This is a genomic window from Hydrogenophaga sp., from assembly GCF_035481345.1.
In the GTDB taxonomy this organism is placed as follows: Bacteria; Pseudomonadota; Gammaproteobacteria; order Burkholderiales; family Burkholderiaceae_C; genus Hydrogenophaga.
In genome coordinates, this window is the sequence record NZ_DATIGV010000077.1 from 1 (window position 1) to 57671 (window position 57671).

Here is a 57671-nt window from a genome sequence, read left to right on the forward strand (position 1 = left end):
AGCGCCAAGGTGGGCAAAGACAGCATCACCATCAAAAGCTGGAGCGACGGCGACCTGGGCCTGGTGCTGGGCGATGACGTCGAGGAGCCCGAAGAGCCGCCGACCAGCACCCTCTTCGTGGGCGACCAGCGCGCGCGGCGACTGGGCATCGAGGTGAAGGTGGGTGAAGTCACGCCAGAAAGCTCCGCTTACGGGTACTACGACTGGGCGTCCACCACTTGGCAGGCCGACGGCACGTTGCAAGGCGGCGTGCAAGAGGCGGGCTTTGCCGACGTGATCAACGCCGCGAACGAAACCCAGGACGTCTGGATACGTGGCCTGGGCGGCAACGACGCGCTGGCGGGCGGCAGCGGGAATGACCGCATCGATGGTGGAGAAGGCAACGATCTGATCGCTGGCGGTCAGGGGGCGGATCAGATCACCGGCGGGGAGGGCGCCGACGTGATCCTGAGCGGTCATCGCTTGAATCTGAGTCAGCGCCAGAGCGCGCAGGATGTCTACACGCCACCGGCAGGCAGCCAACTGTTTTCGCACGGACCCACTTGGGCGCACTACTACAGCGCCGCTGAGCGCGGCACCTTCGTCGGGACCGGGGCGAACAGCAGCACAACCAACAGCGGCGCCGGGCAGATCGAGGGCGACTATGTGGACGCCGGCGGTGGTGCTGATGTGGTGATCGGCAGCGATGCGGCCGACACGGTGCTCGGTGGACAGGGACAGGACACAGTATGGGGCGCTGGCGGCGGAGACATCCTCATCGGAGGCGCCGACGGCGACTATATCTATGGCGATGGTGTTGTCGATGGCAGCACATTTGCCGTCACGGCGGCCGAGCTGCACGGCAATGATCTTCTGGAGGGTGGCAGCGGCGCGGACACGCTGGTCGGTGATGGGGGCGCCGACCAATTGCTCGGTGGCACCGAGAACGATGTGATCTTTGGCGACAACAACGCCGACTACGTGCTGGACGGCGCTTGGCATGGACAGGACGTACTGGCTGGTCAGGCCGGTAACGATCAACTGGTGGGCGGCGGCGGCGACGACACCCTAATCGGTGGGGATCACGACGACATCCTCTACGGCGACGACATCAGCGACCGCGCGGGCGTGTACTCGGTGGCCGCGGCCTGGCACGGCAACGACCAACTTCAGGGGGACGACGGCGACGACTTCCTGGTGGGCGGCGCCGGCAACGACTGGCTCGATGGCGGCGATGACAACGACGTGCTGTACGGCGACGGATCGGCGCTGGAGGCCCGCCACCACGGCAAGGACACGCTGCTGGGCGGTGCGGGCAACGACGTGCTGTACGGCGAGGGCGGTGACGACGTGCTCGATGGCGGCAGCGGCATCAACAACCTGTTTGGCGGCGCGGGCAATGACACCTACTGGGTGAGGACGGCCGATCTGGCGCAGGCCGCGCCTCCCGAGGGTCAGCAGCCGAGCGCGCGCACGGTGATCAAGGACACCGAAGGGCGCAACGTCATTCGGCTGGACGCGCTGCGCCAGAACGTGCAGTTGGTGCCTGGGGTGGGGACGCAGGGCGGCGCCGTGGGCCTGACCTGGAGCGCGGGCACGAACGCCCAGGGCCAGGCGCAGGTGGCCGCGCTGCTGATCGATTCGCTGGCCTCGGCGGGCACGTTCACGCTGGAGTTTGCCGATGGGCAGCGCGTGGAGTTGGGGCGCTGGATGGGCGATGCGCTCAATGTCGCGATCGCTCTGCAGAGCACACAAGCCGGTGCCGCGCTGGCCGGTGGCGCCAGCGCCGACGTGTTGCGAGCCTATGGCGAGCGATCCGAAGTGATGGGCGGCAAGGGGAACGACACGATCGAATTCGAAGGAAACGGCTCTGTCCTGCGGTTTGACCGCGGCGACGGGCACGACACCTTGCAAGGTGAGGGCAGCGGGCACGTGATCGCGTTCGGCGCGGGCATTGTCGCCAGTGACGTGCGCTTGCGGGTCCAGCCGTCGGGCCAACTGGCCATCGGTGTCGCCGGCAGCGATGGCGATGAAATCGCCCTCCCGGTCTGGCGCTGGGAGTTGGACTACAGCAGCTTCCTGTCGGGGGTGCGGTTCGCCGACGGCAGCACGCTCAACTGGGCGGCGTTGCTGCAGGCGGGGCTGGACATCGAGGCGCATCCCGAGGATGAGGACGTCGCGGGCACGGGCCGCAACGACCGATTCGCCGGCATGCCCGACGGCGCCACCCTGCGCGGTGGCCAGGGCAATGACGAGTACACCTTCGATGGCACGGACACCGGGGTGGTGGACGATGCGCAAGGCCGCAACCGCATCGTGCTGGCGGGGGCGGGCCTGGATTGGCCGTCGGTCAGCCTGCAACGCGTGAGCGGTGCGTCCAACGACGTCCTGCTCACCGCGGACGGACTGTCCATCCGCCTCGTCAATGCCCTGGTGCTGAGCGATCGCTTCGACGTGGTGCTGGGCAATGGCGATGTGCGCTCGCTGGCCGCGCTCATCCGGGGCATGGATGCGCTGGCGATCACCGGGACGTACGCAAACGATTTCATCGTCACGAGCGATCTGGCCTCCAGTGCCTTTGGCGGTGAGGGCCACGACACCATGACGGGTGGCGCGCAGACCGATCTGCTGGAAGGTGGAGCGGGGAATGACACGCTGGACGGCCGAGGCGGCGGCGACCTGCTGCTGGGCGGCGCTGGCAACGACACCTACCTCATCGACCTGTCGCTGGGAGAGGACGAGCTCATCGACATCGAAGGCAACAACACGGTGCGCTTCGCCGCCGGCCTGCTGCCCACCGCGCTCACGGTGGAGCGCCTGGCGGATTCGACCGACGTGCGGCTGAGCTTCGGGGCGGGCCGCAGCGTGACCGTCCGGCGAGCCTTGGAAGGCGCGGTGTCGCGCTACGAATTCGCCGACGGCACGGTGTGGACGCCGCAGACGCTGGTGAACCAGGTCACGTCCCTGGACGGCCAGGTGCTGAGCGGTGATGACCTGGACAACACCGTGCACGGCAGCTCGGCGGCTGACCTGATCTCGGGTCGCATGGGCAATGACCGGCTGTACGGCCACGCGGGCGATGACGAGCTGCTGGGTGGCGAGGGCAACGACCTGCTGGTGGGCGGTCTCGGCAGCGACACGCTCGACGGCGGGCAAGGCAACGACGTCTACGAATTTCAACTCGGCGATGGTGTGGATCGGTTGGACGACACGGTGGGCGCCAGCACGATCCGCTTGGGCGCGGGCGTGAGCCTGGCGTCGATTCAGGCCACCCGCGAGACGATCGGCGGTGTGGCGTACATCCGCCTCGCCTACAGCGCCAACGACGCCATCCTGTTGCGCGACGGAGCGCACCTGAGCGAGGTGAACGTGGCCTTCCCCAACGGCACCAGCCTGAGCATGCCTGCCTTGCTGGCGGAGACCCTGACTGGCACGAGTGCGCCGGTCATTGGTACGGGTGGCAACGACAGGCTCTATGGCTACGCCTCGGCCGACGTGCTGCAGGGGGGCGCAGGCATCGACACGCTGCATGGTGGCGCGGGCGACGATTCGCTGGACGGTGGCACGGGCGCGGACGAGCTGCATGGCGGCAGCGGCATGGACACCTACGTGATGGCAGCTGGCAGTGGGCGCGATCAGGTGCACGAAGCGGCGGGCCAGGCCTCGCGGCTGCAGTTGCAGGGCTTGCTGATCGCGGACCTGAGCTTCGCCCGCGTGGGCAACGACCTGGTGGTGCGGCACGGCGCGTCCGAGGCTTCGATGGTGCTGCGCGGGGCCTTTGCGGCCGGCTCGTCGTGGACGGTAGCGCAAGGGCAGGGGGCGGACCAGGACCTGCTGGCCTTGGCCCGCCTGCAGCTGGGCGATGACGGCACCGAGGCGCGCCGCCAGGCGTTCGCGATGGCGGTCGACGCGCAGGCGGGGGCTGTGTGGGTGTCGAATCAGCTCATGGGCGAATCGGGCACCCGCACGGTGGGTGTCGGCACGCCGGACGAGAGCGTGCATGTGCTGAGCTCGCTCGTCCGCACGAGCCAGGACTCTGGCAGTGAGGTGATCCTGGACAGCAACGCCGTCGAGAACGAGACGGACAGCGTGTTCCTCCGCAGCGAGTACGTGAGCGACGTGTACCAGGTGACCGACGTCACCTACAACGTCTCTTACACCACCATTGCCGGGCGTTCCTATGACGTGACGTCGCAGTTGCAGATCTACGGATCGGTGCCTGTTCCGTCGGGGGCGAGCATCGTGCAGGTGGGCAACAGCTTCTTCCTCAGGGAGCCCGACCGGCAAGAGGTGACCTACACGCCCGTGTACACCCAGCGCACGGTGGACGCGAGCCGTTACGTGAGCTACTACCGCACCACCTACACGGCTGTTCGCGTGATCGACGACTACCGCGGGGGAGAGGCCGGCGAGCACATCCGCCTGTCTGGCACGGCGAGCAAAATCGTCTCGGGTGGCGGTGGCGATGACGTGATCGAACGGGAAGCGGAGCGTTCGACGGACGACGCCGACTGGGGCGGAGCGCAAGGCGCCTCGGATTGGCTGGACGGCGGTGCGGGAGACGACCGCATACACGCGGGCGCGGGCAACGACGAGCTCAGCGGCGGCGACGGCAACGACTACCTCGATGGCGGCGCCGGGGCCGACGTCTACACCGTGGACGCCACCGACACCGGCTGGGACACGGTGTACGACCGCGCGGCCTCAACGGTGTTCGTGGAGATGCGCTCCGCATACTACGGGCAGCTCGTTCCGGAGCTTGAAGCCGAGTTGCGGGAACTGCTGCGAAACCCGATGGACGAGCGCGAACTCGAAGCGCTCAGCTACCAGAACGCCTACTTTGGATACGACGCCTTGGGTGGCTATTTGCCGGTCACGGTCGAGAACCTCAATGCCTTGATGGACATCGATCGCCGGGTGTCCTTGGCCGCCGGCAGCGATGGCAGCTGGACACGGATGCACATCCGATCCGACGGCCTGGATGCCTTGATTGCTCAGGCACTGGGCATGCCGTTTGTGTCTTACACCTTTGTCGACCCGTCCAATGGTGCGTTGCCCACTCCGCCTCGCCCAGCGGTTGAGTTCGACGAAACGGACTTGACTTCACCGGTGGTCGACACGGTTCGATTCGGTGCCGGGGTGGCGCCGCAAGCTCTGCAGGCGGCGTGGACTGTGGTCGATACCGACGACGGTCAGAAGCAGGCCTTGGCCATCAGCTGGGGCGGCACAGGCGGTGTGCACGTCGTCATGCCAGACGCCGATTCCCCGCCGGGGGTTGGCATCGAGCGCTTCGAATTCGCCGACGGCACGGTGTGGACGATGCAACAGATGCTCGACGTTGCGCCGCCGCGGCCACCCCATGCGCCGGCCGTGTCGGTGGGGCAACCCATCGAGGCCGTGGCGGTGCAGGAGGACGGCGTGTGGTCGTTCCAGATCCCTGGCGCGGCGTTCGACGTGCAGGGCGATCGCACACCCACGTACGAGTTGCGCATGGGCGATGGCAGCGGGTACCTGCCCTCATGGCTGCAGTTCGATCCGCTGACCGGCACCCTGTCGGGCACGCCGGGCAACGAGCACGTGGGCACGCTCGACTTGCAGATCACTGCGATCCTGACCGACACACAGCGCGCCACACGGACCTTCAGACTGGACGTACTCAACACCAACGACGCGCCCGAACTGGCCGCGCAGAGCGACGTGGAGGTGACGGCAGGCGAGCAACTGACGTGGTCGCTTTCCGCATGGGACGTGTACGACATCGACGCTGGCGACGGCTACAGCGTCACCGTCGAGAGCGCCACCTCCTCGCAACTGCCGGCCTGGCTCAGCTTCAACCCGATCACCGGCGAACTGAGCGGTCAGCCCGGCAGCGGCGACGTGGGCAGCGTCGAACTGCGGGTCATCGTGCGCGACATCGCCGGTGCCACGGCCGAGCGGACGTTCGTGCTGCAGGTCAACCCTGGGCAGGCCCAGTACCTCGTGGGCACGCCGGGCGACGATGCCCTGGGCGCCTCGACTGCGGCGCACATCCAGGGCCTAGGCGGCAACGACCTGCTGGCCGGCTCCAGCGCCGCCGACACCATCGAGGGTGGGGAAGGCAACGACTCCATCAACGGCGGTGGCGGCGCGGACATTCTGCAGGGCGGCGCGGGCGATGACCAGATCGTCGGCACGGGCACCCTGGAAGGCGGCGTGGGCAACGACCTCATCAACGTTGGCGCGCTCGGCAGCAACATGGTCATCTACCGCGCGGGCGACGGCATCGACACGGTCTTCGTCAACGACCAGGACGGCAACGACACCCTGCGACTCGAAGACATCGACCTCGCGGACGTGACCGTTCTGCGCTACGGCTCCAGCCTGCTGCTCTCGCACAACGCCGACCCCGAGGGCTCCATCGTCGTGCTCGCCGATTTCTTTGCCTCCACCCTGCCGCAGGACCGCTTCGCGAGCTACGTGTTCGGTGAGCAGCCGGTGACGCTGACGGCGCAGGATCTGATCGATCGCATGTTGACCATCTACGGCACCGACCAAGACGAGGAATTCCATGGCTCCCATCAGGACGATTCCATCTATGGCGGACTTGGCAACGACGTGCTCTATGGCTGGGATGGCAACGATTACATCAGCGGTGGAGAAGGCAACGACGTCATCTACGCCGGCAATGGAGACGACATTCCCGATGGGGGGCCCGGAGCCGACACCCTGGTAGGCGGTGCGGGCGACGACAGCTACTGGTATGCCGATCTGGACGACGTGATCGTCGAGCTGGAGGATGGTGGCTACGACATTGTGATCATCCGTGGAGAGGGTGGCGATCTGCACGTGGCGAGCTTTGGCGAGCACATCGAAGCGGTGCACGAGTTCGGCCATGACCGCGTCTTCGGTGACGCCCGAAACAACGACATCGTCGTGATGGGTGAGCACGGCGCCATCATCGATGGCGGTGCGGGCGATGACTTCATCACGGGTGGGGGTGGAGATGACGTCTTTGTGATTGGCCGAGGCAGCGGGGCCGATCGCGTGGTGGATTACGCGGTGAGCTGGCCCGATGGGGTGACGCCAACCGTGACCGATCACGACATCGTCCAGTTTGGCGCTGACATCAGCGCGGATCAGCTGTGGTTCGAGCAGGTGGGCGACGACTTGCGGGTGAGTGTCATCGGCACGGCAGACTCTGTGACGGTGACGGGCTGGTACGAGACCGGTTACCACGTCGCGGATGAGCTGCGTATCGACGAGTTCAAGACGCACAGCGGAGAGGCGCTGCTCAAGAGCCAGGTGGACAACCTGGTCTCGGCGATGGCGGCGTTCTCGCCTCCGCCCATGGGCCAGCTCACGCTGGATCAGCAGCGTGCCGATGCACTGGGCTCCCTCATCGCAGCCAGTTGGCAGTGATGCGAATTCTGCTCGTCCACCAGAACTTCCCCGGGCAGTTTCTTCATCTGGCCCCCGCCCTGGTCCGGCGGGGGCATGAGGTGCATGCGCTCAAGATCGCCAACGGGACAGTGACGCCTTCGCTCTGGCGGGGTGTTCACGTCCACCCGTACGCACCGACCAGGGGGAGCTCGAAGGGGATTCACCCCTGGATAGCCGACATGGAGACCAAGACCATTCGGGGGGAGGCCGCCTGGCGCAAGGCCCGCGAACTGCGGGCCACGGGGGTCAGTCCCGATGTGATCTATGCCCACCCGGGGTGGGGGGAGTCGTTGTTCCTGAAGCAGGTCTGGCCGCAGGCGCGATTGGTGCTGCTCGGGGAGTTCTTCTATTCGCCCGAGGGTGCCGACATGGGCTTCGATCCGGAGTTTGCGAGCGCCGACGCGGGGGCGGACCACTGCCGTACGCAGATGAAGAACCTCAACCACCTGTCACAACTCGTGCATGCCGACCTGGTCATCAGCCCGACGCGCTGGCAAGCGAGCCGATTCCCGATGCCTTGGCGAGACCGCATCGAGATCGCGCACGAGGGCGTGAATACGCGACGGTTACGACCCGATCCCCAGGTGCGCGCGCGCCTGAAGGATGGCACCGAACTGTCCAGGGAGGACGAGGTCATCACCTTCGTCGCCAGGCACCTGGAGCCGTACCGGGGTTTTCATGTGTTCATGCGCGCACTGCCGGCTTTGCTTCGGTCGCGGCCGAAGGCGCAGGTGCTGGTGGTGGGCGAGGAAGGCGTGAGCTATGGGGCCAAGCCATCGGCGCATGGCAGTTGGAAAGAATGCCTTCTCGAGGAGTTGGGACCGGCCCTTGATGAAGCCGGCGCCGCCCGCGTGCACTTACTGGGCCGGCTCGATCGGGAGGCCTTCACGAAGATCCTGCAGCTGTCGACGGTTCACGTTTACCTGACATACCCATTCGTGTTGAGTTGGAGCCTGATCGAAGCCATGAGCATCGGATGCGCCATCGTCGCCAGCGACACGGCGCCGGTGCGCGAGGTTCTGAGCGATGGGCGGGACGCACTGCTGGTCGATTTCTTCGATGGTGCCGGCCTGGTCGAACGCGTGAACGAGTTGCTTGAGGATGCGGTGCTTCGCGCCCGACTGGCTGCGCAGGCGCGATGCACAGCCGTTGAGCGCTTCGATCTGGAGAGCGTCTGCCTGCCACGGCAACTGGCCGTCCTTGAAGGCCTTGGACTCAAGCCGCGTGAAAACGCCGCCGGTACTCACCCGGCGTGAGGCCCACGATGCGGGCAAACACCTTGCGGAAGGCGCCGGCGTCGCTGTAGCCGACGTCCCAGGCAATGCGGTCCACCGGCAGGCGGCCGAACTGCAGCATCTCGCGCGCCTTGCCCACGCGCAGGCGCTGGCAGTACTCGGTGGTGGTCATGCCCGTGGCCTTCTGGAAGCGGCGCAGGAAGGTGCGTTCCTCCAGCCCGGCACGGGCCGCCAGCGCGGGCAGGGCGATGTCCTTCGCGTCGGTGGCCTGCAGCCAGTGCTGCACCTTGAGCACGGCCGCGTCGCCGTGCCGCAGGCGCGGTGAGAAGGCGCTGTAGTAACGCTGCTCGCGTCCGGGCGGATCGACCAGCAGCGAGCGCGCGGTCTCCACCATCACCGTGGGGCCCAGGGTGCGGTCGATCAGGCGCATGCCCAGGTCGGTCCAGGCCATGGCGCCACCGGCGGTGACGATATCGCCGTCGTCGACGATGAGCTGGTCGGTGTCGAGCCGCACACCGGGGAAGCGGTCCTGAAAGGGCTCGGCGTAGCGCCAGTGCGTGGTGATGGTGCGCCCGGTGAGCAGGCCGGTTTCGCCGAGCACGAAGGCGCCGGCGCACACGGACGCCAGGGCCACGCCGGCGGTGTGCTGCTCGCGCAGCCAGGCGCCGAGGGGCGCGGCTGCTTCGCGTGGCAGGGGCGGGTTCAGGCTGGGGGGCAGCACCAGCACGGCGGGTGTGCCATCGGAACCGGGCGCGCTGTCGAACACGCGCGTCGGAATGCCGTCGTCCCTAAGCTGCCAGTGGGTGACGCGCAGCGTGGGGCCGCCTTGGCCCACCCGGCGCGCGGCGGTGCGCGAGGCGAAGTCGAACAGGTCGCTCATGCCCAGCACGGCGGCGAGTTGGGCACCGGGGTAGAGCACCAGGCCGATTTCGACGGGTTCTTGGGCGGGCATGTGTCGATTCTGCCCTCTGGAATGTCGATGTCGCCACTTTTCACCGTGGCGGGCGGGGCGGATCATTCCTTGCGTCCCGAACCGGGACGCATGAACCCAGCCCCCATGGAGACCCGAATGCCCCAGCGCGCCCTGCTCGTGATCGACCTGCAGAACGAATACTTCCCCACCGGCAAGCTGCCCCTGGTCGGCATCGAAGCCGCCACCGCCAACGCGGCGCGCATCATCGCCGACGCGCGCGCCAAGGGCGTGCCGGTGATTCACGTGCGGCACGAAGCCGGCAAGCCGGACGCACCGGTGTTCACGCCCGGCACGCCGAACGTGCAGATCCACCCCTCGGTGGCGCCCGTCGAGGGCGAGGCGGTGATCGTGAAGCACTTTCCCAATTCGTTTCGCGAGACGCCGCTGCAGGCGCTGCTGGACGAGCAGGGCGTGCGCGAGCTGGTGATCGTGGGCGCGATGAGCCACATGTGCATCGACGCCGGCACCCGCGCCGCCGCCGACCTGGGCTACGCCGTGACGGTGGTGCACGACGCCTGCGCCACGCGCGACCTGGCGTTCGGCGGGCAGACCGTGCCGGCCGCGCAGGTGCACGCGGCGTTCATGGCGGCGCTGGGGTCGTACGCCGCGCTCACGGCCGCGGACGCGCTGCTGGCCCGCTGAGCGCGCCGGCCACCCGGTAACAGCATGCCGGGCGGGCTGGGAAATCGGCTCCGCTGCCTATGGCAAACTCCCGCGCTTCGTGAAAGTGCGGCCCTTGACCGGGGCCCGGGAGACCCATGCAGAAGATCGTTGCGCGCCTTGCGCAAGACCTGAAGATTCGTGAACAGCAGGTGCAGGCCGCCATGGACCTGCTGGACGGCGGGGCCACGGTGCCCTTCATCGCCCGCTACCGCAAGGAAGTCACGGGCAACCTCGACGACATCCAGCTCCGTGAGCTCGACGCCCGCCTGGCCTACCTGCGCGAGCTGGAGGACCGCCGGGCCACAGTGCTCAAGAGCATCGATGAGCAGGGCAAGCTGAGCGACGCGCTGCGCGCGGCCATCGACGCGGCCGATACCAAGCAGGACCTGGAAGACCTCTACCTGCCTTACAAGCAGAAGCGGCGCACCAAGGGCACCATCGCGCGCGAAGCCGGCATCGAGCCCCTGGCCGACGCGCTGTGGGCCGACCCGACGCTGGATCCGCAGGCCGCGGCCGCGCCCTATGTGAAAGCCGAGAAGGGCGAGGACGGCAGCGACTTCACCACCGCCGCCGCCGTGCTCGACGGCGTGCGCGACATCCTGTCCGAGCGCTGGGCCGAGGACGCGGCGCTGGTGCAGAGCTTGCGCGAATGGCTGTGGGCCGAGGGCGAGATTACCAGCAAGCTGGTGGCCGGCAAGGACGAAAACGCGCCCGAGGTGGCCAAGTTCCGCGACTACTTCGATCAGCGCGAGCCCATCGGCAAGGTGCCTTCGCACCGCGCGCTGGCCATGTTCCGTGGCCGTGGGCTGGAGATCCTGGACGTGAAGCTGGCGCTGCCCGAGGAGCCGCAGCCCGGCCAGCCCAGCCTGGCCGAGGGCCGCATCGCGCGCCACCTGGGCTGGAGCCACCAGGGCCGCAAGGCCGACGACCTGCTGCGCAAGTGCGTGGCCTGGACCTGGCGCGTGAAGCTGAGCCTGTCCAGCGAGCGCGACCTGTTCGCCCGCCTGCGCGAAGGCGCCGAGGGTGTGGCCATCCAGGTGTTCGGCGCCAACCTGCGCGATCTGCTGCTGGCCGCCCCGGCCGGCCCCCAGGTGGTGATGGGCCTGGACCCGGGCATCCGCACCGGCGTGAAGGTGGCGGTGGTGGATGCCACCGGCAAGCTGGTCGACACCGCCACCGTGTACCCGCACGAACCGCGCCGCGACTGGGACGGCGCCCTGCACACCCTGCACCGCCTGTGTGAGAAGCACGGCGTGTCGCTGATCGCCATCGGCAACGGCACCGCCAGCCGCGAAACCGACAAGCTCGCGGCCGACCTGCTCAAGCGCCACCCCGGCGCGCAGAAGGTGGTGGTGAGCGAGGCCGGCGCCTCGGTGTACTCCGCCAGCGAATACGCCAGCCAGGAAATGCCCGACGTGGACGTGAGCCTGCGCGGCGCCGCCAGCATCGCGCGCCGCCTGCAGGACCCATTGGCCGAGCTGGTGAAGATCGACCCCAAGAGCATCGGCGTGGGCCAGTACCAGCACGACGTGAACCAGAGCGAGCTCGCGCGCACCTTGGACGCCGTGGTCGAGGACTGCGTGAACGGCGTGGGCGTGGACCTCAACACCGCCAGCGCGCCGCTGTTGTCTCGCGTGTCGGGCCTGTCGGCCTCGCAGGCCAAGGCGGTGGTGCGCTGGCGCGAATCGAACGGCGCCTTCCGCAGCCGCAAGCAGTTGCTGGACGTAGCCGGCCTGGGCGCCAAGACCTTCGAGCAGGCGGCCGGCTTCCTGCGCATCCGCGGCGGCGACAACCCGCTGGACATGACCGGCGTGCACCCGGAGAGCTACGCGGTGGTGGAGAAGATCATCGCCGCGGTGGGCGAGCCGGTGGACAAGCTCATGGGCCGCGCCGACTGGCAGGGCCGCCTCAAGCCCGAGCAATTCGCGGTGGACGGCGTGGGCGCCATCACGGTGAAGGACATCCTGAAGGAGCTGGAAAAGCCCGGCCGCGACCCGCGCCCGGACTTCAAGGTGGCGCGCTTCAACGAGGGCGTGGAGGACATCAAGGACCTGCGCGAGGGCATGATCCTGGAGGGCACGGTGAGCAACGTGGCCCAGTTCGGCGCCTTCGTCGACCTGGGTGTGCACCAGGACGGCCTGGTGCACGTGAGCCAGCTCAGCCACAAGTTCGTGAACGACGCGCGCGAGGTGGTGAAGACGGGGGACATCGTCAAGGTGAAGGTGCTCGAGGTCGACACGGCGCGCAAGCGCATTTCCCTGACGATGAAGCTCGACGCCGCGCCCGCGCGGCGCGAGGGCGGCGGTGCCGGTGCGCCGCGCGGCGGGCGCGACGGCTTCGCCCGCCACATGGGGGGTGGGCGCGACGCGGCCCAGGCGCCCTCGGCCATGGCCTCGGCCTTCGAGAAGCTGCGCGCGGGTAAGCGCTGAACGGTGCATCAAGTTCCGCCGGCGCTTGCCGATAGGGCAGGAAAGGACAACTCCGCCCCGCCATGGAACTTGAAGCGCTCCTGAACTACCCCGGTGCCCTGCCGGCGATGTCCCGCACCGTCGCCGACCTGATGTCGGAGATGAACAAGGACGACCCGAGCCCGAAGCGGGTGGCCGAGCTGGTGGGCCAGGATCCTTCGCTCACCACGCGGGTGCTGCGCTTGTCCAATTCGTCCTTCTTCCGCGCCAGCCGCAAGATCGGCAGCGCCGAGGAGGCCGTGGCCATGCTGGGCATGACGCACGTGCGCTCGCTGGTGATGGCCGCCGCCCTGGGTTCGAGCTTCAAGAACGTGCCGGGCGTGAACATGCCGCAGTTCTGGCGCTACAGCCTGCGGGTGGCCGACATCTCCAAATCGCTGGCCGGCCTGCTGCGCCAGCAGGAGGCCAATGCCTACACGGCCGGCCTGATCCACGCCATCGGCGACCTGGTGATGCACATTGCCATGCCGGACGAGATCGCCCCGCTGGACATGGGCACGCCGCCGCTGGACCTGCAGCGCGCCCAGGCCGAGCGCAACCGCTTCGACTACACCTACGCCGAGGTCGGCGCGGGCATGGTGGAGCGCTGGAACTTCCCCACCGCCATCGTGAGCGCGCTCAAGCACCAGACGGCGCCCTTCGAGGGCGACGTGTACGACGCGCTGGCGGGCATCCTGCACCTCGCGTCCTGGCGCGCGCGCGCCGAGGAAATCCAGCTCGACGATGGCGGCCTGGCGGCCACTTTTCCCGACATGGTGGGCCTCACCCTGGGTCTGGACCTGGGCAGCGTGCTGGGCAAGGACCCGGCCGAGTGGGAGTTCACGGACGCCCTGTCCGCCTTCCTGGACTGAGGCCGCACCGTCCGGTTACATATGCCCTCGATAGTTCTAAAGAATCGCAGCCAGGGAACGATAAACAAGTCAAACAACCGACGCATCACCCGCAAGAGGATCGCCATGCACCTCGACAAACTGCTCAAACAACCCCAGGCCCTGCCGTCCGTTCCCAAGGTGGTGCGGCGCCTGATCGACACCTTCGAGCAGGCCGAAGTGGACCCGATGCTGGTGGCGTCCCTGATCGAGGAAGACCCGGTCCTCACGGCCAAGCTGCTCAAGACGGCCAACTCCGCCTTCTTCGGCCTGTCGCGCAACGTCACGAACGCGCGCGAGGCCATGAACATCCTGGGCCTGATCAAGGTGCGCGCCCTGGTGGTGGCCAGCGCCCTGGGCGAGGGCTTCCACACGGTGGGCGGCGTCAACCTCAACCAGTTCTGGCGCTACAGCCTGAACACGGCCAACCTGTCGCGCTACATCGCGCTGCCCATCCGCATCGACGAGAACACCGCTTTCACCGCCGGCCTGATCCACGCCGTCGGCGAACTGGTGATGCACGTGGGCATGCCCGAGGCCATGATCGAGCTCGACCGCAACGTGCCCATGCTCGATCTCAAGCGCGCCAAGGCCGAGCGCAGCCTGTTCGGCTACAGCTACGCCGAGGTGGGCGCGGCGCTGGCGCGCGAGTGGAAGTTCCCGCGCCGCATGATCAACGCCATCGAGCACCAGACGGCGCCCTTCGACAACGACGTGTACGAACCCATCGCGGGCGTCATCCACATCGGCTCCTGGCGCGCCCGCGCCGAAGAGGCGGACCTGCGCGGCGAGCTGCTGATCAACACCTACCCCGACCCGGTGGGCGTGGTGCTGGGCATCGACCCGGACACCGTGGTGGCCGAGCGGATCCCGTCGATCTCGCGGCACCCGGTGGAGACCGAATCCGATCCGCCAGTCGAGGCAGCGAAAGACTCCGTGCCCCATTGAGCCGCTTGCCGCGGGGGCTCGGTGACAATGCCGGCCCATGCGAGCCCTGCGTCTCTATGCCGGCCCTTCGGCCCTGAACCACCTGAGCGAGCGCGGCCTGCGGCCGGTCGACATCGGTGTCATCCCCGCCGCGGCCGGCGGCCCCAAGGGCCTGATCCTCGGCCCCATCGACCGCCTGCTGTTCGGCGACTGGCTGGCCGACGCGCCGCAAACGATCCACCTGGTGGGCTCCTCCATTGGCGCCTGGCGCATGGCCACGGCCTGCCTGCCCGACGCGCGGGGCAGCTTCGAGCGGCTGGAGCACGACTACATCCACCAGCACTACGAACTGCCGGCCGGCCAGCGGCGGCCCACACCGCAGCAGTTGAGCGATCAGTTCTCGCTCAATCTGCGCACGTTCTATGGCGGGCGCGTTGAACCGGTGCTGCAGCACCCGCGCTGGCGGCTGCACATCGTCACCTCGCGCGGGCGGCGCCTGCTGGCGAGCGAAGGGCGCTGGCGCACGCCGCTGGGCTACCTGGGCGCGTTCGCGGCGAACGCCGTGCACCGCCCGGCGCTGGGGGGCTGGCTGGAGCGCGTGGTGTTCTCGGGGCCCGATTCGCAGGCCGGCACCACCAGCGCCTTGCCCTTCGCCACGCACGACCTGCGCACGCGCCAGATTCCCATGGGGCCGCACAACTTCATGCAGGCCCTGCAGGCCAGTTGCTCCATTCCGTTCATGCTGCGTCCGGTGGTGGACATCCCGGGCGCGCCGCACGGCCCCTACTGGGACGGCGGCATCACCGACTACCACCTGCACCTGCACTACCGGCACGACAGCGCGGCGCCGATCGTGCTGTACCCGCACTTCCAGAAGGCGGTGGTGCCGGGTTGGCTGGACAAGGCCTGGAAGCGCCGCCACCGCAGCAGCACGGCGCTGGACCACATGCTGGTGCTGGCGCCCGACCCCGAGTGGGTGAAGAAGACCCTGCCCGACGGCAAGCTGCCCGACCGCAACGACTTCCTGCGCTACGGGCAGGACCTGGCGGCGCGGGTGAGGGCCTGGGGTGCGGCAGTGGCGGCGGCCCGGCAGTTGGCCGATGAGCTCGGGGAGTGGCTGGCCAAGCCGGATGTGGGGCGGGTGGAACCGCTCTGAGCCCGTGTGAGCCCGTGTGAGCCCGTGTGAGCCCCGGTAGGGCCGCGCGGGATAATCCCCCGGTGACCGCGCCTTACCTCACCGCCGCCCTCTACAAGTTCGTCGACCTGCCCGACCACGCCGATTGGCGCGAGCCGCTCATTGCGCTGTGCCGCGAGCAACAGGTCAAGGGCACCTTGCTGCTGGCGCCCGAGGGCATCAACGGCACCATCGCCGGCCCCGAGGCCGGCGTGCTGGCCGTGCTGGCCTGGCTGAGGCGCGATCCGCGGCTGGCCGATCTGGAGCACAAGGCCTCGTGGTCCGGCCACCCGCCGTTCCACCGCCTCAAGGTGCGCCTCAAGCGCGAAATCGTGACGCTGCGCGTGCCCGGCCTGCGGCCGCAGGAGAACGCGGGCCGGTACGTGAAACCTGAGGACTGGAACGCGCTGATCGCCCAGCCGGATGTACTGCTCATCGACACCCGCAACGATTACGAGGTGAAGATCGGCAGCTTCGACGGTGCGATCAACCCGGGCATCGGCGCCTTCACCGATCTGCCTGGCTGGCTGGCGCGCCAGCCAGCGCTGCAAGGCGCCGCCAAGCCCCGCGTGGCCATGTTCTGCACCGGTGGCATCCGCTGCGAGAAGTCCACGGCCCTGCTGCGCATGCAGGGCTTCGAGGAGGTCTACCACCTCGAAGGCGGCATCCTGAAGTACCTGGAGCGGGTGCCCGAGAGCGAGAGCCGCTGGCGGGGCGAGTGCTTCGTGTTCGACGAGCGGGTGAGCGTGGGCCACGGCCTGCGCCCGGGCGCGCACGCGCTGTGCCGCTCGTGCCGCTGGCCGCTCAGCGAGGCCGATCGCGCCTCACCGCTGTTCGAAGAAGGCGTGAGCTGCCCGCACTGCCACGGCCAACGCGACGACGGCGACCGTGAGCGCTTGGCCGAGCGCCAGCGGCAGGTGGCGCTGGCCCGCGAGCGGGGCGTGGCCCACATCGGCGTGGATGCCATGCCCCCGGCGATGGGCGAGCGGGCCGGCGCGGGTACGCCCGGCTCCCGGGAGGCTCAGGGCGCCCAGAGCCAGCCGGCGTCCGCCTCGGGTTCGGCCACGCGGTAAGGCTCCGACGTCGCCGTGAGCGCGCCGGGCGGGCGCCGGTGCAACTGGCTCAGGCGCTGACCGTTGGATGAACGCTGCAGCCAGGCGCCGGCCTGCGACAGCGCCTGATCGAGCGCCTGCGCGCTCGACGGGCGGCGCCACAGCATGGCGGTGGCCGCCGCCATGGCGAGCTGGCGTTTGGCGCTCGAGGACGGCGCGGTCTGCCAGGCGCGCAGGATGAGCTGGCTGGCCTGCGCCAGGTCGCGGTCAAGCAGCGCGAGGGTGGCGTCGGCGGCCAGCGCAATGGCCGCGGTGCTGCGGTTGTGCTGCCGCGTGTGGCCGCCGATGGTGTCGCGCAATGCCGACAGCGCGGTTCGTGAACGCGTCTGCCAGGCCGTGTCGATGGCGAACAGCCAGGCCTCGTCCCGAAACCACAGGCTGCAATGCGACAGCACGGGCAGGGCCTTTTCCACGAGGGCCCAGGCGGCCTGGGGCTGCCCGTGGTGCCGCAACCGGCGCGCCTGCAGCCAGTCGTTCACGGCGCGCCAGCGGGGCAGGCCGGCAATGGCGAGGTGGTCCAGGCCCTGCAGGCAGGCGTCGAGCCGCGCGCGGTCGCCCAGGCGAGCGGCCAGGTCGCCCAGCGCGAGCCGGCTGAGCAGGCGCGGGGTGAGCCAGGGCGAGCGCTCGGCCAGGTCGTGGGCGCGGGCCCATTCGCTCAGGGCGGTGTCCAGGTCGCCCTCGGCATGCCGCATCTGGCCCGACAGGGCGTGCAGCAGGGCCTGCAGGCCCTCGCAGCCCGGCGCGACATTGCTGCCCGCGTCGCTGGTTCGGTGAAAGGCCAAGCCGCTGGGCGCGTCGCGCGCGATCTGGCGGTGCAGGTTGGCCAGCCGGTGCCAGCGGCGGATGCCGGCGGGGCCATCGACGATCGGCGCGTCTCGCAGCTTGCGCCACCAGGGCGGCGGCGCCCAGTCGGCGCCCACGGCGGCCATCAGGTGTTCGGCGATGGCCCCCGCCCGCACCGCCAGGGAGGTGGTGGTGGCGTGGTCGAAGTGGGTGAGCGCGCGGTCGACGAGATGGGACACGCGGCGCGGGTCACCCGCGGTCCATTCGTAGACGGCCAGGCACAGGTCGGACCAGCCTTCGAGGCGGCTGGCGTCCGAGCGCGAGGCGCGCCGCCGCAGCTCGTTCGATTCCTGTGGAGTGCGCGGGTCGCCGCGCCAGGCGCCTTCCATGAGGATGTCGGCTTCGGCGTCCAGGCCGCGCTCGACCAGCGAACGGCACCACAGGGCGGGCAGGTGCTGGCTGCACGAGCCCATCTGCGGGGGCGGGTGGCCGATCAGGGCGGCCAGGCGTTCCCAGCGGCGCTCCACCTCGCCGGGGGACGTGGACAGGAGGATCTGGCGCAGGCGCAGGGCCAGGGCTGCCGATCCGGCGGCCCGCCACGCCGCTTCGAACGGCGACCCCGCGCTGGCGCTGACGCCGGTGCGCCAGCCGGGTGCCGTGAGTTCGACCTCCAGGACGAAGACCGGCGGGCCATCGCCACCGTCGGCCTTGGTGTCCGCCAGGCGCAGCAGGCCGCTGGCCTGCACGGTGTCGTCGTGCAGGCTGGCCGCACGTTCCATGTCGATGGGTTGCACGCCGTGCGCCTGCAGCGCGAGTACGCTGAACCCGGCCAGGGCGCCAGGCAGCCAGGGCGGCAGGTCCAGCCCCTGGGCGAGGCGAGGGGCCGGCCAGAGCACGGCGAGCAGCGCCGGGCCGCGGCCGGTGAGCCCCGGGGCCACGCGGCGGTGGCGCACCTCGCCGATCACGCGGTAGCCCACGCGGTGCACGGTCTGCACGGGGCAATCGAAGCCGGGCACGTCGCTCAGCGACTTGCGCACCTTGAGCACGGCCTGGGCGATGACGGAATCCGTGACGCAACGGCGCTGCCACACCTGCTCGAGCAGCTCTTCCTTGGCGACGACCCGCCCATGGTGCTTGAGCAGGTAGTGCAGCAGGTCAAAGGCCCGCCGCTCCATGGGCCGCAGCACGCCATCGCACATGAGTTCGCGGTGGTCCGAGCGCAGCACGAAGGGGCCGAACGTGAATTCGTCTCCACCGGCCGGTGCCTGGCCGGCGGGCGGGATGGCGGTAACCACCGGGGCTTTCGCGGGCAAATCGGGGGCGGCTTTGACACGCCTGACTGCGCTGTGCTTTCGCATGACGGCTCTTCCTCACCTGAAAAGCCGATTACAGCACTGCTTAAGTCGTCAAATTTTCGTGAACATAAAAACAAAAGAACTACAAAAGTTCTCAAGCCATCAAGGAAGCCTCCAGCATGGCCCGGTAGTCGTCGGGGGAGGCGAGCCGGGGATTGGTCTTGTGGCAGTGGTCCGCCAGGGCGCCGTCGATGATGCGGTCGAACAGCGCGCGATCCACACCCATGGCCGCCAGGCCCTTGGGCAGGCCCAGGCGCGCGCTCAACTCGGCCACGGCGGCGGGCACCTCGTCACCGGCGCCCAGCCCCATGGCCTGGGCCATTCGGTCGAGGCGTTGCTCGCGCCGCATGCTGTCGGTCTCGGCATTGAAGCGGATGACGGCGGGCAGGAACACGGCGTTGAGGGTGCCATGGTGCAGGCGCGGGTTGAGGCCGCCCAGGCTGTGGCTGAGGCTGTGCACGCAGCCCAGGCCTTTCTGGAAGGCCATGGCGCCCTGCATGCTGGCGCTCATCATGTTCAGGCGGGCCTCGCGGTCGCTGCCGTCGCGCGTGGCGCGCTCGATGTGGGCCCAGCCACGGCGCAGGCCGTCCAGCGCGATGCCGTCGGCCGGCGGGTTGAAGGCCGCGCTCATGAAGGTTTCCATGCAGTGGGCGATGGCGTCCATGCCGGTGGCGGCGGTGAGCAGCGGTGGCAGGCCCAGGGTGAGCTCGGGGTCGAGCAGGGCGGTGCGCGGCACCAGGTGCCAGCTGTGGAAGCCCAGCTTGCGGCCGTCGTCGACGATGAGGATGGCGCCGCGCGCGACCTCGCTGCCGGTGCCGGCGGTGGTGGGCACGGCGATGAGGGGCGGTACGGCGGCGGTGATCTTCGGCGAGCCGCCTTCGATGGTGGCGTAGGTCTTGAGGGGACCTTCGTGCGCGGCGGCGATGGCCACGCCCTTGGCGCAGTCGATGGCGCTGCCGCCGCCGAGCGCGATGAGGCCGTCGCAGCGTTCCTTGCGGTAGATCTCGACGGCGGCGCGCACGGCGGCCTCGGTGGGGTTGGAGGGGGTCTGGTCGAACACGGCGGCGGGCGTGCCCTGCAGGGCGGCCTGCAGCTTGTCGAGCAGGCCGGCGTTGCGCACACCGGCGTCGGTGACGACCAGCGGGTGGCGCATGCCGATGCGCTCGCACTCGGCGGGCAACTGCGACAAGGCCCCGTAGTCGATGAGGATGTTTGTCACGTAGAGGATCTGGGCCATGTCTGTCTCCGGTTATGGTTCGGGGCAGCGAAAACTATACGGACGCGCCGCGTTTGCGCGGTCGCCGAGCCGACAAGCCCACCCATGTCCCACCACCCCGATCCGCGTGCGCGGCTGACGCCGGCCATGCGCGGCGTCATCGATCGCATCGCGCGCGCCGGTCACCCGCCATTCCACTCGCTGACGCCCCAGCGGGCGCGCGAGGCCTATGCCGCCGGCGCGGGCGTGCTGGAGGTGTCGCCACCGGCGATGGCCCGCACGCAAGACCTGCGCATTCCCACGCGCGACGGTGCCGAGCTGCCCGCGCGGCTGTTCCTGCCGACCGAGGCGCACGGCCTGCCGGTGCTGCTGTATTTCCACGGCGGCGGCTTCACCATCGGCAGCGTGGCCACGCACGAGCCGCTGTGCCGCTCGCTGGCCCACCTGGCGGGTTGCGCGGTGCTCTCGGTGGACTACCGGCTGGCGCCCGAGCGCAAGTTCCCCGGCGCGGTGCACGACGCCTGGGACAGCCTGGCCTGGCTTCGCGATGCGGCCGGCGCCCTGGGCCTGGACGCCACGCGGATCGCCGTGGGCGGCGACAGCGCGGGTGGCACGCTGGCCATCGCGACCGCGCTGCAGGCGCGCGACGCGGGCTGGCCGCTGGCGCTGCAACTGCTCTTCTACCCGGGCTGCGCCGGCCACCAGGACACGCCCTCGCACCGCACCTATGCGCACGGCTTCATCCTGGACGAGCCGAACATCAACTACTTCTTCGGCCACTACCTGCGCAGCCCGGCGGACCGCGACGACTGGCGCTTCGCCCCCCTGGATGGGCGCGACGAGCGCGGCGAATGGAAGGAGCTGGATGGCGCGGCCCCGGTGTGGATGGGCCTGGCCGAGTGCGACCCGCTGGTGGACGAAGGCGTGGCCTTCTGTGACCGCCTGCGCCTGGCCGGCGTGCCGGTGGACCTGGAGATCTACGCCGGCGTGGTGCACAACTTCGTGCAGTTCGGCCGCGCCATCCCCGAGGCGCGCAAGGCCCACCAGCACGCCGCGCGCGCCCTGAAGAATGCTTTTGGAGGAGACGACTGAGATGAACCGATTGACCCGCGACGACTTCCGCTTCTTTCACCGCCTGCGCGTGCGCTGGGCCGAGGTGGACATGCAGAAGATCGTCTTCAACGCGCACTACCTGATGTACTTCGACACCGCCATCAGCGACTACTGGCGCGCGCTGGCGCTGCCGTACGAGGAGTCCATGCATTCGCTGGACGGCGACCTGTACGTGGTGAAGGCCACGGTGGAGTACCACGCCTCGGCGCGCGCGGACGAGCAGATCGACGTGGCGATGAAATGCAGCCGCGTGGGCACCAGCTCCATGGCCTTCACGGGGGCCATCTTCCGGGGCGACGAGCACCTGATCACGGGCGAGATCGTCTACGTGTTCGCCGACCCCGCGACGCAGCGCTCGCGCCCGGTGCCGCAGGCGCTGCGCGAGATCCTGCTGGGCCACGAGGCGGGCGAGGACATGCTCGACCTGCGCGTGGGCCACTGGGCCGAGCTGGGCGAGGGCGCGCGGCAACTGCGCGCCGAGGTGTTCGTGCAGGAGCAGGGCATTCCGCTGGAGCTGGAGATGGACGAGGCCGACGCGACGGCGGTGCACGCGGTGGCGCGCAACCGCCTGGGCCGCGTGGTGGCCACCGGGCGGCTGCTGCGCGGCGAGCCCGGCGTGGGCAAGATCGGCCGCATGGCGGTGCACCGCGTGCTGCGCGGTGGCAGCCTGGGCCGGCGGGTGCTGTTCGGGCTGATGGACGCGGCCCGCGCGCGCGGCGACCGCGAGGTGGTGCTGAACGCGCAGCGCAGCGCGGTGGGCTTCTACGCGCGCCTGGGATTCGCGCCGCGCGGGGAGGCGTTCGAGGAAGCCGGCATCCCGCACCAGACCATGGTCAAGGCACTCTGATCCGCTCGTGCCGGTGCGCCTGCGCGGACAGCGCAGGCGTGGCCGCGGTGCCGTCGTGCGTCCATTCGTCGACGCGCAGTTCGCCGTCGGCGCCCAGGCGCAGCAGGGTGGAGCAGCGCGTGCCGTAGGCGTGGTCGGGCCAGTGCACGAAGGGGCTGGAGAGCACACGCTCCACCTCGTCGGGCACGCCGGTGCGCGGCAGTTCGGCGTCCGCCGCGAGCGTGGTGTCGATGAGCGCGCCGGTCAGAGGCACCGCTTGCTCGTCGCGGCTGTCGAGCGCATCGCCCAGGGCCTTGGCGAGCCGCCGCGCCTTGGGCCAGGGCGTGTTCAGCGTGGCATTGGACAGGGTGTGCACGCCAGGGCCGATGGCCTGCCAGTGCCGCTCGGGTGCCTGCTCGGCGTGTGGCGCGTCGGGGTGCCGGTTGCCGATCCAGGCCCATTCGCCGCGGCGCAGGTCGCCCACGACCAGGTTGAAGCCGGCGTAGGCGGCGGGGTCCAGGGCCTCAACGAAACCTGTGCTGTCGGTGTCGCTCTGCAGCCAGCGGGCCACGAGCTCACCGCGGCTGCGGCCACGGTGTTCGGCGCCCGGCTGGCGCACGTTAGTGAGCCAGGCGATGCGCCCCGTCGGGCCCAGGCCCAGCCAGGTGCCGCCGTCGCGCAGGTCACGCCCGGCGACGACGGGGGTCCCGTCGTCCAGCGTCCATCGGTGCAGCGCGGCCGTGGGGCGGGCCCAGTACTCGTCGCGGTTGGCGGCCACCAGCAGCGGCACGCCGGGCGCGGCATCGATCGCGAAGGCGATCAGGCACATCGTTCAGATGTCGTCCAGCAAGGGGTAGGGCAGCGGCAGCAGGTGCAGCGTGGCCTCGCCCGCGCGCAGGGGCGCGCCGTCGGCCGAGCCGGTCTGCATGGAGACGATGGCGTCCCAGCCGCCCTGCGGGTGGGGCGCGGCCTGCACCACGGTGCCGGTGGGCTGCTCGGCGTCGCTGGCGTGGAAGACCTCCTGGCCGGACTGCAGCGGCGCGTCGGCATGCGCCAGGTAGGCGCGGCGCTTGAGCGTGCCGCGGAACTGGCTGCGCGCCACCACCTCCTGGCCGGGGTAGCAGCCCTTCTTGAAGTTCACGCCGCCCACCGACTCGTAGTTGAGCATCTGGGGCACGAAGGCCTCGACCACGGGCTGGCTCAAGGTCGCCACGCCGCTGGTCACCTCCAGCCAGTCCCATTGCGCTTCGGTGAGTGTGGGGCCAGAGGGGGCCGCGTCGGCCGGGCCCACCCACAAGGCGCGCGGCGTGTCCCCGGCCGGGTAGAGGCGCACCACGCTGACGTCGCTTTCGGCCAGGTGGCTCCAGGGCGCGGCGCCCAGGCCGGCGGGCACGGCGTCGCCGGCCAGGCCGCGCAGCGCGAACTCGTCGCTCGCGTCGCGCAGCTTCACCTTGGCGCGCAGCACGAACATCTGCAGGCGCTTGAGGGTGGTGGGCAACAGGTCGCGGCGACAGACGAGCAGGATGCGGTCGTGCGCGCGCTTGAAGGCGACGAAGCTGGCCAGCATGCGGCCCTTGGCGGTGCACAGCGCCGCCAGGCGCGCCTCGCTCACGCCAAGCAGGGCGAAGTCCTGCGTGAGCTGGCTGTGGAGGAAGGACGCGGCCTCGTCGCCCTCGGCGGCGATCACGCCGAGCGATGGCAGGTGGGCCACGCCGTGCAGGCGGGGGAGGGGGGTGACTTGGGTCATGCGCGCTGAATTATCATGGTCCGTCTGTCGCGCCGTCGCCGCCCGGCGCCTTCTCCCTGCCTTCAGCACGCCTACATGCGCCTGTTCAAGAACCTGGTGGTCGTCCCCTTGCTGCTCCTGGGTCTGGCCTACATGGCCGCCCACTGGTGGGTCCACCATCCCCTCAGCCTCCCGGCCTCGGTGAGCGAGAGCGCGCCGCTTGAATTCGAGATCCCGGCGGGCAGCTCCGCGCGTGGCGCGGCCAACCGCATCGAGGCCGCTGGCGTGCAGGCACCGGCCGCGCTGCTGTATGCCTGGTTCCGCCTCTCCGGCGAGTCGCGCGGCATCAAGGCCGGTGTCTATGAAATTGCCCCGGGCACCACGCCGCGCAGCCTGCTGAACAAGCTGGTGCGCGGCGAGCAGGCCATGGTCAACGCCCAGATCATCGAGGGCTGGACCGCACGCCAGGCGATCGACGCGCTGCGCCGATCGCCCGACCTGACGCAGGACCTGGAAGGCCTGGGCCCGGAGCAGACCATGGAGCGCATCGGCTACCCCGGTCAGCACCCCGAGGGCCGCTTCTTCCCCGACACCTACCGCGTCACCAAGCGCACGCCCGTGTCCACCGTGCTGCGCCAGGCCGCGCGCGCCATGGACGAGCGTCTGGCCCAGGCCTGGGCGCAACGCGATCCGGGCGTGCCGCTGCAGTCGCCCGAGGAGGCGCTGATCCTGGCCAGCATCGTCGAGAAGGAAACCGGCCAGCCCGCCGACCGCGGGCGCATCGCCGGCGTATTCGCCAACCGCCTGCGCGTCGGCATGCGGCTGCAGACCGACCCGAGCGTGATCTACGGCCTGGGCGAGGCCTTCAACGGCAACCTGCGCCGCACGCACCTGGACACCGACTCGCCCTACAACACCTACACGCGCGCCGGCCTGCCCCCCACGCCCATTGCCCTGCCGGGCATGGCGTCCATCATGGCGGCCGTGCAGCCGGCCCGCACCGACGCCATGTATTTCGTCTCGCGCGGCGACGGCTCCAGCCAGTTCAGCGCCACGCTCAACGAACACAACGCCGCCGTGCGGCGCTTCATCCTGCGCCGCTGATGCCCATGTCCACCGGTCTGTTCATCAGCTTCGAAGGCATCGACGGTGCCGGCAAGTCCACCCACATCGACATGCTGGCCAAGGCCTTCGACGCCGCCGGGCGGCACGTGGTGCTCACGCGCGAACCGGGCGGCACGCCGCTGGCCGAGAAGCTGCGCACCCTGGTGCTCAATGACCCGATGGACCCGCTGAGCGAGTCGCTCCTGATGTTCGCCGCACGGCGCGACCACCTTCAGCGTGTGATCGAGCCCGCGCTGGCGCACGGCGACGTGGTGCTGTGCGACCGCTTCACCGACGCCACCTTCGCCTACCAGGGCCACGGGCGCGGTTTCGACATGGCCGTGCTCGCGCAACTGGAGCGCTGGGTGCAGGCCAGCACCGACGGTGGCCTGCGCCAGCCCGACCTGACCCTGTGGTTCGATCTGCCGGCGGCGGTGGCGGCCGAGCGCCTGGCCGGCGCCCGCGTGCCCGACCGCTTCGAGGCGCAACCGCAGGCCTTCTTCGAGCGCGTGAGCGCGGGGTACGCCGCGCGCGCCCAGGCCGAGCCCACGCGCTTCGTGCGCATCGACGCGAACCAGCCGCGCGAGCGCGTGGCGGCCATCGTGCGGGACGCTTTCCAACAGCGCGGCTGGTTGCCATGAACGACACGGCTCTCGCCCCCTGGCTGCAACGCCAGCTGGAATCGCTGCTGCCCTGGCGCACCCACGCCGTGCTGCTGGCCGGGCCCTCGGGCCTGGGACAGTACGAGCTGGGCCTGGCCCTGGCGCGCGCCTGGCTGTGCGAACGCCCCCAGCCCCACGGCGCCTGTGGCCAGTGCCCCAGTTGTCACGCCATCGACGTGCGCACGCACGCCGACCTGTGCGTGCTCATGCCCGAGACGCTGAGCCTGGAGCTGGCCTGGCCGCTGGACGAATCGACCCAGCGCGAACTCGACGACAAGAAGCGCAAGCCCAGCAAGGCCATCCGCGTGGAAGCCGCGCGGCAGGCCGTGGCCTTCACCCAGACCACCAGCGCGCGCGGCGGCACGCAGGTGGTGCTGGTCTACCCGGCCGAGCGGCTCAACGTCGAGGCCGCCAATACCCTGCTCAAGACGCTGGAGGAGCCGAGCCCGAGCGTGCGCTTCGTGCTCGCCACCGAGGCCGCGCACCTGCTGCTGCCCACCATCCGCAGCCGCTGCCAGACGCACACCCTGCAATGGCCCGACGAGGCCGAGGCCTTGCCCTGGCTGCAGGCGGCCGCCGAGGTGCCGCCTGCCGCCGCGCAGGCCTGGTGGCGCGCCTCCGGCGGCCGGCCCGACGAGGCGCTGGCCCTGTCGCGCCGCGGCTTCACGCCCGAGCAATGGGCCGGCCTGCCACAGGCCATGGCGCGTGGCGATTGGAAGGTGCTGGGCGAGCAGGCCCCCGCGCAACAGCTCGACGTGCTGCAGAAGCTCTGCCACGACCTCATGGCCCGCGCGGCGGGCGCGGCGCCGCGCTTCTTCCCGGCCGAGCAGTTGCCGCCATCGCCCCCCTGGCGCGTGCTGGCCCGCTGGTCGGACGAGCTCACGCAGGCGGCCCGCAGCGTGGAGCACCCGTACCAGGCCGGGCTGTTGCAGGAGGCCTGGGCGGCGCGGGCGCGTCAGGCCCTGGCGACCGCTGGTCGCTGAAGTGCAACCGACCGCATCACGACGCTGAAAACTGCACGACCGCCGCGCTCTGTTATCGGCCTTTCGGCCGAGTCCCAGCCCCTACACTCGACCGCATGAGCACCAACCCGTCCACCACCGGCGCCGCCGCGCGGCCCAGCGTCATCCAGCTCTCGATCAAGGAAAAGGCCGCGCTGTACGCCGCCTACGTGCCCCTGTTCGCGGACGGCGGCATCTTCATCCCTTCGTCGCGCGAGTACCGGCTGGGCGATGACGTCTACGTGCTGCTGAGCCTGCCCGACGACCCGCAACGCTACCCGGTGGCGGGCAAGGTCGCCTGGGTCACGCCGGCCAAGGCCCAGGGAGGGCGCACCCAGGGCGTGGGCATCCGCTTCCCGGCCGACGAAAAATCGAAGCAGCTCAAGCTCAAGATCGAGGAGATACTGGGCGCCAGCATCGGCTCCGATCGCCAGACACAGACGCTCTGAACCGGTTCACCCCGCGAAACGCCCCACCGCCGCCCGGCCGTGGGGCGTTGTGTTTTTGGGGGATCATTGGCGGATGTTCACCGACTCGCACTGCCACCTGAATTTCCCCGAACTGCGCAAGCAGTTCCCCGCCGTGCTCCAAGCCATGGCCGAGGCCCAGGTCGATCGCGCCCTGTGCATCTGCACCACGATGGAAGAGTTCGACGAGGTCCACGCCTTGGCGCACGACCACGCCCACCTGTGGGCCACGGTGGGCGTGCACCCCGACAGCGAAGACGTGATCGAGCCCTCCCTGCAGGACCTGCTGGACGGCGCTGCGCGCCCCAAAGTGGTGGGCATCGGCGAAACCGGCCTGGACTACTACCGCCTGGGCGATCGCAGCCTGGCCGACATGGAATGGCAGCGCGAGCGCTTTCGCGTGCACATCCGCGCCGCGCGCCAGACTGGGCTGCCACTGGTGATCCACACGCGCAGCGCCTCGGACGACACGCTGGACATCCTGCGCGAGGAGGGCGGCTTCGGCCCCGGCGACGGACGTGCACCAGCCCGGGGCGTGTTCCACTGCTTCACCGAAACCGCCGAGGTCGCACGCGCCGCGCTCGATCTGGACTTCTACATCTCGTTCTCCGGCATCCTCACCTTTCGCAACGCCGCCGATCTGCGCGAGACCGCGCGCCTGGTGCCGATGGAGCGCCTGCTGATCGAGACGGACAGCCCCTACCTGGCCCCCGTGCCCTACCGGGGCAAGGTCAACACGCCAGCGCTGGTGCCGCACGTGGCGGCGCAGGTGGCCGAACTCAAGGGCCTGCCGGTCGAGGCCGTGGCGGAGGCCACCAGCCGCAATTTCGAGCGCTTGTTCGATCGAGTCGTGGCCTCCTGAATCTCGAGATTTACTTGAAAAAAATGAACAAGCGCATTGTTTTGAAATGCCTTCTGACCCTGGGTGTTCTAAGCCCTGGCGCTTGGGCCAGCTCGTACGACGACTTTTTCTCCGCCATCAAGCGCAACGACCCGGACACCCTTGCCCAGCTCGCCCAGCGCGGCTTCGACCTCAACACCCTGGACCCCGGCGGTCAGCACCCGCTGTACCTGGCGCTGCGCGACGAGTCCGACCGCGTGGCCATGTTCCTGCTCAGCCGGCCCGAGGTGAAGGTGGAGCACCGCAACGCGAAAGGCGAATCGCCGCTGATGATGGCCGCGCTCAAGGGCAAGCTCGAACTCGTTCGCCGGCTCATCGATCGCCAGGCCGAGGTGAACAAGCCTGGCTGGGCACCGCTGCACTACGCCGCCACGCACCCCAGCGAGCGCAGCCTGCCCGTGGTGCGCCTGCTGCTGGAGCACCACGCCTTCATCGACGCCCAGTCCCCCAACGGCAGCACGCCGTTGATGATGGCCGCGCTCTACGGCAACCCGCAGGTGGTGCGACTCTTGCTGGAGGAGGGCGCGGACACGGCGATGAAGAACGAGCAAGGCCTGAGCGCCATCGACTTCGCGCACCGGGCGGGCCGCAAGGAAACGGCCGATGCCATCGCCGCGGCCATCCGAGCCAAGCAGTCGACCGGCCGCTGGTAAGGCCAAGGCCCAGTCAGGCTGACGTCAGCCATAGGTGTATCCCACATGCCCGCTGCTTGGTCATGCGCGGACAATGCGCAAGTTTTTTGCATCCCCAGGAGACAGACGTCGTGAAAATAGCGAGCCAGAAGGACTTCGTGTCCGGCCTCATGTTCACCATCGTAGGCATTGCCTTCGGGGTGGGCGCAACCAATTTCGATATCGGCAGCGCGGCCCGCATGGGACCGGGCTATTTCCCCTTGTTGCTGGGCATCCTGCTGGCCGTTCTGGGCGTCGTCATCACGCTCCAATCGTTCGGCAAGCACGTCGGTGATCAGTCGCTCGGTGGCATCGCCTGGCGTCCTCTGATCTTCATCCTGGGTGCCAACCTGGCCTTTGGTGCGCTGCTGGTGGGCATTCCTTCCTGGGGCATCCCGCACTTCGGCCTCATCGTGGCCATCTACGGCCTGGTGCTGATCTCGGGCTATGCGCGCCCGGGCCACAAGCTCAAGGAATCGGTCATTCTGGCCACGGCGCTGGCCATTGGCAGCTACGGCGCCTTCGTCTACGCCCTCAATCTGCAGTTCCCGGTTCTGCCGTGGTTCCTGGGCCAGTGATCACGGAGACAACAACACCATGGAACTGATCGAACACCTCTCACTCGGCTTCAGCGTCGCCTTCACCGGGCAGAACCTGCTGTACGCCTTCGTCGGCTGCCTACTGGGCACGCTCATCGGCGTGCTGCCGGGCCTGGGACCGCTGGCCACCATCGCCATGCTGCTGCCCGTTACCTACGGCCTGGAGCCCGTGTCGGCGCTCATCATGCTGGCCGGTATCTACTACGGCGCGCAGTACGGCGGCTCTACCACGGCCATTCTGGTGAACCTGCCGGGCGAATCGTCCTCGGTCGTGACCGTGATCGACGGCTACCAGATGGCGCGCAAGGGCAGGGCCGGTCCCGCGCTGGCGGCCGCAGGCCTGGGCTCGTTCTTCGCGGGTTGCGTGGCCACGCTGGTGCTGGCCGCCTTCGCGCCCCCGCTGACCGAAATCGCCCTGAGCTTCGGCCCGGCCGAGTACTTCTCGCTCATGGTCGTCGGCCTGATCGGTGCCGTGGTGCTGGCCTCGGGTTCGCTGATCAAGGCGCTGGCCATGATCGTGCTGGGCCTGCTCATCGGCCTCATCGGTACCGACATCAACTCCGGCGTGGCGCGTTTCTCGTTCGACATTCCCGAACTCACCGACGGCGTGAGCTTCGTGGTCATTGCCATGGGCCTGTTCGGCTACGGCGAAATCATCAGCAACCTGTCGCACGACGAGTCCAAGCGTGAGGTCTTTACCGCCAAGGTGACCGGCATCATGCCGACGGCCGAGGACTTCAAGCGCATGTTCCCGGCGGTGCTGCGCGGCACGGCCCTGGGCTCGGCCCTGGGCATCCTGCCGGGCGGTGGCTCGCTGCTGTCCGCCTTCGCGGCCTACACCATCGAGAAGAAGACCAGGCTCAAGCCCGGTGAGGTTCCCTTTGGTCAGGGCAACATCCGCGGCGTGGCGGCGCCCGAATCGGCCAACAATGCCGGTTCGCAGACCTCGTTCATCCCGCTGCTCACGCTGGGTATTCCTCCCAACGCCGTGATGGCGCTGATGGTGGGTGCCATGACCATCCACAACATCCAGCCCGGCCCGCAGGTGATGACCAGCAACCCGGATCTGTTCTGGGGCCTGATCGCTTCGATGTGGATCGGCAACGCCATGCTGATCATCCTGAACCTGCCCCTGATCGGCATGTGGATCAAGCTGCTGACGGTGCCCTACAAGTGGCTGTACCCGGCGATCGTGCTGTTCTGTGCCATCGGCGTGTATTCGACCAACAACAACAGCTTCGACATCTGGATGGTGGCCCTGTTCGGCCTCATCGGCTACGTCTTCATCAAGCTCGGCTGCGAACCCGCGCCGCTGCTGCTGGGCCTGATCCTCGGCCCGATGATGGAAGAGTACCTGCGCCGCGCGCTGCTCATCTCCCGAGGCGATTGGGCTGTGTTCGTCACGCGCCCGATCTCGGCCTCGCTGCTGGTGGTGGCGGTGCTGCTGCTGATCATCGTGCTCTTGCCGGCGGTGAAGAAGAAGAGGGAAGAAGCGTTTGTGGAGGAGTGATCGCCTCCCACCACCACGCTGACTCCCAAGAAGAAAGCCCCGATCGATAGACCGGGGCTTTTTTTTGCACTCGTTGAGGGTGTTCAGCGCCTCGGCGCGGGCATGGCCGGGCGCAACTGGACCGCGCGCCCCGGCACATCGATGCCAAGCTGGCGCTACAAGTTTCTGCGGCATCCACGTTCATGGGGTGCTCCGTGGTGTCGGTGCTTGATCCGCGACCTCGTGCCGGGGACATGCGCCGGCGCGGCGTTGGCTAACGGCGGTTGAACGGTATTTCCTCTGAAGTTCTACGATGTATATTATGTAAATATACAGAATCGTTGAAGCCATCAAGCCGCTGGCGGTGGCGTGCGTGCTGATCTTTCATGGCCTCTCCTGAAGAATCCACCTGACAAAAGCGTCATGACGCCGCAGCCTTCGCGTCATGCCCTTGGGCCTACTGTTCGCGGCGCACCCCCGTGCCCCGCAGCGTCCTTGCGCTACGGGAACTTCCAAGGAGTTCACATGAATGCTCGTTTTCTCGCCTGCACCTTCGCCCTGTTGCTCGGCGCCGCTTCGGCCTTCGCGGGCGATGCTGCCCGGTCCTCCGCCAAGGAAATGGTCCCGCTGAAGAACGGTGACGTGCTCTACGTTTTCGACGATGGCCGCATGGCCCGCGAAAATCGATACGGTCGTGCGATCTACCTCAAGCCAGGCGAAACCTTGCAGGCGGCCGACGGCCGAACGATCCAGGCCAGCAGCAACGAAGTCGCACGCTTGAACTACCTTCTGCAGAAGGGGCACAGCAACTGAGACTGGTCCGCCGGCAGGGATCATCGTCACGCCTCTCGCGGAAAACCCAGCGTGAAGTGGATGCGGCCGTTCTCGCAGTGCACATCCACCTCGCCCTGGTGGCTGGACATGATCGCCCGCGTGATCGGCAGCCCCAGCCCGACGCCCTCGCCCTCCAGACGCTGGCGTCCCTGGCTCAGGCGGAAAAAGCGATCGAACATGGCGCGGCGCTGGTCGGCCGTCAAGGGCTCGCCCGTGTTGCTGACCCGCAGCCGCGCCCGAGCGGCGGTGAGCGAAATGGCCACCTCGACGCGGTCCTGCGCGGGCGCGTGGCGCACGGCGTTGGACAGCAGGTTGCCGATCGCGCGGCGAATCATCAGCCGGTCGCCGCGCACGCGCGCGTCGCCGGTCACGCTGAAGCGCACGCCCTTCTCGTCGGCCACAGCCTCATAAAAATCCACCAGTGAGCGCGCCTCGCTCGCCAAGTCCACTAACTCCACGCTCGGCAGGCTGGCGTCGTTCTCCGTCTTGGCGAGGTACAGCATGTCGGAGACGGTCTTGGCCAGCCGCTGCAGTTCCTCTGAGATGACCTCCAGGCTGGCGCGGTACGCGTCGCCGCCGCGCGGCACGGCCAACGTGACCTGGGCGTTGGTCAGCAGGTTGCTCAGGGGCGTGCGCAACTCGTGGGCCAGATCGGTGGAAAACGCGTTCAGGCGATCGAAGTCGCGCTGCAGGCGGTCGAGCATGTCGTTGATGGAGCTGGCCAAACCGCGCATCTCCACCGGCAGGCTGCTCACGGGCATGCGTTCGGTGAAGTCCCGGGCGTTCACGCGCTCGGCCTGGTGCTTCATGGCCAGCAGCGGCCGCAGCCCGCGCCGTGTCACGACCGCACCCAGCAGCGTGCTCGCGGCGATGGACAGCGCAATGTAGATCAGCAGCTGGCGCTGCAGCAGCTCGAGGAAATGGCGGTGGTGGTGGGTGTCGACGGCGGCGTAGACCTCGAGGGCGGCCTGCGCATCCCAGTGCAGCGGCAGGGTGTTGAGCTCGCCGTAGTAGCTCATGTCGCCGTCCGACCAGGACAGGCCTGCCGGGGCGTCGCGCAAGGCCGGTGGAACCTCGAACGCGCCCAGGCGAAAGATCTCCTGTCCCGCCGTGTCGATGCGCAGCAGTAGGCCTTCATGGCCGCGCAAGGCCGCTCCGAGCTGCGCCGAGAGGTCGTTCGGGCCGGTGCTGCGCTCGGCGATGCCGCGGATGAGCGCGAGTTTGTCGCGCAGCAAGGCCTGGTCCAGTTCCACGAAGTGCGCGGCCGTTTCCCGGTGAACCAGGTAGCCCAGGCCCGAGAACACGGCGCCCACGACCAGCGCGAAGAGCACCGTCAGTCGGACGGTGAGCGACACCCGCGACGCCTCAAGCCTCTTCATTCGGGTCTTCGAGGACGTAGCCCATGCCGCGCACGGTCTGCAGCAGCTTCAGGTCGAAGCCATCGTCGATCTTCGCGCGCAGGCGGCGCACGGCCACATCGATCACGTTGCTGTCGCTGTCGAAATTGATGTCCCAGACCTTGGAGGCGATGAGGGTGCGCGGCAGCACCTCGCCGCGCCGGCGCATGAACAGCTCGAGCAGGCCGAACTCCTTGGCCGTGAGGTCCACGCGCTGGCCCTTGCGCATGACCCTTCTTCGCACCAGGTCCAGGTGCAGGTCCGCCACTTGAAGCGAGGTGGCGTCCTGCACCGCGGTGCCGCGCCGCAGGATGGACTTCACCCGCGCCAGCAGCTCGGAGAACGAGAACGGCTTGATGAGGTAGTCGTCCGCGCCCAGCTCCAGGCCCTTGACCCGGTCTTCCACGCTGTCGCGTGCGGTCAGGAAGAGCACCGGCACGCGCTGGTTCTTGCGACGCAGCGATTGCAGCAGCGACCAGCCGTCGATGCCGGGCAGCATGACATCGAGGATGAGCAGGTCGTACCCGCCTTCGGTGGCCTCGTGCAGGCCGTCCACGCCGTTGCGCGCGAGTTCGACGAAGTAGCCCGCCTCTCGCAGGCCCTGGCGCAGGTATTCGCCCGTGTGGGCCTCGTCTTCAACGATCAGGATCTTCATGTTGCTGGGGTCGAACGAGTGTGCCACGCTGTTCGCCTCTGGGCGCAAGATGACAAATCTGTAATGAAGTCGACAGACCGCTGTTCCCGCCCGCTGCGAAGAATCCCCTTCGCCATCAAGTCAATCAAAGGAGTCGGTGAGTGAAGCATCCATTCAGCCCGCGCGGATCGAGGGTTCTGGTGTCCGTGGCGGTCCTGGCCACGGCGGCCATGGCCGGTGCGCAGCCGGCGGTTGAACAGTCTTCGGACTGGAAGGCCGCCAACGATGCCGTGGGACAGTTCAAGCGCGGGCACGCGGACCTGCTCAAGTGGGAAGCGGCCAACGGCGCGCCAGCGTCCCAGGAAGCCGCCACGGCGGGTTTCCCCGTGCCGTCGCTGGAAGCGGCCACGCGCCTGGCCTGGCGACCCCACCTGGAGCTGCAGAAGGTCCTGCCCCGGCTGGGCGCGGCCAATGCCGATCGCATCGCCCAGGGCCGCTGGCATGAGGTCGATGCCCGGCACCAGCGGCGCATCGACGGCGTGGGCGAGGTCTTCGAGGTGGCCGCCGAGGCGCGGCGCGCCTGGCTGCGCGCGGTTGCGGCCCGCCAGGCCGTGCGACTTCAGCGCGCGTCGCTGGAGGCGGCCGAGGCCGCCACCGAACTGGGCCGGCGCATGGTGAAGGTGGGCAACTGGAGCGCGTACCAGCAGAGTCGCGTGGAACTGGGCCTGGCCAGCGAACGGCGCGCGCTGCAGCAGGCCACCGTGGCCGCGCGCCAGGCGGAGCGCGCCCTGCTTCACACGCTGCAGCTCAACGGCGTGCACGAACGCCTGGCGCTGCCGGACACCCTGCCGGACCTGCCCCGGCAAACGCTGTCAGCCGCCGAACTGGGCGCCGAACTGGCCGAGGTGAAAGCCCAACTGCCCCACGCGGAGCAGTGGAAGGCCGAGGCCAACTTCGGCCAGGCCCTGGCCTCGCGCGACGCGACCCTGAGCGTGGCGCGTGGCCTGCGCGACGACGTGATGGCCCAGCGCAACCTCATCGTGGACGAGAGCGTGCTCCAGTACAACGGCATGCTCAAGAGCGTGTGGGACCTGCTCACCGAGGTGCAGGCCCGCGCGCAGTCGCAGCGCGAAACCGTCGACGCCGTGCGCGACTACTGGCTCGCCGACACCGACCTGATGTGGGTCCTGCAAGGCGGCGAACCCACGGCTTTCGTCGCGCCCGGTGGCGCCGGTGGCGAAGCGCCCGCGGCCGGACATTGAATCTCTCTTGAACACACCCATGAACAACCGTCGTCAATTTTTCGCCGGCGCCGCCGCCACCATGGCGGGCCTGTCCGTCGCCCGCTCCGCGCTCGCCGCCCTGCCCGAGCCCGTCATCCAGACCTCCGTCGACACCGCCCCGCCCCTGGTGCCGAACACCGGCCGCCCCTACAACCCCGTGGTCACGCTCAACGGCTGGAGCCTGCCCTGGCGCATGAACAACGGCGTCAAGGAATTCCACCTGGTCGCCGAGCCCGTGGTGCGCGAAGTCGCGCCCGGCTTCAAGGTGAACATGTGGGGCTACAACGGCCAGAGCCCGGGGCCGACCATCGAGGTCGTCGAGGGCGATCGCGTGCGCATCTTCGTCACCAACAAGCTGCCCGAGCACACCACCATCCACTGGCACGGCCAGCGCCTGCCCAGTGGCATGGACGGCGTGGGCGGTCTCACCCAGCCGCACATCCCGACGGGCAAGACCTTCGTCTATGAATTCGAAGCGCGCCGGCCCGGCACCTTCATGTACCACCCGCACGCCGACGAGATGGTGCAGATGGCGATGGGCATGATGGGCTTCTGGGTGACGCACCCCAAGGGCAAGCACCCGCACATCAGCGAGGTCGACCGCGACTTCTGCTTCCTGCTCAACGCCTTCGACGTGGAGCCCGGCAGCAAGACGCCCAAGGTCAACACCATGACCGACTTCAACATCTGGGCCTGGAACAGCCGCGTGTTTCCCGCCATCGACACGCTCAACGTGCGCCTCAACGACCGCGTGCGCATCCGCGTGGGCAACCTGACGATGACCAACCACCCCATCCACCTGCACGGCCACGAATTCCTGGTGACCGGCACCGACGGCGGCCCCACCCCGCCCGCCACCCGCTGGTACGAGGTGACCACCGATGTGGCCGTCGGCCAGATGCGGCAGATCGAGCTCGTCGCCGACGAGGAAGGCGACTGGGCCTTGCACTGCCACAAGAGCCACCACACCATGAACGCCATGGGGCACGACGTGCCCACCATGATCGGCGTGGACCACCGCGGACTGGTGAACAAGCTGCAGCGCGTGGCGCCCGATTACATGGTGATGGGCGAGCGTGGCATGGCCGACATGGGCGAGATGCAGATGCCCCTGCCCGACAACACCGCACCCATGATGAGCGGCACCGGCCAGTTCGGCCCGCTCGAGATGGGCGGCATGTTCAGCGTGTTCAAGGTGCGCAAGGACCAGAAGCCCGGGGACTACAAAGACCCGGGCCCCTACCAGTTCCCGCCGGGCACCGTGGCCTACGAATGGACGGGTGCCGCCCCAGCCGCACCCAGCGCGCCCGCAGCCAGCCGCGGCGGCAAGGCCGTTGCCACCGCGGTGAAGCCCACGCACAGCGACAAGCACCACTGACGCCGCCAAATCCCTTCCATCGATCGTTCACCTTATTGGAGATCTCATGACACTTCGCACCGCCGCCCTGCTCCTGTCCCTGGCCTCGCTCACCACCCTGGCGGCCGCCCACGGCAACGAGGAACACAAGAAAGCCATGCCGGTCAGGATGGAGCAAAAACCCTGGGGCATCGCTGGCGACCCCAAGGCGGTGAGCCGCACCATCGAGATCGGCATGACCGATGCCATGCGCTTCACGCCCGACAAGCTGGAGGTGCGACAGGGGGAGACCATCCGTTTCGTGCACACCAACTCCGGCAAGGTGATGCACGAGTTCGTGCTGGGCACGAAACAGGAACTCGACGAGCACGCGGCGCTGATGAAGAAGTTCCCGGGCATGGAGCACGATGAACCCTACATGTCCCACGTGGCCCCGGGCAAGCGCGGCGAGATCGTCTGGCGATTCAACCGCGCCGGCGAGTTCGACTTCGCCTGCCTGCTGCCCGGCCACTACGAGGCCGGCATGGTCGGCAAGATCAAGGTCGTGGCCAAGTGAGCCACCGGCCGTTCCGTTTCATTCTCAGGAGCCACCCCATGAACAAGACCACCCCTGCCCTCGCCCTCGCCGCCCTGCTCTCGCTGGCACCGCACGCCTTTGCCCAAGGCATGGACCACGGCAAGACGGGATCGGGCCATGGCGGCATGATGGCCACGCAGAACCTCCCGCCGGCCGAGGCGGAAGTGCGCCGCATCGACAAGGACAGCGGCAAGATCACCCTTCGGCACGGCGCGATCAAGAACATGGACATGCCGCCCATGACCATGGTCTTCTCGGTGCGCGACAAGGCCATGCTCGACGGCATCGCCGTGGGCGACAAGGTGGAGTTCACTGCGGTGCAGGACAAAGGCCAGATGGTGGTCGAATCGATCAAGCCTCTCAAGCCATAAAAAATGGCTTGACCTTGACACCATGTCAGACCCGAGCATTGGCTTTCGTCACCTCAACCCAGTCGGAAAGCCCATGAACTCCCTTGTTTCGCCCCTGACCGGGGCCCGCTTGCCCAACGCCGCGCAGAGCTTCGAATTCGAGATCGAGGGCATGACCTGCGCCTCCTGCGTCGGCCGGGTCGAAAAGGCCCTGAAGGCCGTGCCCGGCGTGAGTGAGGCCGAGGTCAACCTGGCCACCGAGCGCGCCACGGTGCGCGCCACCGGCGCCACCGCGCCCCAGCTGATGGCCGCCGTGGAAAAGGCCGGCTACACCGCCCAGCCTCACGAAGAAGCGGCGACGAGCGCGCACGCAGCCCACAAGGGCAGCGAACCCTGGTGGCCGGTGGCGCTGGCCGCGCTGCTGTCGCTGCCGCTGGTGCTGCCCATGGTGGCCATGCTGTTCGGCCGCGACTGGGCCCTCGATGGCTGGCTGCAACTGGCCCTGGCCACGCCGGTGCAGTTCTGGCTGGGCGCGCGCTTCTACCGCGCCGGCTGGAAAGCGCTGCGCGCGGGCACCGGCAACATGGACCTGCTGGTGGCCCTGGGCACCAGCGCGGGCTACGGCCTGAGCCTGTACCTGCTGTTCAAGCATGCGGAACACGGCACGCCGCACCTGTACTTCGAGGCCTCGGCGGTGGTCATCACGCTGGTGCTGCTGGGCAAGTGGCTGGAGGCCCGCGCCAAGCGCCAGACCACCGCCGCCATCGCGGCGCTCAATGCGCTCAAGCCCGAGATCGCCCGCGTGCGCACGCCCGACGGCGACGTGGACCTGCCCCTGGCCCGCGTGAAGGTGGGCGACGTGGTGATCGTGCGCCCCGGCGAGCGCGTGCCGGTGGACGGCACCGTGCTCAGCGGCGCGAGCCAGGTGGACGAGTCGCTCATCACGGGCGAGAGCCTGCCGGTCGCCAAACACACGGGCGACAAGGTGACCGGCGGCGCCGTCAACGCCGATGGCCTGCTGGAAGTGGAAACCACCGCTGTCGGCGCCGAGTCCACACTCTCGCGCATCGTGCGCCTGGTGGAATCGGCCCAGGCGAAGAAGGCGCCCATCCAGCGCATCGTGGACCGCGTGAGCGCGGTGTTCGTGCCGGTGGTGCTGGTGCTGGCGCTGGTCACGCTGCTCGGCTGGGGCGTGCTCACGGGCGACTGGGAGCGCGCCATCCTCAACGCCGTGGCGGTGCTGGTGATCGCCTGCCCCTGCGCGCTGGGCCTGGCCACGCCCACGGCCATCATGGCCGGCACCGGCGTGGCCGCGCGCCAGGGCATCCTGATCAAGGACGCCGAGGCGCTGGAGGTGGCGCACCGCGTGGACACGGTGGCCTTCGACAAGACCGGCACGCTGACCGAGGGCCGGCCGCAGCTCGTGGCCAGCCTGGCCGCGGCCGGGCATGAGGCCGATCTGATCCCCTGGAGCCTGGCCTTGCAGGCCGGCAGCGAACACCCGCTGGCGCGCGCCGTGCTGGAGTCGCCCCAGGCCGCGGGCCTGACGCCGCTGCCGGCCAGCCAGCTGCGCGCGGTGCCGGGGCGCGGCATGTCGGCGCAGGTGCAAGGCCGTTCGCTGCACCTGGGCAGCCCGCGCTTCATGCAGGAGCTCGGCGTCGACACCGCGGCCTTGGCCGCGCAGGCGCGGCGTCTGCAGGACGAAGGACGCACCGTGTCCTGGCTGGCCGACGCGACGCAGTCGCCGCAACTGGTGGGCCTGCTGGCCTTCGGCGACGCGCCCAAGGCCAGCGCGGCGCGCGCCGTCGAGCGCCTGCACGGCATGGGCGTGCGCACGGTGATGCTGACGGGCGACAACCGGGGCGCCGCCGCGGCCGTGGGCCAGCGCCTGGGCATCGCCCGCATCGAGGCCGAGGTGCTGCCCGCCGACAAGGCCGGCATCGTGAGCGGCCTGAAACAGGGCGGGCATGCGGTGGCCATGGTGGGCGACGGCATCAACGACGCCCCGGCCCTGGCCTCGGCCGACGTGGGCATCGCCATGTCGACCGGCACCGACGTGGCCATGCACGCGGCCGGCATCACGTTGATGCGCGGCGACCCGGCCCTGGTGGCCGACGCGATCGACATCTCGCGCCGCACCTATCGCAAGATCCGCCAGAACCTGTTCTGGGCCTTCGCCTACAACGTGATCGGCATCCCTTTGGCGGCGGCCGGCCTGCTCAACCCGATGGTGGCCGGCGCGGCCATGGCGCTGAGCAGCGTGAGCGTGGTGAGCAACGCCCTGCTGTTGCGCGGCTGGCGGCGCTGAGGGCTCAGTGGCCACGCGCCGTGGCCATGACGCTCAGCGCCCCATGCCCTCGCGCTCCATCAGCAGGTAGGTGTTGTAGGCGTTGATGCGATTGGCCACACCGAACAGCGGCAGCGATTCGAAGCGCGACCAGTCGGTGCGCGCGTAGGCGTCCTCGAAGGGTTCGAGGTTCCTGGCGGCCTCGCCCATGGCCTGCCGCAGATGGACGAGGTAGTCGCGGGTCAACTGCAGATCCGCGACAGACTGATCGGACACCGGCCCATGGCCCGGCACCAGCAGGCGCGGCTGCAAGGCCAGCAAACGGTCCAGCGAGCGGATCCAGCCGCTGCTGTCGGCCAGGCCCACGAAGGGAATGCGCCCGCGAAACACCAGGTCGCCCGCGAACAGCACGCCCGTGCGCTCATGCAGCACCACCAGGTCCTCGGGCGTGTGGGCCGGGCCGGCGAGCTGCAGGCGGAAACGCTCGCCGCCCAACTCGAGCACGGTGTCGGCCTGCAGCCAGCGGTCGGCCGGCACCAGGTGCGTGCGCTCGTCGATCCAGGGCGCCAGCTCTTCCCGGCTGGCCTGCAGGCGCAGGCGCGCCGTGTCGGAGGCCAGGTAATCACGCCCCTGCTCCACCGCCACGATGGTGGCGCCCGCCGCCTTGAAGCGCTGCAGGCCGTAGATGTGGTCCGCGTGGTAGTGCGTCACGATCACGTAGCGCACCGGCTGCGGCGTGACCCGCGCGATCTCGGCCAGCAGCTCGTCGGCCAGCGCCGGTGAGCCCAGCGCGTCGATGACCACCACGCCCTCGCGCGTGACGACGAAGGCCGCGTTGGAGATGAAGTTGCGGTTGGCCGGCGAACCCAGCGCCGCCGCGCCCTGGGCGAACCAGGTGTCCGGCGCCACCGGCTGCGCGCGCAGCGGGGCTTGCGCCAGGGCTTCGGAGAGCGTGAGCAGGCCCAATGACAGGCGCCACAGCAGGCCCGGGACGGTGCGGCGAAGGGAATAGCAGAACATAAGCAATGGCGAATGTATCAGCGCGAGCGCGCGCTGGCGAGCCCCCACCGGCGCGACCGCTGGCTTGTTTCTTGCACCCTGCCCCAGGGGCCACTGACCGAGGGAAACACCTGCCCTTTTGGAGCCAGCACCCCAGAAGCCCAGACCTACAATCCCGCCTACTTCGCACCAGCCGGATGGCCGGCTGGGCGGCAACCGAGATCTCTCATGAAACACGCTGTCCTGTATTCCGCCCTTGTCGCCGCGGTGGCCCTGTCGGCCTGCGGCAAGAAAGAGGAAGCGGCGCCCGCCGCAGCGCCGGCCCCAGCCGCTGCCCCCGCCGCCGCCCCGGCCCCGGCCGCTCTGCCGGAACTCAAGGTCGCCATCGACCCGACCTACGAGCCCTTCACCTTCAAGACCGCCGACGGCAAGCCCACCGGCTTCGACGTCGACATCGCCGAGGCCCTGTGCAAGGAAATCAAGCGCCAGTGTGTCTTCGTCGAACAGGTCTGGGACAGCATGATCCCCGGCCTGCAGGCCAAGAAGTACGACGCGATCATCAGCTCCATGTCCATCACCGAGGAGCGCCTGCAGGTCGTCGACTTCACGGACAAGTACTACTTCACGCCCAGCCGCATCGTGGTGAAGAACGGCACGGCCTACACCGACCCGGCCTCGCTCAAGGGCAAGAAGATCGGCGTGCTCAAGGGCAGCACGCAAGAGAAGTACGCCATGGCCGAGCTCAAGCCCTCCGGCGCGAACATCGTGCCCTACGAAGCGCAGGACCAGGTCTACCTGGACATCAAGTCCGGCCGCCTCGACGGCACCGTGGCCGACCAGGTGGAAGTCAACGGCGGCTTCCTGAGCAAGCCCGAGGGCAAGGACTACGGCTTCGTCGGCCCCGTGCTGGACGACCCCAAGTACTACGGCACCGGGGTCGGCGTGGCGCTGCGCAAGGGCGAGACCGCGCTCAAGGACGAGCTGAACGCCGCCATCAAGGCCATCCGCTCCAACGGCGTCTACGACACCGTCAGCAAGAAGTACTTCGACTTCGACGTGTACGGCAAGTAAGCCAGGCGCGTGTTGTCCGGCTACTACCAGTCCATCCTGCAAGGCGCCCTGCTCACCGTGGGCGTCTCACTGGCCGCCCTTGTGGTGGCCATTTTGTTGGGCCTGGTCGGCGCGGTGGCCAAGCTCTCGGGCCGCCGCGCCCTGGTGTGGCTGGCCACGGCGTACACCACGGTGGTGCGCGGCGTGCCCGAACTCGTGCTCATGCTGCTCATCTTCTACGGCGGCACCATCGGCCTGAACCACCTGCTCGAGGCCATGGGCAGCCGCCGCACAGTGGACATCAACCCCTTCGCGGCCGGCGTGCTCACCATCGGCTTCATCTACGGCGCTTACATGACGGAGACCTTCCGCGGCGCCATCCTGGCGATCCCGCGCGGGCAGATGGAAGCGGCCTGGGCCTTCGGCATGGGGCCGGTGCGCACCTTCCTGCGCATCACCGCGCCGCAGATGGTGCGCTACGCCATCCCCGGCTTCACCAACAACTGGCTGGTGCTCATCAAGGCCACGGCCCTGGTCAGCCTGATCGGCCTGCACGAGATGACTTACCTGGCCAAGCAGGCCAGCGCGGCCACGCGCGAGCCCTTCACCTTCTTCCTGTTCGCGGCCGGGCTGTTCCTCGTCTACACCTCGGTGTCGCTGTGGGCGCTGCGCTGGGTCAACCGGCGCTTCAGCCTGGGCGTGAAACGATGAGCCCCCACGCTTCTCACTTCGTGTATCCGCTGCCCCCCGGGGGGGCGCAGGCCGTCCTTGGGGCGGCCCGGCGGACGGCCTGAGTGCAACGACATGCGTTGGGACATCATCTTCCAACCCGCCCACCTCGCCATGTACGGCGAGGGCGTGCTCACCACCCTGAGCCTGCTGCTGTCCTGCCTGGCCATCGGCGGCGTGCTGGCGGTGGTGTTCGCGCTGGCGCTCACGCAGGGCCCCGCACCGCTGCGCTGGCTCGTCGGCGCGTACACCTACGTGATCCGCGGCACGCCGCTGCTGATCCAGATGTACATGATCTATTACGGGCTGGCCCAGCTCGAATGGATCCAGGCGCGCTGGGACGCCGTGTGGCCCTGGACGATGTTCAAGGACGCCTTCTTCTGTGCCCTGCTCGCCTTCAGCCTCAACACCGCGGGGTACACGGCCGAGATGCTGGCGGGCTCCATCCGCGAGACGGCGGCCGGCGAGATCGAGGCCGCGCAGGCCATGGGCATGGGCCGCTGGCAGGCGCTGCGGCGCATCGTGCTGCCCAGTGCCATGCGCCGCACCCTGCCCGCCTACAGCAACGAGGTGGTGATGATGCTGCACAGCACCAGCCTGGCCAGCGCCGTGCCGGCCATGCTGGACGTGACGGCCGCCGCCAGCCGCATCTACTCCGACTTCTACCTGCCCTTCGAGGCCTACATCTTCGCGGCCGCCATCTACCTCACCATCACCTTCACCCTGGTGGGCGTGTTCAAGCTGAGCGAGCGGCACTTCCTCGCCCACCTGGCGCCGCGCGCGCACTGAGCCCCCACTGAGCTATCGTGTGTCCACCATGGAACGGCGCGAACACCCCCTGTTGAGCCCGAGCCTGGGCAGCCAGAAGCAGCTGGTGTCCTTCCGTTATGGGGCGGCCGACGCCCGCCCCAAGGTCTACTTGCAAGCGAGCCTGCACGCCGAAGAACTGCCCGGCATGCTGGTGGCGCACCACCTGCGCCCCCTGCTCGAGGCCGCCGAGCGCGCCGGCCGCCTGCGCGGGCAGGTGGTGCTGGTGCCGGCGGCCAACCCCATCGGCCTGTCGCAGCGGCTCAACCACCGCGCCATGGGCCGCTTCGAGTTCGGCACCGCGCAGAACTTCAACCGCCACTACCCCAAGCTCGCGGACGCGGTGTTCGACGCGGTGCGCGATCGCCTCGGCCCGGACCCGGCCGCCAACGTGGCCCTGGTGCGCCGCGCCGCCACCGACTGGCTCCAGGCCTGGCAGCCCGCGAGCGAACTCGACAGCCTGCGCCGCCAGCTCTTCCTGCTGGCGCACGACGCCGACGTGGTGCTCGACCTGCACTGCGACTGGGAGGCCGTGCTGCACCTGTACGCCGAAGAGGCCTGCTGGCCGCCGCTGGCACCGCTGGCCTGGCTGCTCGGTTGCCGCGCGGTGCTGCTGGCGCGCGACTCGGGCGGCGAACCCTTCGACGAATCGCTCTCGGGCCTGTGGTGGCGCCTGGCCGAGCGCCTGCGGGACGAGGGCATCACCCACCCCCTGCCGCAGGGCTGCGCCAGTGCCACGGTGGAACTGCGCGGCGAGGCCGACGTGTCGCACGCGCACGCGCAGGCCGATGCGAAGGCCCTCATGGCGTACCTGCAGCACCTGGGCGTGATCGACGGGCCCGCGCCCGCGATTCCCGCGCCCTCGTGCCAGGCCACGCCGCTGGCGGGTTCCGAGACGCTGCACAGCCCCGTGGCGGGCGTGGTGGTGTTCAGCGCCCGCCCGGGCGACACGCTCGCCGCGGGCGAGCTGGTGGCCGAGATCATCGACCCCACGGCGCCTGGCGCCTCGCGCGTGCACCGCGTCACCGCCGGCGTGGCCGGCGTGCTCTACGCCGCCATCGGCGAACGTTATGTCGTGGCCGGCGGCGAGCTCTGCAAGATCGCCGGCGCCACGCCGTTCCGCACCGGGCACCTGCTCGGCGCCTGACCCAGCCTTCACCCATGACATCGACCGCCCCCTCCCCCGCGGCCGCCGCGCCCCTGCTGGCCGTGCACGACATCCACAAGCGCTTCGGCCAGAACGAGGTGCTCAAGGGCGTGTCGCTCGAAGCGCGCGCGGGCGACGTGATCAGCCTGATCGGCAGCTCCGGCTCGGGCAAGAGCACCCTGCTTCGCTGCATCAACCTGCTGGAGAGGCCCAACGCGGGGCGCATCGTGCTCGGCGGCGAAGAACTCAAGCTCGCGCCCGACCGGCACGGCGAGCTGCACGCCATCGACGCCAAACAACTGCAGCGCCTGCGCACGCGCCTGGCCATGGTGTTCCAGCACTTCAACCTGTGGGCGCACATGACCGTGCTGCAGAACATCATCGAGGCACCGGTGCACGTGCTGGGTGTGCCGCGCGAGCAGGCGGTGCAGACGGCGCGCAAGTACCTGGAGCGCGTGGGCCTGGCTGGCGTGGAAGACCGCTACCCCTCGCACATGAGCGGTGGCCAGCAGCAGCGCGTGGCCATCGCGCGCGCGCTGGCGGTGGAGCCGGCGGTGATGCTGTTCGACGAGCCCACCTCCGCGCTCGACCCCGAGCTGGTGGGCGAGGTGCTGCGCGTGATGCGCCTGCTGGCCGAGGAAGGCCGCACCATGGTGGTGGTGACGCACGAGATGGGCTTCGCGCGCGAGGTGTCCTCGCACCTCATCTTCCTGCACAAGGGCTGCATCGAGGAACAGGGCGTGCCGCGGGAGGTGCTGGCGGCGCCCAAGAGCGAGCGGCTGGCCCAGTTCCTCAAGGGCAACTTGAAGTAAGCCGCGCCCGGCTCAGGGCGTCATCTCCATCTGGCTCGCCCACTTGGGCGGCCTTAGGCTCAGGTTGCGGTGGCCGTTGGCCAGCCAGGTGGCGCTCATGTCGCGGTAGCGGCTGGAGAACACGTTGCCGCTCTGCCCCGTCTGGTAGATGAAGCGCGAGCGGTCGAGGTCGGCCAGGTCGTAGATCGCGCGCAGGCTGGCCGCGTGGCGGTTGGCGAAGGGTGCGTCCGCCTTGTCCAAGTGGTACTGGCCCACGTTGACCGTGAAGGGGTCGCCGCCGGTGGGCTCGCGCACCTCGAAGAACCGCGCCAGCGGCTTCACGTTGGAAAACGGCCGGTGCACCGAGATCGCCGGGTGCGCGTCGCCCCAGCGCCAGGCCGCCACGTCGGTGCCGTGCGTGGCCGACAGCCTGTCCAGCGCGCGCGAGAAAGCCTCGCCCGAGGCGTGCACACAGCCCTGCACGCCGCACCAGGCGCGCTTGTCGCTCTCCAGGAAACCTTCCACCGCCTGACGGAACAGGCGCTTGCCATACAGCGCCTCGAAGCGCTCCTTGCCCAGGCGCTGGCCGATCACGCCGCGCGTGAACTCGTCGATCCAGGCCGTGTAGATCAGCGGCGCGGCCGAGTCGGCGCGCATTACACCGTCAAAGCCCTGCAGCGCGGCGCGCGCGGGCTCGGCCAGCGGGTGCGTGGACGGTGCCGTCAAGAGGTGCGGCAGCAGCCGCAGCGTGGCCTCGGCGCGCTGGTCGCCCTGGATGGCGCGCATGCTGGCCACGTCGTGCTTGGGCGTGGCTTCCAGCAGGGTCTCGATGCGCTGCTGGCGGTATGGCGGCGCCCAGTCCTGCGTGATGAAGTGCGGGTAGTCGGCCGCGTGGATGCGCTGGTTGGCGGTGGCGATCCAGCCGCGCGCGCCATCGTCCTGTGGCGTGTCGGCATAGGGCAGCCAGCCCGTCCAGTCGTAGCGCGGCTCCCAGCCCGGCGCGGGCGCCACGCCGCGGATGTCGTTGTCCGCCGCGCGCAGTGGCACGCGCCCCGCGGCCTTGTAGGCGATGCGCCCGGTGCGGTCGGCCATCACGATGCTCTGCATCGGCGCGCGGAAGGTGGCGAACGCGGCCAGCAGCTCCTCCACGCTCTGCGCGCGGTTGGACGCCAGCGTGGCGGCCACGTTGTCCTCGTCGTCCAGCGCGGTCCAGCGCAGTGCGAGCACGAAGCGCGTGGTGTCGATGACCTTGCCGTGCTGCTCCTGCGCGTCGCTGAGCACCGGGCCGTGGCGCGTGTGGCGCACCAGGTGCGTCACGTCGGCCTGCCCTTTCACGCGGATGGTCTCGGCGCGCACGGTGAACGGTGCCCAGGCGGGCTCGCCGTTGGCCGAGGGCACGCGGTACTCGCCCGTGTTGGCGGGGTTGATCTGCTCCAGGTAGAGGTCCTGCACGTCGGGCCCGGTGTTGGTGAAGCCCCAGGCCACGCCGGCCGTGCGGCCCAGCACCACGAAGGGCGTGCCCGGCAGCGTGGCGCCGATCACGTCCATGCCCTTGAGCCCGCCCGCGTCGGGCGCCTGCAGGCGCGCGAAGTACCAGATGGCGGGCGCGCTCAGGCCCAGGTGCGGGTCGTTGGCCAGCAGCGGCTGGCCGCTTTTCGTGCGCGAACCGGCCACCACCCAGTTGTTGGAGCCCTTGTTCTCGTTGAAACCGAAACTGGCGGTCCAGTCGCGCAGGTCCAGCGCGATGCGCTCGCGCCAGCCGGCGTCCTCGCTCGCGGATGGCGCCTGCGAGGTGGTGGTGCCATTGCCCGTGCCATTCCCCGTGCCATTGCCCGCGCCGTTCACCTTGAACACACCCAGCTCGCGGTACAGCCGGCCCAGGTCGGCCGTGGCGGCGGGCGCCTCGCCCGGGTACGGCGGGAACAGTTCCCACAGCGCGGGCGTGTCCAGCACCTGCAGCGCGGACAGGCGCGCGAACTCGTTGCCCCAGTTGCCGCCCAGGTCCAGCGCCATCATGATCGACCAGCCCACGCTGTCGGCCGGGTCCCACCAGGCGCCGCGTTTCGCCTCCTCGCGCGGGTCCACGCCCAGCACCAGGAACTCGGGCGTGAGCGCCTGTTCGCTGCTGGCGAAGAAGGCGTTGACGCCCGCGCTGTACGCCTCCACGGCGGCCTTCGCATCGGGCGGCAGCGTGGCCAGTTGGCGCTGCGCCACCTGGCGGATGCCCAGGGTGCGCATGAGCTTGTCGGTCTCCAGCGTGGCCGGGCCCAGGAACTCGGACAAGGTGCCGCGCATGACGGCGCGGTTGAAGGCCAGTTGCCAGCCGCGCTCCTGCGCGTGCACGTAGCCCAGCGCCATCCAGGCGTCGCGCGGGCCCTGCGCCAGGATGTGCGTCACGTCGCTGCCGTCGCGGTTGATCTGCACCGGCGCGGCCAGCCCGCTCACCTGCAACTGGCCCTCGGTCTGCGGCAAGGTCTGCCGCGCGTACCACAGGCCCAGAGCGGCGACCAGCACGAGCAGCAGGCCGATCAGGGTGGCGAAGCGGCGTATCCAGCGCATGGAGTTCTCACGGATTTATGACGAGCCGCGAGGATATACCCCACCCAGTGCCCCCGAGGGCCGGGATGTCACGCAGGTGAAGGAGGTGAGGCGCTGGTCAGCGCGCGCTGGCAGCCGCGTTGCGGGCCAGGGCCATGCTGCCGTCCATGAGCTTGTAGCTCACGGTGGGCGCGCTGAAATCGGAGAACGGCGCGCCCAGCGAAATCTCGCCGTCGCTGTGCAGCACACAGTCCTGGCGGCGCAGTTGCACCACCGAATCGCTGCCGCCGAAGCGCACCCAGGTGCCGTAGCTGCTCACGTCTTCCAGCACGTAGTTGCCCGAGCGCAGGCCGATGGTGGCGTGCATGCGCGAGACGCGCGGGTCGCTCACCACGAAGCTGGCTTCGGGCACGCGGCCGATGCGCAGCGGCAGTTCGCTGGAGCCGAAGGCGCGCGTGGCGTCGAGCCAGGCGAGTTCGATGCCCGCAAAATCAGAGTCGTCCTTGGGCGCGAGGGCGTGCAGGTCGGCCGGCACGGTGAGGAATTCGGACTGCATGTCGGCCTGCCACTCGATGCGGAACACCTCGCAGGGATCGACCTTGCCCTTGATGCGCATGGCCCCGAGGTTGCGGCTGCGCACCAGCGAACGCGGCTCGAGCTTCTGGATGACGGTGTCGCTGGCGAAGATCTGCTCGGGCCCGGCCAGGTCGCTCAGGCGCGAGGCCAGGTTCACCGCGTCGCCGAAGCAGTCGCCGTCCACCCACACCACCGGGCCGCGCGCCAGGCCGATCTGCATGAGCAATTTGAGATGGGCCGGCCATTGCTGCACGCGCTTGCCGTGCTCCTGCTGGATCTGGACCATGGAATCGACGGCCGCGCGGTTGTCCGCGAAGGCCATCAGCACGCCGTCGCCCAGCATCTTCACCACGGTGCCGCCGTTGGCCTGGCCACGCGCGCCGATCCACTGGGTCAGCTTGGTGACCGCCTTGGTGGCCCGGTCGTTGCCCAATGTCTCGAACACGGACGTGCTACCGGTGAGGTCGACAAAGGCGATCGTGAGTTCGGGCATGGGGCGGGAAAACCTGCGGACCATTAGAGCATGGCCTCACGAGCAGATCGTTACATCCTCAACCGATGCAAGTGCCCTTTGCGCGTCGCGAATGGCCGCGCCGGGTGTGTCCTTACGGCAACAATGAATGCAAAAGCGTTAGTTGTCTCAGGTAGTGCATGAAACTCCTGCGCTAACGGCATGATTTGCTGTTGTTTTTTCCGATGTATCAGGGCTTGCGTGATTGCATCGACATACTTCAAGCCGTATTCTGACCCTCCCTTTCGTGTGACGGAACTCTCAAGCCCATGCGCTGGTTCAAGCCAAGTCTCCGCAACAGCATCTCGGCCCTGCTAGGGCCGAGTGCGCGCGCTGACGACGAGGACGAACTGGAGCCCGTGCGGGAGGCCATGCTGGCGGTGCTGGGTGAAGAAGGCGCGCGCCTGAACCCGTCCCTCAAGCGGCGCCTGAAGTTCATGCACGACGCGCACAGCCTCTGGTATGCGCGCGGCGAACTGGTCGCGGTGCTCAGCCGCGTGCACGGTGAGGCGCTGGCGGTGCACCGCGTGCAAGGCCTCTCGCCGGTGTTCCAGGGCCTGGTGCCCAAGGCCCTGATCGACGCCTCGCGCATTCGACGCGTCTGAGCCAAACCACCTCAGGGGTGGTGATGGTGCTCGTGGCCCCAGAAGATCAGTGCGTCGCGCCCCTCTACCACCACGTCCACCGTGCGCCCCACCGGCAGCAGCACCTTGGTCGGCACATGCCCGAACGGCAGGCCCGTGTAGATCGGGGTTTTCGTCTTTGACCGCAGCCAGTCGGTCACGGTCTTGAGGGAGAAGCCGCGGTCGTAGCCCGGCACCGGTTTGAAGCGGTTGAACGCGCCCAGCAGCACCGCCTTCTGCGCGTCCAGCACGCCCGCCAGCAGCAATTGCGTCAGTTGGCGCTCCAGGCGGTACGGGTGCTCGCCCACGTCTTCCAGGAACAGCACCCCGCCCTTCACCGCCGGCAGGTACGGTGTGCCCACCAGCGAACACAGCACGCTCAGGTTGCCGCCCCACAGGGTGGCCCCGTGCACGTGCCGCTTGGGTTTGGCGGCGTGTGCCTTGGCATCGGCCAGCGGCAGCGTCCAGCCCGAGCCCTCGGCCGAGCCGTCGAGCAGGTCGCCGAAGCAGGCCAGCATGATCTCGTCGGGTTCGGACTCGGTGCCGAAGTCCTCGCCCAGGGCAGGGCCGGCCCAGGTGGTGGCACCGGTTTTGGCGAACAGCGCGAGCTGCAGCGCGGTGAAGTCGCTCAGGCCCACGAAGCGCGTGCCCTTGTCGATGGCTTTCGCGAGGGCCTTGTACGGCAGCTCGGGCAGGATGCGCGTGAGCCCGTAGCCACCGCGCGAGATCAGCGCCACGTCGGCGCCGCTGGCCGCGGCGCGGCCAATGGCGGCCAGGCGCGTGGCGTCGTCGCCCGCAAAACGCATGTGGGCGCGCAGCGCGTCGGTGTCGATCTCGACCTCGTGGCCCAGGGCCTTGAGGCGCTGGACGCCGCGGCGAAAGGCGGCCTTGTCGCGCACGGCGCTGGCGGGGGAATAGATGTAGATGTGGCTCATGGCTTGGAAGCAGAAAAATGGGTCAGGGCCGCGCGCGCGATGGGCTCGCCGTGCTCCTGCACGAAGTGACCGGCCTGCGGCAGCAGCAGCGGTTCGGGGCAGCCGCGAATGTCCTCGCGCAGCGCGCGCATCACCGGCTCGCCAAGCACCGGGTCCTGCTGGCCGATCGCCATGAGGCTCTGGCCCCGCCACTGTTCGCGCCAGAAGCGGCGCGCCTCGCGGCCCGTGGCGGCGCCGTCGCTGTCCGAGAATTCGGGAACCATCGGCGGGAAGGCGCGCAGAGCGGCGCGGTGGCCGCGGTCGGGGAACGGCGCGTCGTAGGCCGCGCATTCGGCCTCGCTCATCTGCGGGTTGCCGCGCGCGAACAGGCGGCTTACCGAGAAGTCGGGTTTGCTCGCGCACATCTCGCGCCAGGCCAGGAAGCCGGGCGACAGCGGCGCCTCGCCAGTGGCGAGCGTGGTGTTCATCAGCAGCACGCCACGGTAGCGATCGGGCGCGGCCATGGGCAGCGTCAGGCCCAGCAGGCCGCCCCAGTCCTGCACCACGAGCACCACCTCGCGCAGGTCCAGGCGCTCCACGAATTCCAGCAGCACCTGGCGGTGCCAGGTGAAGGAATGGGCGCCGTCCTTCTTGGGTTTGTCGCTCTTGCCGAAGCCGATGAGGTCGGGCGTGACCACGCGGTGCCCCGCGCCGAGGAACACCGGAATCATGTGGCGGTAGAGGTAGCTCCAGGCCGGGTTGCCGTGCAGGCAGAGCCAGGTCAGCGGGGCATCGCGGGGGCCTTCGTCGAGGTAGTGCAGGCGCAGTCCGTCGAGCGCTGGCAGGTCGCTCAGGTAGTGCGGTGCCCAGGGGTAGCCGGGCAGGTGCTCGAACGCGGCCTCGGGTGTGCGCAGCGCGTCCTCGCGCAGGGGATGGGGGTTCATGCGGCGCTCCTTGAAGAAATCGCGCAACAGCGCGGCACCCGCCTCGGCCAGCACGCCGCCTTGCACCTGCGTCTGGTGGTTCAGTTGCGCCTGCGCGAAGAGGTCGATCACCGAACCCGCCGCGCCGGTCTTGGGGTCGGCCGCACCGTACACCACGCGGGCCAGCCGCGCGTGCAACATGGCGCCGCTGCACATGGCGCAGGGCTCCAGCGTCACGTAGAGGGTGCAGCCGTCGAGCCGGTAGTTGCCCAGGCGGCGCGCGCCTTCGCGCAGGGCCACCATTTCGGCGTGAGCGCTCGGGTCGTGCGAGCCGATGGGCGCGTTGCGGCCGGTGGCGACGACGGCGCCGTCCTTCACCAGCACGGCCCCCACGGGCACCTCCCCCGCCTCGGCGGCGGCGCGGGCCTCGTCCAGCGCCAGGCGCATGAAGGCTTCGTCGCGGTCCGGGCTCGGCGTCATGCGGGCGAGTGTAGGCGAGCGCCATGAAGCGATCTCAAGGCCTCTCGCGCTCTGGCATGATCCCGGGTTGCCCAGGGAAAACCCTCAAGAATGTCCACCACCCGCGCGAGCGGCCGGCTGTGGGAGCTCGACGCGCTGCGCGGCCTCATGCTGGTGCTCATGACCCTCACCCACATGCCCACCGGCTTCTCGCCGGTGCTGAGCCAGCCCTTCGGCTTCGTCTCGGCGGCGGAAGGCTTCGTGTTCCTGTCGGCGCTGTTGGCGGGGCGCGTTTATGGCGCGCGGGCCGAGCGCCTGGGCTTCGCGGAGTTGCGCGGCGGCCTGTGGCGGCGCGCCGGCCAGCTCTACCTGTGCCAGGTAGCGCTGCTGCTGCTGGCCTTCACGCTCATCGCCTGGCTGGGCGTGGTGCGCCACCAAGGCGGCGTCACGGGGCTGCTCGAGTACTTCTTCATCGACCGCGCCACCGCCGTGGGCGCGGCGCTGGTGCTGCTGCACAACCCGCCGCTGCTGGACGTGCTGCCGCTCTACATCCTCTTCATGCTGGTCACGCCCTGGCTGCTGGCGCACGGCCGCCGCCACGGCTGGCGCGGCCTGCTGTGCGCCAGCCTGCTGCTGTGGCTGGCCGAGCAGTGGGGCCTGGGCGCGGCCCTGCACGGCCTGGCACGCGCGGCCGGCTGGCCCGTGCCCTACCGCGACATGGGCGCCTTCCACCTGTTCGCCTGGCAACTGCTGTGGGTGGTGGGGCTGTGGCTGGGCACGCGCCGCACGCCCTGGCCGCGCCCGCGCTGGTGGGCCTGGGGCCCGGCGCTGCTGCTGGCGGCGGCTGCCCTGCTGTGGCGCCACATGGTGGGGCAAGACCCCATGCCCGGCGTGCCGGCGGTGGCCGCGCTGTTCGACAAATGGTCGCTGGGCCCGCTGCGCCTGCTCAACGGCGCCTGCCTCGTCGCCTTGCTGCTGGCCAGCGCGCCGCTGTGGCGCGCGCTGCCGCGCCCGCTGCCGCTGGAACTGCTGGGCCGCCAGTCGCTGCCGGTGTTCTGCGCCCATCTGGTCATCGTGTTGTTCACGCTGGCCTTCTTCGGCTCCATCCAGACCCTGCGGCCCTGGGGCACCGACGCCCTGCTGCTGGCCTCTGCCTTCGCGGGCCTGTTCGCGGTGGCGCTGGCCGCGCAGTGGCGCGACCAGGGCGGCCGCCTGCGCCCCCTGCTGGCCAGCGCTCCGCGCTGAGTCCCCCGGACGCCGCGCGCGGGGAACTTCACCCCCTGCCCGGCGCTCCAGCCAAGCAGAGTCTGCCCGCCTGCTGGCCCTGAATGGCCCATGCCCGGCAAGCCAGGCTGTGCGTCTCCTCACCCCCGCCTGCGCCATGCAATCCACGGACACCCGTCGCTGGGAGCTCGACGCCTTGCGCGGCCTGATGCTCATCCTGATGGCGACGACCCACCTGCCGACGCGCTACGCCTCGGCCCTGGGTCAGCCCCTGGGCTTCGTGTCGGCGGCCGAAGGCTTCGTGTTTCTGTCGGCCTACATGGCCGGCCTGGTGTACGCCGCCCGAGGCCGGCGCGACGGCGACACCGCCATGCGCCAGGCCTTCTGGGGTCGCGCCGTGGCCCTCTATGCCTGCCAGATCGCCCTGCTGGGCTTCGCATTCACGGTGATCGCCGGGCTGGCCGTGGCGGGGCGCCAGCCCGCCGTCACCGACCTGCTGGCCTTCTACCTCGAGCAGCCGCTCACCGCCTTGCTCAGCGCGGCGCTGCTGCTTTACAACCCGGCGCTGCTGGACATCCTGCCGATCTACATCGTGTTCATGGTGGTCAGCCCGCTGGTCATCCTGCACGGGCGGCGCGGCGCCTGGGGGTGGATGCTGGGCCTGAGCCTGGCGCTGTGGGTCGGCGCGCAGTTCGGCCTGGGCCCCGCGCTGTACCGGGCCGCCTTGCAACTGGTGGCGCTGCCCGTGCGCTACCACGACATGGGCGCCTTCGAGATCCTGGCCTGGCAGTTCGTGTGGATGCTGGGGCTGTGGATGGGCGCCACCCACCACGAGCCCGGTCAGGCGCCGTCCCCGCGCGCGCCGCGCTGGATGCTGGCACTGGCGCTGTCGCTTGCCCTGGTGTGTTTCGTCTGGCGCCATCTGGTCGGCCAGGAGCCCTTGCCGGGCGTGCCCGTGGTCAACCTGATGTTCGACAAGTGGACCCTGGGCCCGCTGCGCCTGCTGAACTTCCTGGCCCTGTTGCTGCTGGTGGTCCACTTCGGCCCCCGGCTGCGGCAGGCCTTGCCGCGCCTGCGCGCGCTCGAACTGCTGGGGCGGGCCGCGCTGCCTGTGTTCTGCGCCCACCTGGTGATCTCGCTGGTGGCGCTGGCACTGCTGGGCGAGGCCACGGACCGGCGTTCCTGGTGGGTCGACACCGCCGTGCTGGTGGGCGGCCTGGCCGGTCTGTGGGCAGTGGCCTGGGCCAGCCGGGGCCTGGACCGCCTGCGCCAGCGCCCCCGCGCGAAGGACCGGCGCCGCGCGGCCGTCAGAGCTTCAGACGCGCCGAGATGAGGTCGCGCCAGACGCCGTAGCCGGTGGCGTTGAGGTGCAGGCGGTCGGCGCCGAAGAGCTCGCCCCGGGGCCGGCCCGCTTCGTCGAGCATGGCGCTGTGCACGTCGATGAAATCGAGCTGGGGGTGGCCGTCGGTGTAGGCCTTGATCAGCCGGTTGGTGGCCTGGATCGCGGGCAGCAGCGATTCGCGCGCCGGGCTGGGTTTGATCGAGACGAAAGCGATGCGGGTGGCCGGCGCCGCCTGCAGCACCTGCTGCACGAAGCGTTCGTAGCGCAGCAGCACCTCGGCCGGCGTGGCGCCCTCGTCCAGGTCGTTCTCGCCCGCGTACAGCACCACCTGGCGGGCCTGGTAGGGCAGCACCAGCCGGTCGATGAAGGCCACGCAATCGGCCAGGCGCGAGCCGCCGAAACCGCGCTTGATGACCACCGGCTGCTGCTGGAAGGCGGCCTCCAGCTTGTCCCACAGGCGGATGGAGGAACTGCCCACGAACAGCACGCCGCCAGGCTCGGGGCGGGACAGGCGGTCCTGCTCGGCGAAGGCCTGCAGGCTGGCGCGCCAGCGCAGCTCGGCCGCCAGCGGGTCGAATACGGAGCGCGCCACCGGCGGCGCCACAACGGCGGGCGGCAGGTTCACCAGGCGCTCGACCGCGCTGGTGGTGGCGAAGCCGGCGGGCAGCGCCACGGGCGCCGCAGGGCCGGCCGGTTGCGCCCCCGCCAGCGGGGTGAGCGCGGCGCCCAGCGCGCACACGGCGAGCCGGCGACGCAGCGAAAAACGATCGCTCATGATGGTTCGGTGGTTCCCAGGTTCAGCCGGCGCATCCAGCCCGCCAGGGCCTGCTCCTGCTCGCCGCCCTGCTCGTACAGGCTCAGCATCGCCGCGTGGGATTCGCGGCGGTGCTGGTTGAGTTTTACCTTGCAACGAAGTTCCAGCACCCGCAGCTCGAAGGCGTGGATGCCCTGCATCAGCTTGTGCTGGAAGTCCTCGGGCAGGGCGCGCCACTGCTCGGCGTAGGCCGGGTCGTGCTCGTGGATGAGGTGCTTGAGCAGGCGGTCCTTGTCGTCGAAGGCGTCGATGAAGCGCGCCTCGACGCGCGCCTGCACCGTGAGGTAGTTCCAGGTCGGCACGCGCTGCACGTCCGGGTAGACGCGCGGCGTCATGTAGGCGTGCGGGCCGTTGAACACCGCCAGGGCCTGCGGCCGCTCGCGCAGGTGCGCCGCCTGCGGATTGGGCCGGGCCACATGGCCCAGCAGGGTCAGGCCTGTCGTCCCCTCGCCCTCTTCCACCACGTGCAGCGGCAGCGGGGTGAGGAAGGGAAAGCCTTCATCGTCGGTGGTGATGAGCTGCGCGAAGGGGTGCGCGCGCATCAGCGACAGCGCGATCGCGGGGTCCGTGGCGGCGAACTGGGGCGGAAGGTACATGGCGTCGGCGGCCTCGGGCCGTGGCACCCGGGACATCGGCGAATTGTTTCATATGCCATCGGCCACGGCACCCTGTGTGTTGCGCCTGTCACGCGGGGAAACCATGATCGCCGCCGCAACAGCGGGTCCCCGAGTGCATGCGCTCCGATCAGGCGCCGCTGAACACGCCGCCGTAGCGCTTGCGCAGCTCGTTCTTCTGCACCTTGCCCGTGCCGCCCACGGGCAGCGCGTCCAGGAACACCACGTCCTCGGGCACCCACCACTTGGCCACGCGCTCGCCCAGGAAGCCCAGGATTTCGTCCTTCTCCAGCGCGGCGCCGGGCTTGCGCACCAGCAGCAGCAGGGGCCGTTCGTCCCACTTGGGGTGCTTGATGCCGATGACGGCCGCCTGCGCCACGGCCGGGTGACCGGCGGCGGCATTCTCGAGGTCGATCGAGCTGATCCACTCGCCGCCGCTCTTGATCACGTCCTTGGTGCGGTCGCGGATGGTCATCACGCCGTCGGGCGCGATGGTGGCGATGTCGCCCGTGGGGAACCAGCCGTCCACCAGGGCCGTGCGATCGGCCTTGTAGTAGCGCTCCACGATCCACTGCCCGCGCACCATCAGCTCGCCCTGCGACGTACCGTCGCGCGGCAGCGTGGCGCCCCTCTCGTCGACCACCTTGATCTGAATGCCCGAGACCACCTTGCCCTGGCGTGCGACGAGGGCGTGGCGCTCCTCGGCCGGCTTCTCCCAATCGCTGGCGCTCAGATTGCTCAGCGTCGCGATGGCGGCGGTCTCGGTCATGCCCCAGCCGTGGCGAACCTCCACGCCGTAGACGTCGTTGAATTTCTCGATCAGCGCGCGCGGCATGGCCGAGCCGCCCACCGCCGTGCGGCGCATGGTCGAGAACCGCAAACCACCCTGCTCCACGTGCTGCAGCAGGCCCATCCAGATGGTGGGCACGCCGGCGCTGATGGTGACCTTCTCGGTCTCCATCAGCTCGTACAGGCTGGCGCCGTCCAGGCGCGGGCCGGGCAGCACCATGCGCGCGCCCGCGACCATGGCCGCGTACGGGATGCACCAGGCGTTGATGTGGAACATGGGCACCACCGGCAGCACGCTTTCGCGCGTGGACAGGCCCAGCACGTCTGGCAAGCAGGCCGTGGTGGCGTTGAGCACGATGGCGCGGTGCGAATACAGCACGCCCTTGGGGTTGCCCGTGGTGCCCGAGGTGTAGCAGAGCACCGCGCCGGTCTTCTCGTCGAATTCGGGCCAGTCGAAGGTCTCGGACTGGTTGGCGATCAGGTCTTCGTAGGCCAGCGGCTTGACCGCGCCGGCGGCCTCGGGCAGCTGCGCGGCGTCGCTCAGGCAGACCCAGGCCAACACCCGCGGGCACTTGTCCGCGATGGCCTGCACCAGCGGCATGAAGGTGCTGTCGAACAGCACCACGCGGTCCTCGGCGTGGTTGAGGATGTAGACCAGTTGTTCGGGGTGCAGGCGAGGGTTGCAGGTGTGCATCACCATGCCGCTGCCCGACACCGCGTAGTAGGCCTCCAGGTGGCGGTGGTTGTTCCAGGCGATGGAGGCCACCGCGTCGCCGGGCTGCAGGCCCAGGCCGCGCAGAGCATTGGCCAGTTGCTTTGCCCGCCGCGCGATCTGCGCGATGCTGAAGCGGACCGTGGGGCCGTGCGTCTCGCGCGACACGACTTGTTGTTCGGCGTGCTGCGTGGCGCTGTGTTCCAGCAGGCCCGAGATCAGCAGCGGGCGGTCCATCATGAGGCCGGGTTTGAGCATGGGGGTTTGTCTCCTGGTAGCGCTGGTTGCGCTTGTTGGTGTGGCCCGCCATTCTCATTCGAAGCCGGCGCCAGCGGACAAGGCCCCACGACCGCGCGCGCCGGTGCGATGATGGCGCCGCCCCACCCACCCGCCGATGGACGCCCTCCACCACCCCGCCTTCCAGAGCCTCGTGCAGCCCGCCTTGCTGTGCCTGGCCTGCCTGGGCCTGCTGCGCACGGCGCGCGCGCCCGCGCTGCGCCCCTGGTGGCCCATGGGCGGGGCCGTCGCGCTGGCGCTGACGTTGGCGCTGTGGCCCGGCCTGGTGTGGCCCACCACGGCGCAGGCGCACAAGCTGCCCTGGATCGCGCTGCTCGGCCTGCTGGCCATGCTGCCCGCGCTGCTGGGCTCGCGCGCCACG

At 69.5% G+C, this 57671-nt stretch carries 48 protein-coding genes (1 of these 48 running past the window's edge); 33 read left to right on the forward strand and 15 right to left on the reverse strand.

The genetic code is table 11. The features are described from left to right. Positions 1-9: 9 nt before the first annotated feature. Complete coding sequence (locus VLG41_RS07720; protein WP_325348812.1) at positions 10-7377, forward strand: putative Ig domain-containing protein; 7368 nt, start codon at positions 10-12, stop codon at positions 7375-7377. After that, positions 7377-8654: a glycosyltransferase gene (locus VLG41_RS07725; protein ID WP_325348813.1), complete on the forward strand. Its 1278-nt coding sequence runs from the start codon at positions 7377-7379 to the stop codon at positions 8652-8654. Before VLG41_RS07720 ends, VLG41_RS07725 begins: the two co-directional genes overlap by 1 nt. On the opposite strand, the gene VLG41_RS07730 is transcribed toward VLG41_RS07725, so the two are convergent. Continuing rightward, positions 8614-9585, reverse strand: a complete 972-nt coding sequence (locus VLG41_RS07730) for a GlxA family transcriptional regulator (RefSeq protein ID WP_325348814.1) — start codon at positions 9583-9585, stop codon at positions 8614-8616. The two genes, VLG41_RS07725 and VLG41_RS07730, sit on opposite strands and share 41 nt — an antisense overlap. A gap of 117 nt (positions 9586-9702) precedes the next feature. Between VLG41_RS07730 and VLG41_RS07735 the strand changes: the two genes are divergently transcribed. The 6 genes from VLG41_RS07735 (at position 9703) to VLG41_RS07760 (ending at position 16780) form a co-directional block, all read left to right on the forward strand. After that, entirely contained in the window at positions 9703-10248 is a 546-nt protein-coding gene (locus VLG41_RS07735) for a cysteine hydrolase family protein (RefSeq protein ID WP_325348815.1), read from the forward strand. A 116-nt stretch (positions 10249-10364) separates the two neighbouring features. Further along, on the forward strand, positions 10365-12698 hold the full coding sequence (locus VLG41_RS07740) for a Tex family protein (protein ID WP_325348816.1): 2334 nt from the start codon (positions 10365-10367) through the stop codon (positions 12696-12698). A 62-nt stretch (positions 12699-12760) separates the two neighbouring features. Beyond that, entirely contained in the window at positions 12761-13588 is an 828-nt protein-coding gene (locus VLG41_RS07745; protein WP_325348817.1) for an HDOD domain-containing protein, read from the forward strand. 105 nt (positions 13589-13693) lie between these two features. Beyond that, positions 13694-14554 carry an HDOD domain-containing protein gene (locus VLG41_RS07750; RefSeq protein WP_325348818.1) on the forward strand — a complete coding sequence of 287 codons (861 nt, stop codon included), beginning with the start codon at positions 13694-13696 and terminating at the stop codon, positions 14552-14554. Positions 14555-14591: 37 nt separating this feature from the next. Continuing rightward, positions 14592-15689 carry a phospholipase gene (locus tag VLG41_RS07755; RefSeq protein ID WP_325348819.1) on the forward strand — a complete coding sequence of 366 codons (1098 nt, stop codon included), beginning with the start codon at positions 14592-14594 and terminating at the stop codon, positions 15687-15689. 62 nt (positions 15690-15751) lie between these two features. Beyond that, complete coding sequence (locus tag VLG41_RS07760) at positions 15752-16780, forward strand: rhodanese-related sulfurtransferase (RefSeq protein WP_325348820.1); 1029 nt, start codon at positions 15752-15754, stop codon at positions 16778-16780. On the opposite strand, the gene VLG41_RS07765 is transcribed toward VLG41_RS07760, so the two are convergent. Beyond that, positions 16729-18897 carry a winged helix-turn-helix domain-containing protein gene (locus tag VLG41_RS07765; protein WP_325348821.1) on the reverse strand — a complete coding sequence of 723 codons (2169 nt, stop codon included), beginning with the start codon at positions 18895-18897 and terminating at the stop codon, positions 16729-16731. The genes VLG41_RS07760 and VLG41_RS07765 overlap by 52 nt on opposite strands. 154 nt (positions 18898-19051) lie before the next feature. Further along, positions 19052-20194: an iron-containing alcohol dehydrogenase gene (locus tag VLG41_RS07770; protein ID WP_325348822.1), complete on the reverse strand. Its 1143-nt coding sequence runs from the start codon at positions 20192-20194 to the stop codon at positions 19052-19054. A gap of 84 nt (positions 20195-20278) precedes the next feature. Here VLG41_RS07770 and VLG41_RS07775 point away from each other — a divergent pair, with 84 nt between their 5' ends. Both VLG41_RS07775 and VLG41_RS07780 read left to right on the forward strand, forming a co-directional pair. Then, the gene (locus VLG41_RS07775; RefSeq protein ID WP_325348823.1) at positions 20279-21265 is read left to right on the forward strand and encodes an alpha/beta hydrolase; all 987 of its coding nucleotides are present in this window, start codon (positions 20279-20281) and stop codon (positions 21263-21265) included. A 1-nt stretch (position 21266) separates the two neighbouring features. Beyond that, a complete protein-coding gene (locus tag VLG41_RS07780) occupies positions 21267-22133 on the forward strand; it encodes a YbgC/FadM family acyl-CoA thioesterase (protein WP_325348824.1) in 867 nt (288 codons plus the stop codon). Here the strand turns inward: VLG41_RS07780 and VLG41_RS07785 are convergent. Together VLG41_RS07785 and VLG41_RS07790 are read right to left on the reverse strand one after the other, a co-directional pair. Beyond that, entirely contained in the window at positions 22120-22941 is an 822-nt protein-coding gene (locus VLG41_RS07785; RefSeq protein ID WP_325348825.1) for an NRDE family protein, read from the reverse strand. The genes VLG41_RS07780 and VLG41_RS07785 overlap by 14 nt on opposite strands. 3 nt (positions 22942-22944) lie before the next feature. Continuing rightward, positions 22945-23859: a folate-binding protein gene (locus VLG41_RS07790; protein ID WP_325348826.1), complete on the reverse strand. Its 915-nt coding sequence runs from the start codon at positions 23857-23859 to the stop codon at positions 22945-22947. Positions 23860-23934: 75 nt separating this feature from the next. On the opposite strand from VLG41_RS07790, the gene mltG reads away from it, so the two are divergent. From mltG to VLG41_RS07835, 9 genes are all read left to right on the forward strand, one after another. Beyond that, the gene (mltG, locus tag VLG41_RS07795; protein ID WP_325348827.1) at positions 23935-24942 is read left to right on the forward strand and encodes an endolytic transglycosylase MltG; all 1008 of its coding nucleotides are present in this window, start codon (positions 23935-23937) and stop codon (positions 24940-24942) included. Then, positions 24942-25583, forward strand: coding sequence for a dTMP kinase (tmk, locus tag VLG41_RS07800; protein ID WP_414652465.1), 642 nt, complete (start codon positions 24942-24944; stop codon positions 25581-25583). Before mltG ends, tmk begins: the two co-directional genes overlap by 1 nt. Continuing rightward, positions 25580-26587, forward strand: a complete 1008-nt coding sequence (locus tag VLG41_RS07805; protein WP_325348828.1) for a DNA polymerase III subunit delta' — start codon at positions 25580-25582, stop codon at positions 26585-26587. The genes tmk and VLG41_RS07805 overlap by 4 nt, the downstream gene beginning before the upstream one ends. Positions 26588-26682: 95 nt before the next feature. After that, positions 26683-27054 carry a PilZ domain-containing protein gene (locus VLG41_RS07810; RefSeq protein ID WP_325348829.1) on the forward strand — a complete coding sequence of 124 codons (372 nt, stop codon included), beginning with the start codon at positions 26683-26685 and terminating at the stop codon, positions 27052-27054. Positions 27055-27127: 73 nt separating this feature from the next. Further along, positions 27128-27934 (forward strand): TatD family hydrolase, encoded by an 807-nt coding sequence (locus VLG41_RS07815; protein WP_325348830.1) that lies wholly within the window; start codon positions 27128-27130, stop codon positions 27932-27934. Between the two features lie 23 nt (positions 27935-27957). After that, positions 27958-28626 carry an ankyrin repeat domain-containing protein gene (locus VLG41_RS07820; protein WP_325348831.1) on the forward strand — a complete coding sequence of 223 codons (669 nt, stop codon included), beginning with the start codon at positions 27958-27960 and terminating at the stop codon, positions 28624-28626. Between the two features lie 110 nt (positions 28627-28736). Beyond that, positions 28737-29222, forward strand: a complete 486-nt coding sequence (locus VLG41_RS07825; protein ID WP_325348832.1) for a tripartite tricarboxylate transporter TctB family protein — start codon at positions 28737-28739, stop codon at positions 29220-29222. A gap of 19 nt (positions 29223-29241) precedes the next feature. Then, on the forward strand, positions 29242-30753 hold the full coding sequence (locus VLG41_RS07830; RefSeq protein WP_325348833.1) for a tripartite tricarboxylate transporter permease: 1512 nt from the start codon (positions 29242-29244) through the stop codon (positions 30751-30753). Between the two features lie 504 nt (positions 30754-31257). After that, positions 31258-31545 carry a CopK family periplasmic copper-binding protein gene (locus tag VLG41_RS07835; protein WP_325348834.1) on the forward strand — a complete coding sequence of 96 codons (288 nt, stop codon included), beginning with the start codon at positions 31258-31260 and terminating at the stop codon, positions 31543-31545. A 26-nt stretch (positions 31546-31571) separates the two neighbouring features. Here VLG41_RS07835 and VLG41_RS07840 read toward each other — a convergent pair whose 3' ends face one another. Together VLG41_RS07840 and VLG41_RS07845 are read right to left on the reverse strand one after the other, a co-directional pair. Beyond that, positions 31572-32945, reverse strand: coding sequence for a heavy metal sensor histidine kinase (locus tag VLG41_RS07840; RefSeq protein ID WP_325348835.1), 1374 nt, complete (start codon positions 32943-32945; stop codon positions 31572-31574). Then, on the reverse strand, positions 32932-33618 hold the full coding sequence (locus VLG41_RS07845) for a heavy metal response regulator transcription factor (protein WP_325348868.1): 687 nt from the start codon (positions 33616-33618) through the stop codon (positions 32932-32934). The genes VLG41_RS07840 and VLG41_RS07845 overlap by 14 nt, the downstream gene beginning before the upstream one ends. Before the next feature lie 179 nt (positions 33619-33797). On the opposite strand from VLG41_RS07845, the gene VLG41_RS07850 reads away from it, so the two are divergent. The 5 genes from VLG41_RS07850 (at position 33798) to VLG41_RS07870 (ending at position 39472) form a co-directional block, all read left to right on the forward strand. After that, positions 33798-34859, forward strand: coding sequence for a hypothetical protein (locus tag VLG41_RS07850; RefSeq protein ID WP_325348836.1), 1062 nt, complete (start codon positions 33798-33800; stop codon positions 34857-34859). A 19-nt stretch (positions 34860-34878) separates the two neighbouring features. Further along, positions 34879-36258: a copper oxidase gene (locus tag VLG41_RS07855; protein ID WP_325348837.1), complete on the forward strand. Its 1380-nt coding sequence runs from the start codon at positions 34879-34881 to the stop codon at positions 36256-36258. A gap of 46 nt (positions 36259-36304) precedes the next feature. Beyond that, complete coding sequence (locus tag VLG41_RS07860; protein WP_325348838.1) at positions 36305-36793, forward strand: cupredoxin family protein; 489 nt, start codon at positions 36305-36307, stop codon at positions 36791-36793. Positions 36794-36831: 38 nt separating this feature from the next. Beyond that, positions 36832-37185: a copper-binding protein gene (locus VLG41_RS07865; protein ID WP_325348839.1), complete on the forward strand. Its 354-nt coding sequence runs from the start codon at positions 36832-36834 to the stop codon at positions 37183-37185. A gap of 73 nt (positions 37186-37258) precedes the next feature. Further along, on the forward strand, positions 37259-39472 hold the full coding sequence (locus tag VLG41_RS07870) for a heavy metal translocating P-type ATPase (RefSeq protein WP_325348840.1): 2214 nt from the start codon (positions 37259-37261) through the stop codon (positions 39470-39472). Positions 39473-39505: 33 nt separating this feature from the next. Here the strand turns inward: VLG41_RS07870 and VLG41_RS07875 are convergent, their stop codons facing one another. Continuing rightward, complete coding sequence (locus tag VLG41_RS07875; RefSeq protein ID WP_325348841.1) at positions 39506-40471, reverse strand: MBL fold metallo-hydrolase; 966 nt, start codon at positions 40469-40471, stop codon at positions 39506-39508. Positions 40472-40678: 207 nt separating this feature from the next. Here VLG41_RS07875 and VLG41_RS07880 point away from each other — a divergent pair, with 207 nt between their 5' ends. The 5 genes from VLG41_RS07880 (at position 40679) to VLG41_RS07900 (ending at position 44995) form a co-directional block, all read left to right on the forward strand. Then, positions 40679-41521: an ABC transporter substrate-binding protein gene (locus tag VLG41_RS07880; protein WP_325348842.1), complete on the forward strand. Its 843-nt coding sequence runs from the start codon at positions 40679-40681 to the stop codon at positions 41519-41521. A gap of 9 nt (positions 41522-41530) precedes the next feature. Further along, a complete protein-coding gene (locus VLG41_RS07885; RefSeq protein WP_414652466.1) occupies positions 41531-42211 on the forward strand; it encodes an ABC transporter permease in 681 nt (226 codons plus the stop codon). A gap of 93 nt (positions 42212-42304) precedes the next feature. Beyond that, positions 42305-43018, forward strand: a complete 714-nt coding sequence (locus VLG41_RS07890) for an ABC transporter permease subunit (protein WP_325348843.1) — start codon at positions 42305-42307, stop codon at positions 43016-43018. Between the two features lie 28 nt (positions 43019-43046). After that, positions 43047-44183 (forward strand): succinylglutamate desuccinylase/aspartoacylase family protein, encoded by a 1137-nt coding sequence (locus VLG41_RS07895; RefSeq protein WP_325348870.1) that lies wholly within the window; start codon positions 43047-43049, stop codon positions 44181-44183. 14 nt (positions 44184-44197) lie between these two features. Beyond that, positions 44198-44995: an ABC transporter ATP-binding protein gene (locus tag VLG41_RS07900; RefSeq protein WP_325348844.1), complete on the forward strand. Its 798-nt coding sequence runs from the start codon at positions 44198-44200 to the stop codon at positions 44993-44995. 12 nt (positions 44996-45007) lie between these two features. Here VLG41_RS07900 and VLG41_RS07905 read toward each other — a convergent pair whose 3' ends face one another. Then, entirely contained in the window at positions 45008-47533 is a 2526-nt protein-coding gene (locus tag VLG41_RS07905; protein WP_325348845.1) for a penicillin acylase family protein, read from the reverse strand. Between the two features lie 97 nt (positions 47534-47630). Then, on the reverse strand, positions 47631-48581 hold the full coding sequence (locus VLG41_RS07910; RefSeq protein WP_325348846.1) for an adenylate/guanylate cyclase domain-containing protein: 951 nt from the start codon (positions 48579-48581) through the stop codon (positions 47631-47633). Between the two features lie 287 nt (positions 48582-48868). Here VLG41_RS07910 and VLG41_RS07915 point away from each other — a divergent pair, with 287 nt between their 5' ends. Further along, positions 48869-49204: a hypothetical protein gene (locus VLG41_RS07915; protein WP_291021707.1), complete on the forward strand. Its 336-nt coding sequence runs from the start codon at positions 48869-48871 to the stop codon at positions 49202-49204. 11 nt (positions 49205-49215) lie between these two features. Here the strand turns inward: VLG41_RS07915 and VLG41_RS07920 are convergent, their stop codons facing one another. Together VLG41_RS07920 and tadA are read right to left on the reverse strand one after the other, a co-directional pair. Then, on the reverse strand, positions 49216-50157 hold the full coding sequence (locus tag VLG41_RS07920; RefSeq protein ID WP_325348847.1) for an LD-carboxypeptidase: 942 nt from the start codon (positions 50155-50157) through the stop codon (positions 49216-49218). Then, positions 50154-51539, reverse strand: a complete 1386-nt coding sequence (gene tadA, locus VLG41_RS07925) for a tRNA adenosine(34) deaminase TadA (protein ID WP_325348848.1) — start codon at positions 51537-51539, stop codon at positions 50154-50156. The genes VLG41_RS07920 and tadA overlap by 4 nt, the downstream gene beginning before the upstream one ends. A 90-nt stretch (positions 51540-51629) precedes the next feature. On the opposite strand from tadA, the gene opgC (VLG41_RS07930) reads away from it, so the two are divergent. Both opgC (VLG41_RS07930) and opgC (VLG41_RS07935) read left to right on the forward strand, forming a co-directional pair. Next, positions 51630-52763 (forward strand): OpgC domain-containing protein, encoded by a 1134-nt coding sequence (gene opgC / locus VLG41_RS07930; RefSeq protein ID WP_325348849.1) that lies wholly within the window; start codon positions 51630-51632, stop codon positions 52761-52763. A gap of 136 nt (positions 52764-52899) precedes the next feature. Further along, positions 52900-54075, forward strand: a complete 1176-nt coding sequence (gene opgC / locus VLG41_RS07935) for an OpgC domain-containing protein (protein WP_325348850.1) — start codon at positions 52900-52902, stop codon at positions 54073-54075. Here the strand turns inward: opgC (VLG41_RS07935) and VLG41_RS07940 are convergent. From VLG41_RS07940 to VLG41_RS07950, 3 genes are all read right to left on the reverse strand, one after another. Further along, entirely contained in the window at positions 54050-54859 is an 810-nt protein-coding gene (locus tag VLG41_RS07940) for a GDSL-type esterase/lipase family protein (RefSeq protein ID WP_325348851.1), read from the reverse strand. The two genes, opgC (VLG41_RS07935) and VLG41_RS07940, sit on opposite strands and share 26 nt — an antisense overlap. Beyond that, a complete protein-coding gene (locus tag VLG41_RS07945; RefSeq protein WP_325348852.1) occupies positions 54856-55494 on the reverse strand; it encodes an FMN-binding negative transcriptional regulator in 639 nt (212 codons plus the stop codon). Before VLG41_RS07945 ends, VLG41_RS07940 begins: the two co-directional genes overlap by 4 nt. A 148-nt stretch (positions 55495-55642) precedes the next feature. Further along, on the reverse strand, positions 55643-57271 hold the full coding sequence (locus tag VLG41_RS07950; protein WP_325348853.1) for a long-chain-fatty-acid--CoA ligase: 1629 nt from the start codon (positions 57269-57271) through the stop codon (positions 55643-55645). A gap of 136 nt (positions 57272-57407) precedes the next feature. Here VLG41_RS07950 and VLG41_RS07955 point away from each other — a divergent pair, with 136 nt between their 5' ends. Beyond that, positions 57408-57671, forward strand: the 5' portion of a protein-coding gene (locus tag VLG41_RS07955) for a hypothetical protein (RefSeq protein ID WP_325348854.1). Its footprint extends 648 nt past the window's final position; 264 of the gene's 912 nt are visible here — the first part of the coding sequence; it begins with the start codon at positions 57408-57410; the stop codon falls past the right edge of the window.

Coding starts and splice junctions, on each gene's coding strand:
- VLG41_RS07755 (WP_325348819.1), top strand. CDS start 14,592: ATGCGAGCCCTGCGTCTCTATGCCGGCCCTTCGGCCCTGAACCACCTG.
- VLG41_RS07770 (WP_325348822.1), bottom strand. CDS start 20,194: ATGGCCCAGATCCTCTACGTGACAAACATCCTCATCGACTACGGGGCC.
- VLG41_RS07865 (WP_325348839.1), top strand. CDS start 36,832: ATGAACAAGACCACCCCTGCCCTCGCCCTCGCCGCCCTGCTCTCGCTG.
- VLG41_RS07950 (WP_325348853.1), bottom strand. CDS start 57,271: ATGCTCAAACCCGGCCTCATGATGGACCGCCCGCTGCTGATCTCGGGC.
- VLG41_RS07820 (WP_325348831.1), top strand. CDS start 27,958: ATGAACAAGCGCATTGTTTTGAAATGCCTTCTGACCCTGGGTGTTCTA.
- VLG41_RS07790 (WP_325348826.1), bottom strand. CDS start 23,859: ATGACCCAAGTCACCCCCCTCCCCCGCCTGCACGGCGTGGCCCACCTG.
- opgC (WP_325348850.1), top strand. CDS start 52,900: ATGCAATCCACGGACACCCGTCGCTGGGAGCTCGACGCCTTGCGCGGC.
- VLG41_RS07725 (WP_325348813.1), top strand. CDS start 7,377: ATGCGAATTCTGCTCGTCCACCAGAACTTCCCCGGGCAGTTTCTTCAT.
- VLG41_RS07900 (WP_325348844.1), top strand. CDS start 44,198: ATGACATCGACCGCCCCCTCCCCCGCGGCCGCCGCGCCCCTGCTGGCC.
- VLG41_RS07855 (WP_325348837.1), top strand. CDS start 34,879: ATGAACAACCGTCGTCAATTTTTCGCCGGCGCCGCCGCCACCATGGCG.
- VLG41_RS07920 (WP_325348847.1), bottom strand. CDS start 50,157: ATGAGCCACATCTACATCTATTCCCCCGCCAGCGCCGTGCGCGACAAG.
- VLG41_RS07840 (WP_325348835.1), bottom strand. CDS start 32,945: ATGAAGAGGCTTGAGGCGTCGCGGGTGTCGCTCACCGTCCGACTGACG.
- VLG41_RS07915 (WP_291021707.1), top strand. CDS start 48,869: ATGCGCTGGTTCAAGCCAAGTCTCCGCAACAGCATCTCGGCCCTGCTA.
- VLG41_RS07830 (WP_325348833.1), top strand. CDS start 29,242: ATGGAACTGATCGAACACCTCTCACTCGGCTTCAGCGTCGCCTTCACC.
- tmk (WP_414652465.1), top strand. CDS start 24,942: ATGCCCATGTCCACCGGTCTGTTCATCAGCTTCGAAGGCATCGACGGT.
- VLG41_RS07815 (WP_325348830.1), top strand. CDS start 27,128: ATGTTCACCGACTCGCACTGCCACCTGAATTTCCCCGAACTGCGCAAG.
- VLG41_RS07805 (WP_325348828.1), top strand. CDS start 25,580: ATGAACGACACGGCTCTCGCCCCCTGGCTGCAACGCCAGCTGGAATCG.
- VLG41_RS07875 (WP_325348841.1), bottom strand. CDS start 40,471: ATGTTCTGCTATTCCCTTCGCCGCACCGTCCCGGGCCTGCTGTGGCGC.
- VLG41_RS07870 (WP_325348840.1), top strand. CDS start 37,259: ATGAACTCCCTTGTTTCGCCCCTGACCGGGGCCCGCTTGCCCAACGCC.
- VLG41_RS07735 (WP_325348815.1), top strand. CDS start 9,703: ATGCCCCAGCGCGCCCTGCTCGTGATCGACCTGCAGAACGAATACTTC.
- opgC (WP_325348849.1), top strand. CDS start 51,630: ATGTCCACCACCCGCGCGAGCGGCCGGCTGTGGGAGCTCGACGCGCTG.
- mltG (WP_325348827.1), top strand. CDS start 23,935: ATGCGCCTGTTCAAGAACCTGGTGGTCGTCCCCTTGCTGCTCCTGGGT.
- VLG41_RS07940 (WP_325348851.1), bottom strand. CDS start 54,859: ATGAGCGATCGTTTTTCGCTGCGTCGCCGGCTCGCCGTGTGCGCGCTG.
- tadA (WP_325348848.1), bottom strand. CDS start 51,539: ATGACGCCGAGCCCGGACCGCGACGAAGCCTTCATGCGCCTGGCGCTG.
- VLG41_RS07810 (WP_325348829.1), top strand. CDS start 26,683: ATGAGCACCAACCCGTCCACCACCGGCGCCGCCGCGCGGCCCAGCGTC.
- VLG41_RS07745 (WP_325348817.1), top strand. CDS start 12,761: ATGGAACTTGAAGCGCTCCTGAACTACCCCGGTGCCCTGCCGGCGATG.
- VLG41_RS07880 (WP_325348842.1), top strand. CDS start 40,679: ATGAAACACGCTGTCCTGTATTCCGCCCTTGTCGCCGCGGTGGCCCTG.
- VLG41_RS07775 (WP_325348823.1), top strand. CDS start 20,279: ATGTCCCACCACCCCGATCCGCGTGCGCGGCTGACGCCGGCCATGCGC.
- VLG41_RS07730 (WP_325348814.1), bottom strand. CDS start 9,585: ATGCCCGCCCAAGAACCCGTCGAAATCGGCCTGGTGCTCTACCCCGGT.
- VLG41_RS07890 (WP_325348843.1), top strand. CDS start 42,305: ATGCGTTGGGACATCATCTTCCAACCCGCCCACCTCGCCATGTACGGC.
- VLG41_RS07740 (WP_325348816.1), top strand. CDS start 10,365: ATGCAGAAGATCGTTGCGCGCCTTGCGCAAGACCTGAAGATTCGTGAA.
- VLG41_RS07785 (WP_325348825.1), bottom strand. CDS start 22,941: ATGTGCCTGATCGCCTTCGCGATCGATGCCGCGCCCGGCGTGCCGCTG.
- VLG41_RS07945 (WP_325348852.1), bottom strand. CDS start 55,494: ATGTACCTTCCGCCCCAGTTCGCCGCCACGGACCCCGCGATCGCGCTG.
- VLG41_RS07750 (WP_325348818.1), top strand. CDS start 13,694: ATGCACCTCGACAAACTGCTCAAACAACCCCAGGCCCTGCCGTCCGTT.
- VLG41_RS07910 (WP_325348846.1), bottom strand. CDS start 48,581: ATGCCCGAACTCACGATCGCCTTTGTCGACCTCACCGGTAGCACGTCC.
- VLG41_RS07780 (WP_325348824.1), top strand. CDS start 21,267: ATGAACCGATTGACCCGCGACGACTTCCGCTTCTTTCACCGCCTGCGC.
- VLG41_RS07860 (WP_325348838.1), top strand. CDS start 36,305: ATGACACTTCGCACCGCCGCCCTGCTCCTGTCCCTGGCCTCGCTCACC.
- VLG41_RS07895 (WP_325348870.1), top strand. CDS start 43,047: ATGGAACGGCGCGAACACCCCCTGTTGAGCCCGAGCCTGGGCAGCCAG.
- VLG41_RS07905 (WP_325348845.1), bottom strand. CDS start 47,533: ATGCGCTGGATACGCCGCTTCGCCACCCTGATCGGCCTGCTGCTCGTG.
- VLG41_RS07845 (WP_325348868.1), bottom strand. CDS start 33,618: ATGAAGATCCTGATCGTTGAAGACGAGGCCCACACGGGCGAATACCTG.
- VLG41_RS07835 (WP_325348834.1), top strand. CDS start 31,258: ATGAATGCTCGTTTTCTCGCCTGCACCTTCGCCCTGTTGCTCGGCGCC.